We start from the raw sequence: 57,671 nt of genomic DNA on the forward strand, positions 1-57,671 counted from the left end.
TAATGCTAAACGGAATTTTACAGGAACGTACCATAAAATCAAGAAAAAATATCTGCAACTTTATCTAAACGAGTTTGTTTACAAGTTAAATCGAAGATATTTTGGTGAGCGAATCTTTGATAGACTAGTAATAGCAAGCATTACAGCTAATGGACACTAAACGGATATACAAAAAATGAATTATTCAAATTCGACAACAATTATTCTTTTACGCAGTTTATTAAAGCTTATCAAAACGAACCTACTAAAATATTCGCAATAGATTCTGCTGAAAAACTTGCCGAGGTCACAAATAGCGATATTCTAAATACTTTATTACAAAAGCTAAAGGAGGCTGAGTGGAATATAATATTTACTACTCGTTATTCTTACCTGAATGATTTAACATTTCATATTAACGAAAATTATAAATTATCATTCATTGTTCATGACATTCCTTTAATTAGTATTGATGAACTAAAATCAATTTCAGAAGATTTTGATTTCTCATTACCTGAAAACCATAAATTTATTGAAAGACTTAGAAACCTGTTTTATCTAAGTGATTATGCTCAATTTTATTCAAATATTGATAAAAAAGGTAATCTTAAGTCCTTCATTGATTTACTCTGGAAAAAACGAATTCAAAACAATCTTATTCAAAAAGACAACTTACACATTGAAAGAGAAAGATGTATAATTCATATTGCAGAAAAAAGATGTGAGACAGGTCACTTTTATGTAAATGCTGAAGATTTACCTCAAGCTGCTTTATTTCAATTAAATCAAGATGAAATACTTGGATATGATGATATGCATAATGGTTTTTTCATTACCCATGACATTTACGAAGAATGGACTTTAGATAAAATTGTCTCTCGTAAATATGCCAACTACTCAGATATTAAAGATTTTTTTGTTGATTTAGGAAATTCTTTGCCAATACGAAGAGCGTTCAGATTATGGTTATCCAATCAATTGTCTGATAACAGTCAAGAAATTGAAGGTTTTATCAAGGAAGCTTTTAGTGATAGTTCAATTGTTCAATTTTGGAAAGATGAGTTATTAATTTATGTGTTGCTTTCGGATTATTCGGAGTCGTTCTTTAAGTTTTTTGAAAATGAAATTATAGCTCAGGAATTTCAAATCCTCAAAAGAATTCTATTCCTTTTAAGGATTGCCTGTACTGATATTTCTGCTTTTAAAAGTATTGATATTATAAAACCTAAAGGTAAAGGTTGGCAAGAGGTCATTGCGTTTATATATGAATATAAAGCTGATTTTTTTGATAACAACATGAATCTAGTATTACCTCTTTTGACAGATTGGTGTAATTATAATAAAAAAGGTGAAACTACTAAATACTCTGGTTTACTCGCTTTAAGTGTTATTCAGAAAACTGAAACTGAGCAAAACTTTTATATCCATGACAAGGCTGAAGAAAATTTATTAAAGGTGGTTTATAATTCAGCAAACGAGATAAAGCTAGAATTAAAAGAAACTTTCGATAAAGTTTTAAAAAACAAGTGGCTAAATCATAATGACCCTTATCATGGTCTATGCTTAAAAATTTTAGTTAAACCTTATTTGGCAAAAGAAGTAATAGAAGTTCTTCCACTATCAGTTATTGATTTATGCAACATATTTTGGCAAAAACAAGACAAAAAACTTGATAATTTTGGATATGATAGAGATAGTATAGAAAACAAATATGGTTTAATATCTAGACATCGTAGTTTTGATTATTTCCCTGCAAGCGCAAATCAAACACCAGTAAATTGGTTATTAAAAACTACCTTTTGGGACACACTCAACTTTATAATTGATTTCACAAATAGAGCAGTAGTTAATTATCAACAAACTAACTATGATAAAGATGATTTTAAAGAGATTACATTATACATTGACGAACAAGAAATAACACAATTTACAAGTTGGACTTTATGGAGCTTATATAGAGGAATAACTGGGCCAAGTATTTTGCAATGTATTCATATGGCATTGGAGAAGTTTTTATTAGAGCTTTCAAAAATAGTCCCAATAGAAAAATTTAAACCTATTCTAATAGATATACTTCGTAAATCTAAATCAGCCTCTTTAACTTCAATAGTTTGTAGTGTAGTCTTATCAAATCCAGATAAATTCTATGACATAGCTATAATATTATTCAAAACAATAGAACTTTATCATTTAGATATGAGTAGAAGCTCTAGTGAATTTCAAGTTAAATCAACTTGTTCGATTGGTTATGGAATGAATAGAGCAAAAGACATACTTTATACTGACGAAAGACTTAAAGCATGTGAAAATGAACACCGTAGTTCTCACTTAGAAAGATTGATGTTAAATTATCAATTATATGGTATAAAAGGATTTACAGAAGAAGAAAACACCGAGTTTATTAAGAAATTACATAAAATATTAGATGAACATAAATCTAATCTATCAAAATTCTCAAAATCAGAAGAAGATTTATATACTATCTTATTAGCAAGAATGGATAGAAGAAATTTAACCGCTAAGGTTAAAGAGCAAGTTGATAATAAACTTTTAATAGAGTTTGAGCCAAAAGAACTTTCCGACGAGCTTAGAGAAAAGTCTAAACAAGCTAATATTGATTTTGAAGAAACCTTTAAATATTCGTTTTTAAGATCCTGGTCAGATTTTTTAATCGGTGGAAGAAGTCAAAATAAGAATTCAAAACACGAAGAATATAATAAAGATCCTCTTTTGGCACTATCAGAGACTAAACAACTAGCCGGTGAACTTGAAAAAGGCAAAAGAGGAATTAAAATGTTAGATTATTCTATTCCAGCATTTGTTTGCTCAAAATTGATTATTGAGTATGGAAGCAAACTATCTAAAAAGGATAAGAATTTTTGTAAAAAAATAATTTCATCATCTTTGGCAAGTTTGTTTTCTGATGATTACGCATATCAAATAAGTGATGGGGTTGAAGCTTCTTTTCATGCCATACCTCGATTAATCCAAGAATTCCCAGATGAAAAAGAAGACTATCTTTCAATTATGCTCATGGCATTGTTTGATAAATCATCTATCGGTAGTTATAAAAGAATATGTGATTATGTGATTGAATCTATACACGAATCGAAATTATGGGAAGAAAACCCAAAAGAAGCTCAAGCAATATTTTTAGGTTATATAAAACTTATACCCATTTATAAGAGCATAGAATCTGAAAAAAGAAAAGGAATTGGATTTGGAAGAGGAAAAACTAAAAATGCAATATTAGAAGAGTTTGATAAAAGGACTAGTGATTTTACTTTTTCTAAATTATCATTTGATATTGAAGACATCGACCTACTAGATATACATGATTTAGAAATTGTATATCAATTAATCCCTTCTAATACGAAAGACAGTATTCATTTAGAGATTATCACTAAAACATTACCCTTGTTAGTTTCTCGTTTATTGATGGATAGAAGAGACTATAATAGAGAATATGGAAATGAAACTGATATCTATTTTGTACGCCTTCATATTTTCAAAAAACTCACATCTTTTATTTTACTTAGAGAAACAAAAGAAATAGATATATATCTTGAACCAATTATTAATTATTTTGAAGCAACGGAAGAAGCTGCTTCTTTTTTAGGTGAATTTATCTCCGCAGAAGATAAACTAAACAAATATGATCAGTTTTGGCATGTTTGGAATAGTATGTATCCTAAAATTATAACAATATGCGGAAACCCTCGTAATTACCAGATAAAAGAAGTAATAATAAACTACTTATTAGCATGGCGTTGGTGGACTGACGGAATAGAAGAATGGCATAGTTTAAAAAGTGAGAGTTTATTTCTTTATACTAAAGCAGCAAACGATATGGGTCATATTCCTTCTGTCCTATATTCAATAACTAGGGTATTAAATTCAATTGGAAGCCATTTTAAAACAGAAGGCATTGATTGGATTTGTAATATTGCATCAAATAATAACCTACTAAAACTTGAAGACTTAGAATCACATACTTTAATTTATTTAGAGCGATTTATGAGAAAGTTTATTTTCATTAACAAACAAAAAATTAGGGAAGAAATAAGATTAAAAAACAAAGTTATTCCGATACTTGACTTTATGATTGAGAGAGGTTCTATACACGGTTATTTGCTTAGAGAAACTATCTTGTAATAAAAAAAAAATCACTTACTGGCGCGGGCGTCCCGCCCGTGTCCTGCGTACTGCTTAACCAAGACCAAAAAATAGTCATACAACCGTACAATTTCATCCAAGAAATCCGATATCATCAATGGGAATAACAGCATCAAGCTCTGCATAATTTCTCGCACTACTATGCTTCCATTCCCACGGTTCCATCACTAAGCCAGAAACTACCGCATTGTTATGGATATAATTAAATTTCTCCTTTATACCTGGTGTACTCCACAATTCAATAGGATGATTGTTTTGCTGCCAAAATTGGTATTTCTTTACATTACTGTTCTTTGCTCCTGCTCTTTTAAACATCCAGAGCATCCATTCCCGCATGATATCTTGTGGATTTTCCATAATACTTGCAATCATTTTATTGGAAGTAAAGCCTTTAAAGTCTCTTAACAGTCCAGAAGGATTTTCGTTGTCATCTCGAAACAATAGTTGTATATGGCTGGGCATAATGCAATATGCAAAAAGAGCCATTCCTTTATTGTTTCGGCAATAATCTAAGTTATCGGTAATTACTTTAAAACAGGCTGGACGTGTAAATACGTCAATCCAATTAACTACTGCGAACGAAACAAAATAGGCGGCCGACCATTGTGAAATTTATATTTCCTGCTCATCAATTCTGACAAAGAATAAATAAACTGAAAATTAGTTGTCTGAAGGACTGATAAATAAAGTTGGTATTTCACTCTCAAGAAACTTGGACTAGCAACGCGGATAGTTATTCTTAAATTGCAATTACCTTCTTATGCGGCTGTGACGGCACGAGCGAGACGCTAGCGCTAGCGGTGTTTTCAAGAAACTCGCACTGGCAACCTTGGCAGTTTCTTAGGTTTTGACTGCCTTGCTGTACGGCTGTGTCGGCACGAGCGAGACGCTCGCGCTAGCGTTCAAGGAAATAAAACTTTGAATCAGCACTGGTGCGGGCGTCCCGCCCGTGACCTTCGTACTCAAATCTTCGCCTGATAAGTATACAACTCATAATACCTACCTTCCTTAGCAATCAATTGGTCATGGGTGCCACGTTCTACGATGTGACCGGCTTCAACAACCAAAATTTGATCTGCCTTTCTAATGGTACTTAAACGGTGGGCAATAACGATGGTGGTTCGGTCTTTAACTAATTCAGCTAAACTTTTCTGAATCAAGGCCTCACTTTGTGTATCTAAATTGGAAGTGGCTTCGTCTAAAATTATAATTTTCGGATTTGCCAAAATAGCACGGGCAATGGCTAAACGCTGCCTTTGTCCGCCAGAAAGTTTCACGCCTCTTTCCCCAATTAAGGTTTCTAAGCCTTCATCAAATCGGTCGGTAAATTCGTTTACATAGGCGGCATTTACGGCATTTTGTACTTCTGCTTCCGTGGCATTTGGTCTTGGGAACATGATATTTTCACGAATGCTGCCTTCAAATAAAAATTCATCCTGCAAAACCACACCTAGATATTGGCGGTAGCTGCTTAATTTAACTTTAGATAAATCCTGATTATCAACGGTAACCTTACCAGATTGCGGCGTTAAAAACGTAGCCGAAAGGCCCGCAATGGTAGATTTACCAGAACCTGAACTTCCCACCAATGCGGTTACAGAACCCGCTGGGACTTTAAAATTAAGCTTATGCAAAATTTGTTTGCCCTCTTCATACGAAAATGAAACATCACTGAATTCAATGTTACCTTTTAGGGTATTCAGTTTAATGGTTCGGTTTTGGTTCTCCTCCTCGGCAGTCATGTTCATGAGTTCTTCAGTTCTATCCAGACCCGCCAATGCTTCGGTTAACTGACTTCCTATATTGCTCATTTGAATAATGGGCGCAATCATAAACCCAAGGATTAAGGTAAAGAATAAAAAATCTCCAGTGGTCATCTCGCCAATGATCATGTAATAGCCACCCATTCCCATAATTCCGGTTGTGGCTACTCCAATTAAAAACGTGGAAGAGCTCGTCATTAAAGCGGTTGCTGTTAAGCTCTTTTTTACGTTTTGGTATAATTTATCAACCCCTTTTTCAAAAACAACATTTTCTTGTTCTTCGGCATTGAATGCTTTGATAACACGAACTCCCGCGAGGGTTTCGGTTAGCCTTCCGGTAACTTCGGCATTGATTTTACCACGGGTTCTAAAAATGGGACGAATGTATTTAAAGGCTTTCAAGGCAATAATCCCAAATATGGACAGCGGCACAAACACGAAAAGCGTCATCCAAGCATTCAGTTTAATTAAAATAATTAAGGAAACTACAGCCGTGAATGTACCACCTACCAACTGCACCAACCCTGTACCTATAAGGTTTCTAACGCCCTCAACATCGTTCATGATTCTTGAAACCAAGGCGCCAGATTTGGTGTTATCGAAAAAACGAATAGGTAGTGAAAGTACCTTTTTCTGAACCTGAGACCGCAATTCACTTATCAAATATTGCGCTTGTACGCTCAGTATTCTGGTCAATAAAAATGAAGTTACTGCCTGTACTGTGATGGCACTTATGACTATGGCAATTAAGGTATATAGTTGCCCGTAATCTTTATTGGGAACCACATCATCCAATAATACTTTACTCTGCCATGGTAAAATCAAACCCGACAAACTTTTAATAACGATCAAGATCAAACCAATGAAAACCAAATTACGCCTAGGCCAAATTATCGTTTTGAACGCCTGAAGCATTGTAACTTTTGGCTCTGATTTGTTTTTATCTTCTGAATTGTCTCTTAAATGCTGCATATTTCCTAATCAATAATATTTTGCAAAAATAGGCATTAAGGCGGGGTAAATTGGCTTCGCTTAATTAAAAGTATGTTAGTGCGGTAGTCCTGTGCGTGTCCGCCATTCTGATAGTCTGTCTCAGACTGAAAAAAACAAACGACTATGGACTAAAGTAACATAGATTTGAAACAGACGGGACCTGGGTTGAATTCGTGAAATGAATCGTATCTCATTGCGTGCACTTTAAGGGGAACAACAGATTTCGTGAAAACCTGTGTACCGGATCGGCAGATTTGTGATTATGAAGCTTCCGGAGTGGCTAAACTATTTTCAGAAACTAAAACAAGATGCACTAAAGGAAGATCGTTTCAACTCTTTTTTAGACCCATAAAAAAAGGTTAAGCCCAATAAAATACAAACAGGCGGTTGCACAGATTATATATGCAGAAATGAGGCTTGGGAGGGCTTGTTAAAAATCTAGTTAAGTATCTTTGCATTCTATTTAAAAATGGGATTATGAAAGAAACAAAAATGCTAGATTACATAAAGGAAGTATTAGAAAATATGCCGAAAGATTGGGTAAATCTAACAACCCATCGCTTGGATCTTTATGATGAAAAATTGGCGAAAGTTCAATTTTTAGAACAGTTTGAAAACTTATTTAAGGACAATAATTACCAAGCATCTGCGCTCCGTGATTTACCTACTGCGTATGACTATATTAGATTAGGGCATCCCTTATCTTCGCTATTAGAATGGGGAATTGCGCAACTGCATGAACTAGATGCAAATAACGTCATCAGTTTTTCTTCGCAGACTATGCCTGTTTTGGCGATTCTAAGAAAAAACCATTTAGAGCATAAAAAAACGCAAATAATCCATACCGGTTTCTTGCCCGATTATTTTGATGCGGAAATAATACGGCGTGTATATGGGTATGATTTTGAACTCAAACAAGCTGAAAGTGCTGAAGATATCCTTGAATTTAACGGAAGCAGCATTTTTATGTCACAACAACACAAAATTGGCGCGCTTAATCTCAATCCGAATATTGACTTCTTTATTAATCTTCATTCACATCTTGGAAGTGTTTTAGTTATAAATGGGAAAGAGAATGAAGCCTATGTTTCAGATATACAGCACGTACGCAGAAGGGAAACCATAGCAATGACGCCGGTAAATTCGCTAAAGGCATTACATTCACTTATTAATCAATCCTCTTTTGAAGATAAGAAAAGTGACTTCGAGACAGACAAAATAGCGGTCTTGGAGGCTATAAAAAAAATAACAGGAACGAGCACAAAACCTTTGGTTGCTTCTAGCGGATTATCAATGCAATACGCCGTAATGATGGGGCTTATACACGATGCGTTGGATAAGCATCCAGGAAAAGCGATTAAATTTTTGGTACCGCCCAATTGTTATGGAGGAACCAACGACCAAGCAAGACGCGTGGCAGCTTGTTTAGATAACGTAGAAGTGGTGGATTTGCCTGTAGATGGTGATAATGATATGGTAAAAAGCATCGATACCGTTTTAGCTAACATCGCTAAACAAGACGCAATACCATACATCATCGCAGAAATCCCAACCAATCCAAGAGTAGAGGTGCCAGATTTACTGCAATTAAAGGCAGTTTTAAGCAAAGAACGTACAACAAGCAACGGCGAAAGCGCCATTGATCCTGTTTTTATTTTAGATCAAACATTTTGCCCCAATGTTCACTTTTTAGGCGAAGGAGAGATTCTTTCTACGGTTAGAACCATTTCATATGCCAGTGGATCCAAATTTCCTAGTGGTGGGCAATGTACAGCTGGCTATTGCGCAGGGAATACAAAAACGGAAGGCTTAATGGAAAAAATAGAAATGCATCTACAGCTTTGCGACAACGAAGCAACAGATTCTCAAATGGAAATATTGGCCAGACAAATGCCTTCAATGAATCAACGTATTCATGATGCCTATAAAAACACACGTGAGTTTGTAAGTTTTATCGAAGATGTCTTACCCGAAGCTAAAATCAATTTTGTGTCAGAAGAATTGGCAGCACAAGGATTCACGCCATCGGTATTTTCATTAGACCTTCCCACGAAAGGGAATACCGCCGAAGAAAAAGAAGCGCATAAGAGGGAACTGAATTTGAAGTTGATCAATCTAATGATTACCGAAATCCCCAATGAGAGTAAATTTTGCGTTAGTTACGGGCAATTGAAAGGATGTTACTGGACCATTCCCGCAACGTCAACCCAAGGAACCACTAAAGAAGGTGATAAGGATTATATTGTGCGCACGTCAGTTTCACCCAATATCGATCTAAAACTTCACAAAAAAGTCTTCATGGATTTTGTTGAAAGTATTTGATTTTTGGAGGAGACGTTGAAGTCTTTGATGAACGGTAAGTTTCTGTGCTGCTCGATCCACTAAATTGTCTTACTGAATAATGACGCCCAAAACGGTTGATAAGCTGCTAGAATTAATTTATAGAGATTAAAAAACAATTTATATAACGAGTTGCCAGTAATGCAAAAAAACATTGAACGATTTACAAATACAGTCAATATTTCGTAAATTGCTACTATGAATAACTCTTCTAAAATAGAATTGGATTTTATAATCGACAAGTTGACAAACTCAATTGAGAATATTCAAAATGCGATAGTTTTCCTACCGAAATTTCTCTATTAAGTGCTTCGGAATTAAAGGCTATAATTAAGAAAAACGGTTGGAATTTCAATTGGAAAAATGAATTCAAACAACCTGAAAAGGATATTTATAAACTAACAATAATTGGTAACCCCAGCATAATACAAGGTCTTATAAGTTTAGAAGTAAAAAAAGACCACGTGTATATGCACTTAATTGAAAGTGCGCCATTCAATATCGGAAAGTCGAAGGTTTATTTAGGGATACCAGAAAATTTAGTTGCTTTTGCCTGTAAATTATCGTTTCAACGAGGTGGCGAAGGATATATCTCATTCATAGCTAAAACAAAATTAATTGACCATTACATAGATACTTTGGGAGCAATTCATTTCGGGGGTCATTTGATGGTAATAACAACTGAATCAGCATTAAAATTAATTGGTAAATATTTCAAAACATAACGAAATGGGACTAATAAAAGAACCTTTGGATGTAGATTTTGTAGTCGACCCAAGAGCATTAACAAAAGAAGAGGAAAAGGCTATTAGCGAATTTATAAAAGCTGATAAAGAAAAACGCTTGGCAAAAACAAGGCGAGTGACTAAAAAAAAGTCAAAACGAACTGAAAAATTAAGCTGATTAGAAGCACTACTGGCAACACCGAATATGAGCTATGGCTGGGTCTGTGCCTATTTGGAAAATTTATAGATTTCCTTAAGTCAGTTAATATTCTAAGAGGTTCGTGCTAAAACACGCCACAGCTCACATACATATGCGTTAGCATTCATTGTGTAACGCACTCAAAGTTTAAAAATGTGACCAAAAAAACCAAACTTAGAATATTATGCTATTTAGCATTTTTCATTATTTTTATAACAATTTGGACAATTTTGCATTTTACATTTGAAAACTTAGGAGCTCCATATAAAGGTATGATTAGTGCTGTAGTTTCAGCTATTTTTGCACCTCGTATTAACGAATACAAAAATCAGTCAGGAAATCAAGTTCAATTGAAATGGTTTTTTTCAAGAAAACCTGTTTCCATCTAAAACCAGATTTAAAAAACCCAACTTCATGCTGAATTTAGCAAGTTGCGGAATTGCTCAGTCAAACGGAATTGAAAAAGTTTGCGGCATAAATTGCTGACCACATTCGCCAGCTGGCGCGGGCGTCCCGCCCGTGCTCCTCATTCCTAGTTTTCATACTGTGTCGGTACGAGCAAGACTTTCGCGTTAGCGTTCGCGCTAGCGTACAAAAGGCAAACTTGTAATCTGCAATACCCCTGCTGGCGCAGGTGTCCCGCCCGTGATCCTCACTCCTAGTTTCCAAGCTGTGACGGCACGAGCGAGACGCTCGCGCTAACGGTGATTTAAGCTTCTGTAATACCGGTTGGATTATAAAAACAAAACCGCCAATTAACCTATCTTTGTGCCACTAAATATTTCCATGGCTTCTACCCTACTATCATCCCCTTTACAGGGCTTTACCGATTTCAGATTTCGCAATGCCTTCAATCAGTATTTTGGTGGGATCGATACGTTCTATTCCCCCTATATTCGGCTCAATGGAAAACTGAAAATCAAGCAATCCTATCAAAACGATTTGTTACCAGAAAACAACAGCAGCTTGGAAGTGATTCCGCAGATAATCACCAACGATGCCGACGAATTTGTATATGTAGCCAAATACGTGCAAAGTTTAGGCTACAAAGAATTGAATTGGAATTTAGGCTGCCCCTATCCTATGGTTGCTAAATCTGGAATGGGAGCTGGACTAATCTGCAATCCGAATAAAATTAACGACGTTTTACACAAAGCACACAACGAAACAGATATTTTGGTTTCTATGAAAATGAGGATGGGCTATGAAAACGCTGAAGAAATTCTGGATGCTTTTACTATTTTAGATCAATATCCGCTAAAAAACATTGCCATTCACGCCAGAATAGGTAAGCAACTCTATAAAGGCCCGGTAGATTTGGATGCTTTTGAAAAATGCATCGGCAGTACCAGACACACCTTATATTATAACGGAGATATCACAAGCGTTTCCGCTTTTAAAGCCATTGAAGCACGGTTTCCCGGTATTGATCATTTTATGATTGGCCGCGGCTTGATTGCCGATCCTTTTTTGCCGAGTATGATTAAAAATAACACTACAGAATATCCCGAAAACAGATGGGCTATTTTTTCAGAATTTCACGATACTATTTATCAGCAATACGATGCGTTTTTATCTGGGCCTACACCTATAAAAATGAAGATGCTCGGTTTTTGGGAGTACTTTTCGCAAGCCACATCAAATCCTCAAAAAACATATAAAGCCATAAAAAAAGCTTCAAACCCTATAAAATACAAACAGGCGGTTGCTCAAATTTTAAATACGGAAATGAAGGTTACGCGCTCTTATTAAAAAACTGATCAAAACGATAAGAGCAAATAAAGCAATTTGGAATCAAAATAAAAGAAATAGTCTGATCATAACATCATCAAATTTTTACTCTGGCTGCCTTTTTATACGCTCATCTATAGTTTCCAGTAAAGGTTGATTTTAATTATTGTCACATTTGGAATAACAGAAACTATTTGCATACATGTTTGAGATGGATGCATAGGGTATTACACGCAAACGCTCGCAATAATTTCAAAACACATAATCAAGAAAATGAAATCTAAGCAAAAAGATTATTTCGCAGAAAAGGCAGAAGGATATGATGGAGATAAATCCAGAACTCAAAATGTAGATAATATCGCTGAAACAATACTAAAGGAACTATCCTTTTCAAAGGAGATGCATATTATGGATTTTGGTTCTGGTACCGGGTTGTTATTATCTCAAATTGCTCCATACGTAGGCGAAATTACAGCGGTCGATATTTCTGCATCCATGATTGGCGTTTTACAATCAAAAATGGATACAATAGATTGCAAGCTTCAAATAGTGCAAATGGATTTAACAAAAGAAACATTAGACAAAAAATTCGATGCAATTATGTCGTCTATGACTATTCATCATATAGCCCATGTGCAAGCACTATTCAATACATTTCATGCCTTACTTAATGATGATGGAACCATTGCCATCGCCGACCTTGACACAGAGGATGGTTCTTTTCATTCAGAAGATACTGGAGTTTTTCATAACGGATTTGATAGAAACGAATTCTTGAGCATTGCAAAGCATGCTGGATTTAGAGACTTAAAGATTCAAACAGCAAGTGTCATGAAAAAAGAAACAGGTCATTTTCCTGTTTTCTTGTTAACAGGTAAAAAGTAGCTAATCTTAAAAAACGAATGTCAACGGTCTTCTATAGGGCTCGTAGCGTGAAAATCATAAAATTTGGCGGACTCGCAAACCTGCCTGCCGGCAGGTATACCTCAACTTTGATTTATCAACTTCCTTTCTATGAGATATAGTTGTTGTTCGTTCGTTATTTTATTCTTTTTTTATCCATTCGGTCAATTCGCCTTGTTTTAATATACACTTACTTATAGAGCCATCAGTATCTGTAACAAATTCAATCGTTGCTTGTGGCTTTACAATATCGACTACAAATGTAGAGTTGTTCAAAGCGGTGAGTTTAGAACTCCATTTCCCTTTTTCGGTCAGTATTAAATCTCCTTTTTTTAAACTAACTTGAACGTTTCTATTTTCCAGAACATAAGTTCCAATGTATTTCCTTAAATCTATATCCCTTAGGTTTAATTCTGGTGAGACCAGCAATTTTTCAAATCCTGCCCAATTATACACTAATACAACGCTTCTAATAATTTCTTCAATGATTTCGGTATTTGTACCAGTAAGCATAATAACAACACCATTTCCATTTTCTGCACTAAAATAGAATTTCCCTCTAAATCCTTTGTTAGCACCTGAATGTTGTAAATACAATTGTCCGTTTTGATTTTCTGAAAAAACACCTAATGCTGAATTACTATTTTTTAAAGTAGGCTCAATTAATTCTTTTGTTGCTTGTTGCGAAAGAATTTTGCCTGTTCCATTTTTTAAACTTCGTTGAATATCAGTAATTAGTTTCGATAAATTTGTAGGTGTTGTCCATAGACCTGCGGCAGCAGATTCAGGATATAAATTATAGTTGTTATTTAAAGTTTTGCCGTTTCCTTTATGCCCAAAAGCCAAGTCCTTTGGATATTTATCAAATTCTGTCGAATAAAATGAATTGTTCATTTGTAATGGTTCAAATAAATTTTTATTTAAAAAGCTTTCATATGATGAAATTGAATTGTCCATTAAAATCAATTGAGAAATAGTTGTTCCTCCTCCAGAATATTTAAATTTTTTATTGGTTGGCAGAATTTGCTCCACTTTGTCTGAGTTTGCTGGATTTTTACCCTCTAAAGTTTGAATTATTGATGGAAGTTTATCTGAATTTTTATATCCGCCAAATCCGTGAGTTGATAAACCAGCTGTATGGCTTAATAGTTGACGAATCGTAATTGGGTTAGTGTCAACATTTTTATTATAGGGGAATTTCCAAGAGGTCAGATAATTGTTAATATCTTCATTTAAATCTATTTTTTTCAATTCCATCAACTTCAGCATTGCTACAGCATTTACGAATTTACTAATCGAAGCAGCCTGAAAAACCGTTTGTTCAGTCACGTTTGGTATTTCTTTAGCACCAGTTGAACCATAACCTTTAGCCCACTCAATTTCGTAGTTATGGATTACTGCAATGCTAAGTCCAGAAACGTTGTATTTCTGCATTTGCTTTTCAAGATTCCAAAGGGATGCTCCTGGATTTAAAGCTAGTGGACTAAGACTATTTTCAACTTTATTTATTCTTTGCTGAATAGTGTCAAATTTTTGAATATTGCTTGTCTGTGAATAAGAAGCGATTCCAATGTTGCTAATGAAGATTAAGGATAGCAGTAGTTTTTTAAATTTCATTGTGAACGTTTTGTTCTCAATATCAAGGATTGTTCCATAATGACGCACAACAACTTATAAGATATATTGCTAGAACAAGTCTAATTAGGCCAATACCAAACCTACGCCTATTTTCTCCAATAAATACGGATTGTGTTCAATCACCAGAATATCATTGTCGCTGCTGAGTTTTTCTAAAATGTCATAAAGCAAATCAATATCGGCATAATGCAAGCCCGTGCTAGGTTCATCTAAAACAAAGAGTTCGTTTTTTGGGCTATCTTGCAGCCAATTCAAAAGCAATAAGCGTTGCTTTTCACCAGAAGAAAGCGATTGCACCGTTTGCTCTAAACTCAAATGTGCCAAGCCAATAGCTTCTAAGCTTTTAATGAATTCGAAGCGACTTGCAGACACTTTAAAATCTCTAAGCCAAGCTTTCAATTCCAGGATAGTCATGGCAAGCACCTCAGCAATATGTTTCGATTGCACTTCATGGGCTAAAATATGTTGTTGATAGCGCTGCCCATTACAGTCTTCGCAAGTTTCAATGGCATTGGCGGTAATGTCCAAGCTGGTTTCAACAAAACCCTTGCCTTTACAATTTGGGCATTGGCTTTTTTTGGTTTTATAAGAGAAGTCTTTCGGCTTAAGCTTGGTTTCACTGGCAAATATGTTGCAGATATCTTTCAGCAAATCCAAATAAGACACCAGCAAAGTATTGGCGTAGGTCCTTAGCTTTTTGGGCTCAAAATACTGTGCCCCTGCATAAGTTTTGGGCAAATCGAGCCCAGCACAATTTACTGGCTGGCCCGTGTTAATGCTCGGGATCAGGATGTCTTTGACCAAAGTGGTTTTCCCGATACCTGATTTTCCGGTTAGTGCGGTAATGCCACCAATAGGCAATGCTAATGCGTCTTTCTTTAGTGAATGTTTGGCAAGCTTTCGGATGTTGATATGGGTCGGGCCATCTTTAAGCTGCACGGCTTTGCTAGGCGTTTTCAAAAAAGGATGGCAATCGGCTTGTTTGAGTAAACCTTCTGGACTGCCTTGATACGTCATATAGCCGCCCAATTTCCCTGCTTTGGGGCCGATCTGCACGATATGATCCGCCGCATGAATAATTGATTTGTCGTGTTCAATCACGATTACGGTATTTCCTTTATCTATCAGCTCTTTTAGAATGCGAATCAGGTCTGGAATATTCTCCTGCGATAAACCTGCTGAAGGTTCATCCAACAAATAGGTCACTCCTTTCAACGGACTGTTCAACTGCTTGATCAAGGCAACGCGTTGGTTTTCTCCCCCAGAAAGTGTGGGAGATTTTCGGTTGAGTTGCAGGTGATCTATATGTAATTCCTTTGCCCTAGTAATGGTGTTGTGGAGGTGCGGCTCAATTTTAGAAAGGAGTTTTCCGTCGATACCTTTGGTGGGGCTGGCAGTTTTAGAAAGCCATTTCCCTAAGGCTTTAAAATCCATTGCTTTGATGGCATGGATGGATTTGCCCGCAATGCGGAACACCAATCGTTCAGGCTTCAATCCACTGCCCTCACAATGGTTGCATTCCCGGTAAGAAAATAGCGCCGTGAGATGACCGGTGTTTTTGTTTTTACGGGTCTTAAAATAGTCGTCTTGCAGGTATTGGAAGAGGCCTTTCCATGGCATGCTTAAAGCCTGCGTGCCCTCTCGGGTTTTCGTTTGGTATACCCAATCAGCTTCCCAAACCTTATCCCCTGTACCCTGTAACAAAATTTCATTTTGTTCTGGAGTGAGCGCCTTAAAAGGTGTTTCCAAGGTAAACCCATACTCATGTCCCACCACTTTCAAAATTGCCATATGCTGCCCTTTAGGATCAGCATAATAGCCAATGGCTTTGTTATGGGCGAATAAACCATTGGCAATGCTTTTATCTGGATTCAATACCAGCTTGTTAAGATCAGGAAGCAATTCTTGGCCAAGGCCTTCACATACTGCACATTTTCCTAATTCGTGATTGTTTGAAAAATGGCTGGCCGATAATTCTTTGCCTTCATATTGCGCCTTTCGGGAAAAGGCAAAACGCAAGATCTTGTCAATCCCCGTTTGTTTCGCAATATCTGAGCGCTGAGAATCGTTTTTTTGTTTACGCGTAATGCAAATGCTTGGCGTGAGTCCTTCAATATGATCGACTTCAAACTGAAAATTCACTCCCACTCTAGACTGTTGATACGCCGAAAACTGTTTGGTCATTTCCTGCAGCCCATAACCATGCAAAGTGTCGATCACCAAGGAAGATTTACCCGATCCTGATACACCTGTGACAACCGATAATCGATTTTTGGGAAAGTCCAAATCCAGGTCTTTGAGTACATGTGTTCGTGCACCCCGAATGGAAATTAGCTCCCGTTGCTGTGGCGCCTCTTCTTTCACATCCATAGCCTGAACCTCCAGCGCATTATCCACGCAAATATCACATGCCGATTGAAAAAGCGGATGGTTTTCAAAGCAAAGTATGCCTGCGGTTTGTGGCTTCAGTTGGTTGAGGGCTTCTAACAATTGCCCCACATTTTGTTGATGTAATCCAATGCTGGGCTCTTCCAATACCAAAAGCGTCTGTTTGGATTTTTTGGCGAAATGTTTGGTGAGTTTAATCCGTTGCGCTTCTCCACCCGATAAGGTGTTAGACGGTTGCCCAAGTTTGATATACCCCAAGCCCAATTGCATCATCAAGGACAGGGTTTCGCTGATATTTTTTTCCGCAGAAAAGAAGTCATGAGCTTCTTCAATACTCAGGTTATAAATAGCGGCAATAGTTTTACCTTTCCAATGCACGCGTAGCACTTCAGTCTTAAAACGCTTGCCATTACAAGTGGGACAAATCTGATTGATGCTGCCCATCACACTCATGGAGAGGGTAATCACGCCAGCACCTTCACAAGCCTCACATCGGCCTTTTTTATTATTGAATGAAAAGGCACTTTTACCAAGGTTTAAGGAGTTCGCTTCGGTTGTTTTCGCAAGCAAATCACGAATTTTGTCGGCTAAGCCGGTATAAGTCGCCGGATTGCTGCGAGGGGTTTTACCAATGGGCTGATCGGTGACGGTGATGAGATTTAAATGTTCCTGTTCACAATAGCGCTTAAGGCGTTCTAAAAATTCTGGGGTTTTCCGGCTCACTACCGACAGCTGATTCGCCTGCGGCTGAAAGCTAGTAACCGACCCTTTTTTAGGCTTCTTTATAGATTTAGAAGGCGTTTGGGCATTAGCCGTTTTAAGGGCTGATAAGGTAGGACTATTTAAATGTTTCGCCTTTAAAAAGTCCTGAATGGAACCGTTAAAGACCACCTCCCCACCATGAATTCCTGCTTCTGGTCCCAGTTCAACAATCCAATCTGCCGCTTGTATAAACTCCAAATCGTGCTCCACCACCATCACGGTATTGCCCCGCTTGATCAATCGATCCAAAATATGCAGCAAATAGCTTTGGTAATTGGCCGATAAGCCAATGGAAGGCTCATCAAACACATATAAAATACCTTGCAGATTGCTGTTGACTTGATTGATGAGCTTGATGCGTTGGCCGTCGCCAGAGGAAATAGAAGTGCTTGCAGTACTCAGCTGGTAATGGCCCATACCCAATCGGATCAAATCCATTAATTGGGTGGAAATTTTATCAACCAATAGCTTTTCGCCAGCATTCAAATCTAGCCGATTGAGCTGATCGTATAAATCGTTTAAAGACAGCTCCATCCAAGCTTGGAAATTCAACCCTTTCCATTGGTAGGTCAGCTGTTCTGCTTTGATGCGGCCACCCTTGCAGCTCGGGCATACTTGGGAACTTGAAAATTTTAGGATGTTCGGATTTCTATCCCGTCTTAAAATGTCCTGCATAATGGGAAGCATGCCTTTGTAATAGCCTTCTTCACGGGGTTTGGCTTTAATCCCTTGCCATCTCAATCGAGATTCCAAGCCGTGTTTCCCATAAAACACCTTGAGGCGATCACTGCCATTTAAGACGACCTCTTTTTGTTCATCTGAAAGTTCTTTCCATGGAATATCCACATTGAAACCGTGGGCTTTACAGACCTTATTTAATTCCTCAACGGTAATTTGTGAATACACGATATAGCCGTTCGGCAAGGTGGTGGTGATAGCGCCTTCTCTCAGGGTTTTATGTGTATCGCCTATCAGCTTATTTAGATCAATATATTCCGCTTCGCCAATCCCACGACATACCTCACAGGCACCTTTTGGATGATTGAAAGAAAAGAGCGACTTGCTCATGGTTTCCTCTCCAGAATAGCGGGCAAATATAATCCTGAACACTGCCGCCAACTCAGAGAGCGTCCCAAAAGTTGCATTGATGGACTGGAAGCGTTTCGACTGCTCAACCTTGATTACAGGTGGCAAATCTTGGATCTCATCGACCTCAGCAGTCGGGATCATTTGTCCGTTTTGTTGGTTGTAGGCGGGCAAGCTTTCTAGAAAATACCGATAGCCTTCATTGGCAATCACGCCCATGGCCAAGGAGGATTTCCCTGAACCTGACAACCCAGTGACCACGATCAAACAATTTTCAGGAATGTCTAAATCAATGTTCTTGAGGTTATTTTGATGGGCATTGGTTATTTTCATAAAACGAAATGCTTTTTTGCTTTAAAACCGCAAAGGTATAAAGAATATAAGCGCTGAACGGAAGCATCAAATTGCTTTTAGTCTTTAGCTGTTAAACACACTTTTGAATCCCTCCAAAGGGATTTATTCCCCTAAGCTTGCCTCGGTATACAAAGTGTATTTTTCATTTCATACCTCATGGGCTTGCCCCGATGTTGTTGATTTAGAATGTCATTCCCTCATTGACACATGCGCTTAGTTCTGAAAAATAATTAAGGATTGCTCTAAGGTCTAACATCTAAAAAAGGAAAAAACTTGGACTTAAACTTTAAGTTATATATTTAGGGATTTATAGTGATTAGTTGCCCGATTGAAAATTAGCCATCACGGTATTTTAATTTTCTGGACATTTTAAATAGAAAACCAATGAAGATTTATAGAGATAATATAAAACTGAATGCTGCCAAATTAGTTAGGCTAAGTAAGTTATTGAATCGTTATTCATGGCTTAGGCTATTCTTTTTTATAATTTCAACTGCCATTCTTATAAGCTTGTTTATCTTCAATTTAATTACTGCCATTTTTATTGCTTTTCCCATTTTAATACTAGGTTTTGCTTTAGTTATAAAGCATCATGACAAAATAGCCTACTTAAAAAAGCAGACCTCATTTCTGAAAACAATAAATGAATCTGAAATTCTAAGAGAAGAATGTGATCTTGAAGCTTTTGATCCCGGAGATGAATTTATAAATCAAAATCATCCTTATTCCGCAGATTTAGATGTCTTTGGTCAACATTCCATTTTTCAATTGGTAAATAGAACCACTACAGAGTCTGGTGCGATGCTCTTATCCGAATGGCTATCTGATCCCGCACCCAACCATGAAATTTATGACCGACAAGAAGCCATCAAAGAATTATCTCAAAAATTGGATTGGAGGCAAGGTTTTCAAGCCTCAGGCATGCACTTTCAAAATAAAAATAGTGATTATTTCAAACTTTTAGCTTGGGTAGAAAAACCTGCTACTTTATTAAAAAATCAACACTTATATATAGCTGCCGCGATAAGCCTTCCTGTGCTATTAGTGTTGGTCTCATACTTTTTTTACACTAATTTGAATCCATCCAATACTATTATTTATGTAGCGCTCTTGATTTTAGTTTTGCTTACCAACTATATGATTTTAAGAAAGCTGAGCCCCATTGCCGAAAATATCGTTGAAACCTCAACAGAGAATCTCAGCACCTTAAAAAGTTATCAAACGCTTATCCATAAAATTGAAAGCGAAAGTTTCAAGTCAAAAAAATTAAACAAATTACAATCTGTATTCACAAAAGGCAACTATTCAGCATACCATGAAATTAAAAAGCTGTGCAGTATACTAGAATTCTCCCATCAAAGACCCATAAAAAAGATACCCATAGGTGGCAACTACATGTATCCTTTATTAAACAGCGTCCTGCTCTTGGATATTTACTTGATTATTGGCACAGAACAATGGAAATCAAAGAATAAAACGTTTTTAAAATCTTGGGCGGAAGTAGTAAGTGGATTTGAGGTTGTTAATAGTTTTGCAGGATTTTGCTATTCAAACCCATCCTATACATTTCCAGAGCTCACAGAAAAGAACAACTACATTCATTTTGAGTCGTTGGGACATCCCTTAATCCATTCAAATGAACGTGTTTGCAATGATTTCAACTCAGAGGGAGCTGGTAACATTGTTATGATTACAGGTTCTAATATGGGAGGAAAAAGCACTTTTTTAAGAAGCGTTGGCCTAAACCTTGTATTGGCATTGGCTGGTGCACCTTGTTGTGCAACATATGCAAAGCTTACGAACCTGAATATATTTACCAGCATGCGAACCCAAGATAATTTAATGAAAGGCATCTCTTCTTTTTATGCTGAATTAAACAGAATTGAAAAGATGCTGAAGCTAATAGAACGCAATGATAACGTTTATTTCCTTTTGGACGAGATGTTCAAAGGCACAAACTCGGAAGACAGACATAAAGGAGGTTATTCATTGATTAATCAATTAAACAAGCTCAAAACATCAGGAATCATTGCAACACACGATATTGACCTTGCAAAACTATCGGGCAGCAAAAACTTAGTTACCAATTATAGTTTCAATAGTGAGATTAAAGAGCATTCAATGATCTTTAGCTATGAACTTGATCCCGGTATTTGTACTGACTTTAATGCAAGTGAGCTCATGAAAAAGAGCGGAATTGAAATTTTATCAACTATCTCAGAGGAACGGAGGTAATCAAACACAACTAAGGCTGCTTAGTTAGCTTCCAGTCTTGGCGCTGTTTTCGGTTGTCTGTTGTCGGTTGTCTGTTTTCGGTTGTCTGTTTTCGGTTTCAAAAAAGTAAACCAAGACCATGTTTTTATTCCATTTAATTCAATCAAGAACGCCCTAACCCAGGCGGTAAAAATCAGCGTGCAGATAGTGCTAAATTTGATGTACTAAAAAAAAGCTCACAGTTATAATTCTGCAACTCCTTTTATCCAACCAAGCTAAATAGGATTATGGCCGCAAATGTTTCGAAACTTTATCCTCTTTGAGGAAATCACTTATTTGTTGCATCGCCTGATCTACCTGTTTTACCGGAAGTTTACAAGTTCGGTCTCTGCACACATAAATATAAGTTTCGTCTTCAACCAATTTTAAATGCAATAACGGCATATCTTCTTTTTTACCTCCCATAAATATGGAAATAGGAACATAGTTTTTTTGCAATTCCAGGTTAAGATCAACAGCATCTTTACCCATAACCGCGATTTCGAAGGGTGTGTAAACCATCATTCCCATTAATTTCGCCCAATTTGCATAATAAGCAGCTCCGTCGAGGCTTCTTTCTTTTACCTGCGCCAACATTTTTTGGGAATGGCTTATAAATGTGTTCTCCTGAAAATAATTCCCCAGCTTATATAAAACCATGGCCATTTCTGAATTTGAAGCTGGAATCACATTATCGCTGATTTCCATTTTTCGGGCTATTAATTTTTTGTCAGTTTCTGAAGTGTAATAAAACATGCCTGAATCTTTATTCAAAAAATGTTTCAAGGTATAATCTACCAGCTTTTTGGATTTCACCAACCACTTCTTATTAAGCGTGACTTCATACATTTTTATATATGCACTTGCCAAAAATGCGTAATCGTCTAGAAAAGCATTTATACTAGGTTTCCCATCTTTATAATTTCTATACAATCCGCCATCGTTCTGCATCAGGTTATTTTCTATAAAACTTAAGGCTTCACTTGCCTTTGTTTTATACGCCTCCTTACCCAATGCAGTGTAAGCATCAAGATAGCCAATAACCATAAGCGAATTCCATGAGGTTAATATCTTATCATCTGTAGAAGGCCGAATACGCTTATTGCGCACAGCCATCAACTTTTTTTCGGCTGATTTCAAGTGTATCTGAAATTCTGAAGCGGTATAATCATTTTTTTGAGCGAAGACCGACGCTTTATGCTCCCTGAACAGAATATTCTTATTATCCTCCCAATTCCCTTTAGACTGCACGCCATAAAATTCAGCAAATACTTCAGCTTCTTTTGGCGTTAAATGTTTTTCCAATTCATGTTCTTCCCAGACATAGAATAGACCTTCCTCTCCTTCAGAATCGGCATTAAGAGATGAATAAAAGCCTCCATTTTCTGCAGAAAGTTCTCGCTCAATAAATTCCAGCGTCTCACGTATAACAGCTTCGTATTCCTCATCATTTGTAATCTTATAGGCATTGGAGTAAAGACTTACCAGCTGGGCATTATCATACAACATCTTTTCAAAATGGGGAGCAAACCAATCTTCATCTACCGAATATCTGGAAAAACCACCGCCTAACTGATCATAAATGCCACCCCTTGCCATATTGGTTAAGGTAGTTTTCACAGCTTCCAATGCATCTTCATTTCCGGTCAATGCCGAATATTGAAGAAGAAATTCCCAGCCAACCGGCAAGGGAAATTTTGGGGCCCTTCTAAAACCTCCTTTTTTTCGATCTATAACCGACTTCCAGTTTTTCCATAAGCCTACATAATCTTCCTCAGTAAACAACACCTCTTTTTTCAAAGGGCTATCTATGATGTCTTGTTGTTTCACTCCTTCTGTTAATAAATTGGCGGCTTCAACCAAGCGCTCAGGATTTTTTTCATAAGTTTTGGCAATCTGATTTAAAAGGTCTTTCCATGCTTTGGTGGGAAAATAAGTAGCGGCAAAAAATGGTTTGCCGTTGGGAAGTGCAAATGCGTTTAAAGGCCATCCGCCATGGCCACCATTGAGTGTGGCCGCATTCATATATATCTGGTCTATATCTGGCCTTTCCTCACGATCTATTTTTATAGACACAAAATTTTGGTTCATTATCTTTGCCACACTAGAGTCCATAAACGTCTCCTCTTCCATCACGTGGCACCAATGGCAGGAAGCATAACCAATACTTATGATGATAGGTTTGTTCTCCTTTTTAGCTTTTTCCAAAGCCACTTCGCCCCACTCATACCAATCTACCGGATTATCTGCATGACCTTGTAGATAAGGGCTGCTAGCGTTAGAAAGCCTATTTTGGTATACAGCTTCTTTTTCTTCTTTTTTTTCTTTTTTCTGGGCACAGCCGCTAAGGCCAATGCCCAAAACCAGAATACAAAAAGTAATTAGAGATTTGCTTTTCATTTTATTTAATGTTTTTCTCATAGAGCTCTTTAACATACAATAAAACTATTGAAGATAGCCTATTAAGGCAGGGTTTCTGAATGATTTTTTTATCATTTAGAAAGTATGTTGTGTGGCTTGTATGGCGATAAAATCAGGAGTTCTGGTGCTGCAGCTTATTCAGCTCATGCAGGCATTAAATGGTGCTAATCTAGAAAGAACAGAAGGCAAATGGTATACGGCAATCCCTCCTTTATCCCAGTGCGAAACTGGTCTTTTACCAGCGTTAGGCTTTAATTGTTCAATGCGTTTTTTTTGAATGGATGGATTTGATCGGCTGTGACCAGTTAGCTTCAAATAAATCAGAACTTTTACGTCATATAATAAGAAGGTTTACGTATATTAAATAAAAGTTTTGAATTATGGATACAACAAAAGATTTAATCAGAGATATTCCTGCAAATATTTCAGATAGTCAGGTTATTACCTATTTGCATTCAGCAAATATAGGCACCAGGCAATTAAGACAATTCAAAACCTTAACCCACGCAACCGATAAGGTTATCTCTGAATGGTTCAATGTCAGCGAAAAAACAGTTCTAAACTATCGGAGTTCTAAAACTAAGCTGAATATAAATTTCAAGGAGAAATTGCTTCTACTCTTTTCGTTATACAAACTAGGTGAACGGGTTTTTGGCTCGAAGGAAGAATTCAACGATTGGTTAGAAAAGCCAAACTTTCATTTTAATGATGAAAGACCTGAGCACTTTTTTAAAACCATCTCTGGAATTAGATACATTGAAGATAGGATTACAGGAATTGAATATGGTGACAATGTCTAAATATGGAAGTATATAGAATTTCTCATAAAAAGCATTCAAAAGCATTATCAAGTTCTGGAGCGGCCAACAGATGGAATCTAGATGGTGAATATGTCATTTATACAGGTGCATCTAGGTCACTTTCAACTTTGGAGTTGGTGGTTCATAGAAATACGATCAAGAAACTTCCAGATTATGAGTTAATGATACTATCAATAGCTGATGAAGAAGATTTATTTGAGCAAGTTCCAGTTAAAAACTTACCTAATACTTGGCGTTCTTTTGAATCTTATTATAAATTACAACTAATAGGTTCCGCATGGTATACCGAACAGCGCTCGTTGATACTGAAAGTGCCTTCAGCAGTGATTCCACAAGAGTATAATTATATAGTCAATAGCAAACATCCATTATTTACAGAAAAAGTTTCATTGATTAGAAATGAAGATTATTTTTTTGATGATAGGTTGTTTGAATAAAAATTGTGACCCGATCAATGCTCACTCAGGAAATGCCAAAATTTTTCAAAGCTACCTTTAATTGGAAAGACTTTACCGAACCGCACCAAAGTTCATATACTGCAATGCTTCGCAACATTTGAACAAATTAGCCATAAAGAATGGGCAAAAAAAACAAATCGCGAGCTTTTCAAGAGGTTTTTGATTCTGAATAAGCACTTCGTCGATATTCGTTTTGAATGGTTATATTTGATGGGACATCAAGTGTTGGCAAACACTCAATCAATCAAAACCTCCATTCAATTATGAAACAATTACTAGTTGCACTAATTACCATTTCAATATTAACGGGTTGCAAAACCAGAAAACAAGAAAGCAATGTAGTAATTGATGCATTGCCACTTAAAACTTATTTTCAAAAGAGCACTCTTCCTGCTGCAGTTATGGGATATAGCACTAAAGAAGGTAAAATGGAATGGTATGCATATGGCCCGTCTGTTTGGGATGGAAAAGACAGCATAACTGAAAATAATATTTTTAGAATCTATTCAATGACGAAGGCTATTGCTTCAGTTGCCGCATTGCAACTTGTTGAACAAAATTTAATTGGTTTAGATGATCCACTAGCTGAACTCATGCCTGAGATGACATCCATTCCTATACTCACCAAAAACGGCGCGCTTATAAAATCCAATACTCCTATTACCTTAAGACATTTGCTAACTCATACTTCTGGATTTGGATATGAATTTATGGATGAACGCCTTCAAGCATTTGACAAATCTGAATGGGAATATGAAGACATGCCTAGATTATTTGAGGCGGAAGAACTCTGGCTATACGGAACAAGCTTAGATTGGGTGGGTAAAATCATTGAAAAAATAAGTGGCGAAAGCCTCGAGACCTACCTGAGGAAAAATGTGACGGGACCTTTAGAAATGAATAGTACTTGGTTTAACGTCCCTGAAAACTTAAAAGAAAATATTGTTTCTTGGGGAAAACGCGACTCTATCGGTTTTCAAGAGTATCCTCGTATTCCATCAACTTCCGTTACTGATTATAGTGCAGGTGGCGGTTTATTTGGATCACCAAAAGATTACTTGACATTTCTTGTATGCATGATGAATGATGGCAAATATGATGGTGGTCAAATTCTAAAACCAGAAACTGTTGAATTGATGTCTAGCAATCACCTACCTAATGATCTTAGCATTAACTCGGAAGGCGATACACATGGATTAGCATGGGCAATTGAGGATAGTGAAGATGAAATATTACGAAGTAAAGGTTCAGGATATTGGGGAGGCCTGGCTAATTCCTATTATTCGTTAGATGCAGAAAAAAATATTGCACTAGTTTACTTTACCAATTTTTTTCCATACGGAGATAAAGAGACGTATAACTTCTACAAACTCTTTGAGCAAAACGTTTATTTGAGAAATGAAAACAGATAATGGTTTGCGAAGCCGTGTATAATTTATTGCCAGTTTCTAGCTTAGTTGCTAAAATTGCGCTGGAATCTTCTATTTGGTTTGCTTCAATAAATTAGGCGCTTAAACATACCTCTCAAACACACGAACGCTGGAAACCATGCAAAAAATCATGAAATCCATACTTACACTATTAGGAGTATCTGTGTTATTAGTTTCTTGTCAAGCCACGGCTGATGAACCTTATCAAAATTTCAAAAGTTCCGATTATGAATTTATTCCTGAACATAATCAAGATATCCATAAGGTTATTACCTTTAGAAATGCACAAAATGAAATAGTGCGCATTAAGCCAACAACTTATAATTTGGAAAAAGCATTTGTAAGTGGCATTGCTTTTAGTCAACCTACTCAAACAGCAAGTTATTATTATGACGATTTGTGGATTGGACTCGAGCTTTTAGATGTTGACGTTTCTAATCAGGTTGGCGGAGGCTGCAACCAAACACCTATACATATTCATAAAGTTGGAGACGGAAGCATTTTGACTAAAATGATAATTCCCTTTTAAGATGCCCCTTTTGTTTGGGAAATGGGTTTGAAGCAGTCCCACCATTTGAAAATTTAATTCAAATGGAATTCAATGGTTTCAGTTATTCAAAGATTAAAGTTGTTATTCCAAATGATTATTTCACGCTTTATGAAGGTTCAAATATAGACAAAGTCTATTATGATATGGAACATGGAATTGTTGGACTTGATTATACTCAAAATAATTTAGAATTTCGATTAATTACTGAATAAACACATTTTCAACAAGTAACTGCATTGAAAATCAGTCAATTTCAAGTTAATTAGGAATCTAGGTTTTCAACCTAGAACACATCACTTAAAACTTAAGCCATGGTTCCAGCTTCCTTAGAAGCCCGAATCATTTGTTCTTACTCTCAATAGTTATCGCCACTCTATTCGTTTCGCTTTTGCTAATTTAAGTGCTTAACCACGCAGCAAGGCAATTAAATTTTTACCTTTATAGTTCAAAATTACTAATCACTAACTAAAATAAAAAATGGCATCCTACACGATAAGTGAAATCAACAACATTTTAAAAGCCGAATTAATTGGCAATACCACCCAAAAAATTGAGGGACCCGAGGAAATTCGAAAAGCAAGCCCTACTCAAATCACATTCATTGGCAGCAAAAAATACGCGAAGTTTTGGCCAGATTCAGAAGCCTGTGCAGCCCTTGTCCATACGGATCTAGATCTTGAACCCGGCGAAAATCGCGCCTTTCTTAAAGTGAAAAATGTGGATTTAGCCATGGCAAAGCTATTAGAGCTTTTCAATCCGCCAACACCTGTTTTTGATACCGATATCCATCCAACTGCCGTGATTCATGAAACTGCAAAAATTGGTGCTGGCTGTAAGATTGGTGCCAATTGTTATGTTGGTAAAGCTGTGGAGTTGGGAAGCGAAGTGATATTATATCCCAATGTTTGTGTCTTTGATGACACCACGATAGGCAATAATACCATTGTTTGGTCTGGCACCATAATACGTGAACGCTGTATTATTGGTAGTCATTGCATTTTTCACACCAATGTAAGCATTGGCGCTGATGGCTTTGGATATCGACCAAGTGAGGATGGCAAAGGATTGGTTAAAATCCCACAGATAGGCAACGTCATCATTGGGCATTATGTTGAAATTGGTGCCAACTCCTGTGTGGATAGGGCAAAATTCAGCTCCACGATTATTGGCGATGGTTGCAAAATTGACAACCTGGTACAAATAGCGCATAACAGCATTATGGGACGTTCTTGCATTATGGCCGGACACAGCGGTCTTGCAGGTTCTGTCACCTTAGGTGATGGTGTTGTTATTGGTGGCAGCGCCTCTATAAAAGACCACACCACCATACATTCTGGCGCTACCGTTGGTGCCGGCTCAGGAGTTATAGGTGATGTGGAAGCAGGAAAAACTGTTCTAGGCTATCCAGCACAAGACGCAAGGGATATGTTGAAACAATGGGCCGCAATAAGACAGTTTCTGAAAAAGAAATAGCTGAACTTAGTAAATGAACTCAGTGAAATTGACTCCTTTAAACTTGGAAAACTGAAACACAGGATTTTAGCCGAATAATTCAAATTCTAAAAAAAAGCAGAACTTGCTACAGCATGTACAATTAAGTACAAGCCTTATATTTGTATGTGAAATCTTACGGTTTTTACTATGATTCCTTCCATTTTTTGCTACATTCGCTGCTTGATCACGCTATAAGCCATATACAAACAGATTAACTTTTACATCCAGAATGATGAACTTCTGTTATTAAAAGAATCGAACAAAAATATTACTCATTTAATTACACACAGTTAATCACTAAACCATTGAAAAACAAATTTTAAAAATGAAAAAACTAATTTTACTTTTAACCGCAGTGACGCTAACTTTTACCTCTTGTTCTAGTGATGATGACAATCCACCAATCCAAGAAGTAGAAGAAGACGCTTTTGTAGGGGTTTGGTCGCTGTCAAAAGCGTTATTAAACGATAACGAACTTCCTATAGATGATTGCGATGTACAAAGTAATTTCACAATCAAATCCAACGGAACATTTGTAGAATCATCTTATACCACTACTGCTGCTGGCACTTGTGAATCGGATTTTGCCGACGCTGGAACTTGGGAAAATTTAGGAAATAATACTTATAAATTAAAATATGATGCAGATGAAGATGGAGACACTTATCAAGAAGATGTTGCTGTAAATACTGAAAGCTTTTCAATATTCTATGATGACCCGTATATTTATGTCTTTACAAAAAATTGATTTCTAGCAACTCAGAGTGATATGCGAAGTATTAGCGCTAACAGTATAACAGATTTAAAAAAGCACTAAAATACAACATCGCTTAAAATTAATTGCTAGGCATGACTTAAGCCCGAATACTCCTTCCGGATATTCGGGCTTGTTTTTATTTAATAAATTGGTTGCTTGACCGTGCCAGAGATCTTTTGCAAGCACATGAAATACAACTGAAAAATCCAGCCTTGAAACACGCTAAATTCATACTTCCAGCCATTGTAATTTCGCAGTTTTGCTGTACCTCACTCTGGTTTGCTGGAAATGCCGTAATCAATGATCTGGTCTTAAATTATGAGCTTAGCCCCAGTGCATTAGGCCATTTAACCTCGGCCGTACAATTTGGATTTATCATTGGCACGCTGCTTTTCGCAATTTTGACCATTGCCGACCGATTCTCACCTTCAAAAGTATTTTTAATCAGTGCCTTACTGGGGTCACTGTTCAATTTAGGGATAATCTGGGAAGACAATAGTTTAATGAGTTTACTTTCCCTTCGTTTTTTAACCGGTTTTTTTCTGGCTGGCATTTACCCAGTAGGGATGAAAATAGCGGCAGATTACTATGAAAAGGGACTCGGCAAGTCGCTTGGCTTTTTAGTCGCTGCATTGGTGGTAGGTACTGCGTTTCCTCATTTATTAAAGGGAATAACGGATACATTTCCGTGGAAATCTGTACTGCTTGCAACCTCATCGCTTGCGGTATTGGGCGGCCTATTGATGTTCATTTTAGTGCCTGACGGGCCGTACCGAAAACCCAGCCAAAGAATCAACCCAACCGCTTTTTTAAGCGTATTTAAAAATCGGGAATTTCGGTCAGTGGCTTTTGGCTATTTTGGACACATGTGGGAGTTGTATGCCTTTTGGGCCTTTGTACCCATCATGCTTAAAAAATATAGCGTTGAGCATTCTCAAGCACTTTTCAATATTCCAGTCTTATCATTTATAGTCATTGGCGTTGGCGGCTTGGCCTGTATTGGCGCTGCCTACATGGCGCAAAGTGTAGGAACCAAAAGAACCGCATTCACGGCACTATTCCTGTCTTGCGCCTGTTGCCTCATGTCTCCATTACTATTTGCCAGTGCATCTGAAGGGTTGTTTATTGGTTTTCTAATTTTTTGGGGCATGGTTGTTATCGCAGACTCGCCGCTTTTATCAACGCTAGTGGCTCAAAACGCGCCAGCAGAAATCAAAGGCACAGCACTTACGATTGTCAATTGCATTGGCTTTTCAATAACGATCATCAGTATTCAATTTATTAGCAGCATGATAGCATTGACCGCTTCAAATAGCATATACATCATTTTGGCGATAGGTCCCATTTTGGGTTTATTTGCATTGAGAAAGAAACATAAAGTAACCGTTCCCAATGGCGAGCATTCAAGTAAAAAGTCAAATTTTTGAAAGCCCATAGTATCAATACTCGCTTCCGATAATTGACAGAATTCTATTCGGCCATTTTTCACTAAATTACCTATCTAATAAACCCAACAGATCATTTACCAAACGTTACAGTACACTCCGCCCTAATTAAAATGGCAGTCCAAATTTCAACTTTGATTAGCAATGATTAAAAAGCTTCAAAATCATAAACTGGAAATATCAAAACAAATGCATTCGCTTTTTCAGTTGTCTTATGCTGTTGAAGCCAAGTTGTTGGATGCTGTTGATTTTCCACCGCTGAAAAGGCCTATTGAAAGTTATCAGGAAAGCAAAACCACATTCTACGGGTATTTAGAACACGGCGTTTTAGCGGGAATAATTGAGATTAGTCACAGCCAAAATCACACCCGTATAAATAGTTTGGTTGTAAGTCCGATGTATTTTAGACGTGGCATAGGGGGAACATTGTTAGAATTCGTTTTTGATGCATTTGACTCCGCTGTTTTTGTGGTGGAGACTGGCGCTAATAATAAGCCAGCCACTCAATTGTATAAAAGTCTTGGGTTCAAAGAAATCGAGCAATGGGAAACCGACTTCGGAATTAGAAAGGTACGCTTTGAAAAACGAGTTGATTAACTGTACTTGTTGATCAGCTCAGGCTCTGGGATTCATTCCTCAATGTATCTGCATTAAAATACGATCTAAAGTTTGCTACACTAAAGAAAACCCAAATTGTAAAATCAAGATTTGAAAACTGCGCTCCAGCATTTTATAATTTTGTTAAGTTGCTTTTGAAATCAAATTCAATCATTTCATCCACTAAATTTTCCACCCTACTGGTTTTGGTTATCTTTAAAGTCAGTTTTAAAATGGAACAAAAGTCGTCACCGCTAAAACGTCAACTGCTTCATGATTTTTGTGCTTAAATCGTTTGTAATATCCATCCAACGAAAAATATACTAATTATATTAACATTAAGCCTTTCAACAATGACCTACGCTCAAAAAACCAATACCATGCAACCCATACTTACAGGAAAAATGGCCGCCAAAATAACCCAAGCCGCTTTTGACGAGGCCGAAAGGGATGGCTTATTTATTAGCGTGACCATTGTGGATAAATCAGGACCAACCCTTGCCGTATTAAGACATCACAACGCTGGCGTGCATACCTTGCGAGCGATTTACAAAAAAGCCTTTACCGCCTGCTCCCAAAAACGGGACACGGCAACCATCGCCAAAGGTGACAAGGAAGGTAACATTCCTGAGGACATTCGGTTCTTAGATGAAAACATATTGATTATGGATGGAGGAATTCCCATTGTAATTGATGGGCAAGTTGTGGGCGGCATAGATGTTGGCGGCGCTCATGGCAGTGAGGATGTGCGTGCGGCGCAAGCTGGATTAACCGCTCTTGAAAACTAAAAATCATAATAACATTCAATAATCAAAACCATGCGCCACAAACCAAAACTAATTCCCACAATCCTACTCTTCATTTTTGGAGCTCTAAGTTTTGCACAATCCACAGATGAGGACATCAAAGCTTATTTGGATGCATTGGCTTCAGATTCGTTTTCAGGCAACATTTTAGTGGCTCACAACGACAGCATTATCCAACAAAGAGCTTATGGGCTTTCTAGTATTGAATATAAGGTTGAGAACACCACTAACACAACATTCAATATCGCATCCATAACAAAAATGTTTACAGCGGTGGCGACCTTGCAACTTTACGAGCAAGGCAAGTTGGAACTTCATATTCCTATAGATGCCTACTTGCCCGATTATCCCAATAAACTGGTTCGAGAGTCCATTAGCATTCATCAATTGCTCACGCATACTTCAGGATTAAACAATTTTTACGTAGATGATCTTGATAAGTTAAAGCCTTCAGCATATAAAAACATTTCAGATTTTGTACCGCTTTTTGTCAATGATACGCTCTTGTCAAAACCAGGAACCCAATACCACTATAGCGCAACTGGCTTTGTGATATTAGGCCTAATTATAGAAAAAGTAAGCGGTACAAATTATTATGATTATGTAAAAGAGAACATTTTCAAACCAGCCAACATGCCCAACACAGCAGCCTTGGCAATGGATGCCATAGTAGTAAACAAAGCGAGCGGCTACACCTCTATGTTTGGAGAAAACACAGTCCTCAAAAAAAACGATACCTATTTAACAAAAGCATCGCCGGCTGGTTTTTATTATTCGACCCTGAGTGATGTATTCCATTTTTCAAAAGCGCTGCGAAATCATAACCTTTTAAGTGAAGCAACCACCGAGCTCATGTTCAAACCAAAAGTGAAAGGCTATAACACGCATTTGGGATATGGGATTGATGTAGACCAACGCTACAACCAAACCATCCTTGGCCATAGTGGCGGTTGGTATGGCATCCATTGTGAATTGATGGATTTTATGGACGACCACTATACCGTCGTGATCTTATCAAACATTGACGATGGCGGAAAAACCGGCGCTTCAAAAGTGGCAGATTTTTTCAAGGCATTGATTGCTGAAAAAAAAGAATAAGAACCGATTAGGAATTAGCGGAAGATAAAAAGTGATTTTATCCGCAATTTTGGCCGCAAATATTTAACATAGAAACTATGCTCAGCTCAATAATCTCAAAATTGCCCATGAGCAATCCTCAAATCATAGCAACAAACAAATATGAAATTTTAAGATTTTAGCAATGGTTTTCCAACTATTAATCTGAAATTTGTGCCTCAAAATTCAGCGTTCACATTTTGAATTTTAAACCCAAAACCTTGATCTTTGAATATTGAATATTGAACATTGAACTCAAAACCCAAAACCTCGAACCAAAATAAATGAAGGTCTGCATTGCCGAAAAGCCAAGTGTTGCGCGAGAAATCGCTGAAGTCTTAGGTGCCAAAACCAGGCGCGATGGCTATTATGAAGGCAACGGGTACGCAGTGACCTATACTTTTGGGCATCTTTGCACGCTCATGGAGCCCAACGATTATAAATCCTATTGGAAAAGCTGGGACCTCAATAATCTGCCCATGTTACCAGAAAAATTCATGACCAAAGTGGTTAGCAATTCTGGGATTACCAAGCAGTTCAACATCGTGAAAAAGTTGTTCGATCAGGCCGAAGTGGTCATCAATTGTGGTGATGCCGGGCAGGAAGGAGAATTGATTCAGCGCTGGGTTTTGGAGCAGGCCAATTACAAAGGCAAGGTGCAGCGTTTATGGATTTCCTCTTTAACTACGGAAGCCATAAGGGAAGGTTTCCAAAATCTCAAAAATTCCGAAGCCTACGACAATCTCTATTATGCGGGCTTTTCACGAGCCATTGGCGATTGGTTGCTCGGTATGAATGCCACCCGATTGTACACCGTAAAGCACGGCGGCTACAAACAAGTGCTTTCCGTAGGTCGCGTGCAAACACCCACGTTAGCGATGGTGGTAAACCGATTTAAGGAAATAGAAAATTTTCAGCCCCAAGCCTATTGGGAATTGCAAACCTTGTATCGCGATACGCTCTTTGCTTATGAGGAAGGGCGCTTTCTCAAAATGGAAGATGGTCAAATTCTGGCCAATAAGGTCAAGGAAGATGACTTTGAAATCGTTTCCATAACTAAAAAGAAAGGCAAGGATTATGCACCAAAACTTTTCGACCTTACCGGATTGCAGGTCTATTGCAACACCAAATTCGGATTTTCGGCAGACGAGACGCTCAAAATAGTCCAGAAGCTGTACGAGCAGAAAGTGGTTACCTACCCACGTGTTGATACTACGTTTTTGCCTAATGATGTGTACCCCAAAGTACCAGGCATTCTAAAAAACCTTAAAAAATACGATGCGCTGACTCAACCGCTTTTGGTCAAGAAAATCAAGAAATCCGCCAAGGTTTTCAACGACAAAAAAGTGACCGATCACCACGCGATTATTCCAACCGGTGTTGAGATCAATCTGCAATACAATCAGCAGCAAGTTTATGATATCATCGTCAAACGTTTTATTGCGGTGTTTTATCCAGACTGTGAAGTGTCAAACACCACCGTTATTGGTAAGGCTGCGGAAGTGAACTTCAAAACCACCGGCAAAGAGATCTTAAAAGAGGCCTGGAAAGTGGTCTTTAACTTCGGAAAACAGGCAGACTCACAAGAGGCTTCGAAGAAAGATAAAGACATCCTGCCCAATTTCAGCAAAGGCGAAAAAGGTCCGCACGAACCGTCCTTTCTTGAGAAACAGACCAAACCGCCCAATCAATTTACAGAGGCTTCCCTCCTACGCGCCATGGAAACCGCTGGCAAGCAAGTGGATGATGATGAGTTACGCGATTTAATGAAAGAGAACGGGATTGGGCGTCCGTCAACCCGAGCAAACATTATCGAGACTTTATTTAAGCGACAATACATCAAACGCAACAAAAAGCAGTTGCTACCAACCGTTACTGGCGTGGCCTTGATTGATGTGATTCAAAATGAATTGCTCAAATCGGCAGAGCTTACTGGGCGCTGGGAAAAGCAGCTCAAAGATATCGAGAAAGGCGAATACAGCGCAGCGCTTTTTATAAACAACATGAAAAAAATGGTTGATGCCTTGGTTTATGAGGTTCGCAGTGAGAGCACAGGAGCCAATATCTCCCACGCGAGTGTTTTAGAACAACGCCAAACTACGCCTAAAGTCAAAAAGAAAGAAGGTATCACAGCAATCTCTTGCCCCAAATGCAAAAACGGAACGATTCTGAAGGGAAATTCCGCTTACGGGTGTAGCGCCTTCAAGGAAGGTTGCAAATTCGTGCTGCCTTTTGAAAACTTCGGAAAAAAGATTTCGGAAAAGCAATTTGTTCGTTTATTGAACAAAGGTTCCACTGTAAATCTCAAGGGTTTTTCCTCGGAAGCTGGAACGACGGAAGGTTTGCTGCGATTTGATGAGCAATTCAAAATCGTTTTGGAACCCAAGAAAAATATGGCAAAACCTGCGGAAGCTCCTAATGCATCAATACCCAAAACAGTGTCTACTCAAGCCATGCCAAAATGCCCAAAGTGCAAACTTGGCAACATCATCAAGGGAAAAACCGCTTACGGCTGTTCTGCTTATAAGACAGGGTGTGATTTTAAAATGACTTTTGAGGCGATTCGCGCACAGGCCAAAGACCAAAAGCTTACCAAAGATTTGGTTTATAGTATCTTAAAGAACAGCCTTTAAAAATGCTGTCGGGTTTATAACGGCAATGCCGATGTTGGTGTTTTCCACCAACATCTTCTTGTTTTTCTAAAAATTTGATATAGTCTCGCTTCAAAAAAAATTCTGTAAATCAATGCAACACCAACATTTCAAACTTTTTAAACCCTACGGCTACTTGAGCCAGTTTCAAAGCAATGCGAAGCATGAGCGCAATAAACGTTTTTTAGGGGAATTGCATGATTTTCCTGAAGGCACGATGGCCGTTGGTAGGTTGGATAAAGATTCTGAAGGCCTGTTGCTTTTAACCACCGATGGGCAGCTTAGCTACGACATCTGTAACCTAGGTATCGAAAAAGAATATTATGTCTTGGTAAGCGGTGTTCCGACGGAGGCCGCCTTAATTCAGCTCAAAAGTGGCGTGATTTTAAGTCACAAAGGCGAGACTTACCTCACGAAACCTTGCAAGGTCAAGCTGCTCTCGACCCCTCCAGATTTTCCTGAACGCAACAAAAAAATTCGAGATGAGCGTCATGGCAAAAGTACGTGGATTTCCATTACCATTACTGAAGGTAAATTTCGACAAGTACGAAAAATGACCTCTAAAGTGGGATTTCCTACCTTGCGTTTAGTGAGGGTTCGCGTTGGAAACATTACTTTGGAAGCTCTCAAAATGGGAGAAGTCAAGGCATTGAACGAACTACTTGGTTGAAGAATGACGTGTAGACATGCAAAAACCTGATGATCGTTTTAGCATTCCATAGCAATACATTAAAGTCTTGAATGTCGACCATGAATTTCCGAAGGATTTGAAATCTAAAGGATCAAGTAATTCGATTTAAAAAACAAAAAAAGGCCGATACACGTTTTTCAACATCTATTAGCCTCAGTTTTATATTTTAAATGCGTTTAAATCACTTTTACCCGAACTGCATTTAAGCCTCTAGGGCCTTTTTCCAGTTCAAATTCAACTTTATCGTTCTCCTCAATAGGATCAATCAAGTTGCTCACATGGCAAAAATATTTTTCTTGATCTTCAATATCGATAATAAATCCAAAGCCTTTGGAATTATCATAAAAAGACACTTTGCCTTTTCTAATGGGATCAAACTCCTCTTCGTCCATATCCTCTTGCTTGGGTACACCGATAACGATATTCTTGGCCTTGACCTTGATTTTATCTGCTGGATCTGGAGGGGTATCGGTTAGGTTTCCGAATTGATCGACGTAAGCGAAAGGAATATTGTCAGAACCATCGTTCTGTTCTTTCTCAATCTTACGTGCTTCCATTTTCTTGCGCTTTTCATCGCGCTTCTTTAAACGTTTTTTTTCTTTTTCACTTTTGTTGAATGTCTGTTGCGACTTAGCCATTGGTTTTTTCTGGATGTTTTAATGATACAGTAAATCGTTTACTGCTGGTTGTAAAGATACATTATATACATGACTTTATCAAAAACACGATTTGAAAATCGATAATTTAATTAAATTTTGAGCTCGCATAAAACTTCAATCTGCACCAAGATTAGTTTTAAATGAAAGTGACACGCTAAATTTGTAACTGGATAGAACCAAAATTTCCAAGCCCAAGTCAAAGTACACTGGGCTATTGTGAACGACAAATTCTTTTAAACCCACATCATACATGGAGATTGAATTATGAGATGGTGGGATCGAGAATCTTGAGCCTCTTTTATTCTTCCTTGGAATTTGTTTCTTGTGCCCCTTTTTCTAAAATGGGATATTCATCCTTGATCACAAGAATTGTAGCTTTTACACCAGTAAGCAGATTCCATTTTTTGGACGAAACGAGCCGTTGATTATCGTCGTAGACTATAAATTCTGCCGTATTGGGACCAGATTCGCCTTGATTGAGAGCCAAGAACACTATTTTATTGATTCCAACTTCCAAGGGAATGTCGAAACCCTTGAAGCCAGATTCCAACAACAATCGAGGTATTATCGTGACATCATTGACAATCACTTGCACCAAATCACCATCTGGGTACTCGTGATCTCGGCACATGATTTTGACAAACTCACCATTGCTTCTTATATCGCCAAGAAACACATCTGCCATGGTTTCGATCATCAGGCCCTGCTCTACTGCCACTTTATTAAAGCGCTGTTCATAAATTGCCCCAGGCTGCATCAATGGATTGTCATCTATCATTGAAAATTCCTTTTCGGGACTTTTTATGGTGATTTTATTCTTGGGCGCGTTCCCACTGTTGCTTTTTTCAGGATTGCGGATGCTGAATTTAGATTCAGGCTTAATTTCAAATGCGGCAGGTATGCTGTCCTTTATATCGGTTTCGATAGCAGGGATTTTGAGTGCCTTTTTCTCGTTATTATCTGGTTGCTGAGCAAAAGACTGCCAAGCAACACCTAATAATAACACTAAAAATCTTACGGTTTTCATTCTAGATTCGGTTTTAATTCAACTTGAAAATCAAAAACCATTCCCAAGTTCAAAAGTAAGGCCTTTTCTTAGCAAGCATTTTAAATCTACGTTAAAACTTTCCGTTGAAACTGAGTCGCAATTTACGTATATACTCTTCTAACAGCCACTCTTTGTAGTTTTTAGTGCTGTTCATGATGCAATGGCAATATTTTTTTATGCGGTAGCAAATATCATCGTGCAGGAGTTTGGCAAGAGCACGCGCTTCAAAAATATCCTCACTGTTTGCTATTACCAATTCGGAATGCTGAGCGATACTGTTTTCAATGGCTTGCATGCTCTTTTTACCATCGCGAATCACATTTTTGTATTCTTCCTGAATGTCAAAATCGTCATTCGGATTCTTCTTGAATCGTTTTTTTAGGGAATCTGGCATTTCATAAACAAAATCGCGCTCGATGTCTTCGTCATGACGCAAGTTCTCCAGGTAGTAGTCTGGGTTTTTATAAATATGCTGCCAATCCACAGGCTGGCTCCATGGCCCGAAGCGTATGGAATTATTGCCCAAGTCAATGACCTTGAATTTCGTTTTATCGCCATTGATTCGGGATCCTCGCCCAATCATTTGAAAGTAAAGCGTAAGCGAGCGTGTGGCACGGTTTAGAATTATCGATTCTACTGAAGGCTCATCAAAACCAGTGGTTAGGATACTTACCGAGGTCAACACGCCATCGGGCGTGTTTTTGAACCATTTCAAAATATCCCTGCGCTCTTGTTTGCCGCAGGTGTTGTCTAAATGGCGCACGTTGTAACCAGCACGTTTGAACGTATAATACACATCGCGGGAGGTATTGATCCCGTTATTGAAGATCAAGGTTTTCTTCCCCTTGCTAAGCTCTTCATAGGCGAACAATAATTTGCCCAACATATTGGCATTGGAATATAATGCTTCGGAAGATTTCACGGTATAATCCCCATTGATGCCAACTTTCAACGCAGAAAGTGACACATCGTAATTGTACATTTCCGCGGAAGCTAAAAACCCATTTCCTATCAAGGTTGAAATATCATCACCAACAATCAATTCCTTATAATTGTCTTTCATTGGCAATTTGATATTGCTGCTCAAAGGTGTAGCTGTGACGCCTAGTATGAAACAATTTTCAAAAAACTTAAATAATTTTCGGAAGGAATTGTAGTGCGCCTCGTCGATAATGACCAAGCCAATGTCTTCCAATCTCAGTTTACCATCATTGAGTCGGTTGTTCAAGGTCTCTACCATGGCCACAAAACACTGGTATTGATCTTGGTCTGGCAATTCCTTTACTTTACTATTGATGATTTTGTTGTTGACCCCGAAGCCCTTCAGCACTTTGGAGGTCTGTTTGCAAAGTTCAATGCGATGCGTTAGAATGACGACCTTTTTTTTCTTGTTGTTGATGTAGCGTCTAACAATTTCAGAAAAAACCACCGTTTTACCGCCACCAGTTGGGAGTTGATACAACAGGTTATAATTATCTGGAGCGTTCTCCATCACGTCAAAAATGCGCTTGAGATCTGCTATCTGATAATCATAAAGCTGCTTTTTAGTCGCTTTTTTGGATTGAATCTCTACCGTATTGGCCATAAATTGTTCTAATCTGAAAAAAAAATTCCCACAAAATTAAGACTTTATGAAGTTATCAAGGCATAATATGCAAAACAATTGAAAAAAAAATTATGCTTCCCGAAATGCACTTTTGGTCTAATTGGTCTAATCAAAAAGAAGTTTGCAAAAAGAAAGTTTCAAATTTCATGATAAATTGAGACGGAAGACCGAAGACCGAAGACTGAAGACTGGAGACTGAAGACTGGAGACTGAAGACTGGAGACTGAAGACCGAAGACTGACGACTGGAAACTGAAGACTGAAGACTGGAGACTGGAGACTACAAACTGGTATCATTCTTGATTCTCTTAAAAAAATCTTAAAAAACGACTATCATGAAAAACTCCAGGCGTTATTCCGTAGAAGTCAATGCGGGCTCTATGACCGACATTGCATTTTTATTACTCATCTTCTTTTTGGTCACGGCCGTCATCCCCAAAGACAAAGGCATCAGTAGAACCTTGCCCAGCGATTGTCCGCCCGGAGTCCATTGCAATGCCGATATCGCCCAACGAAATTTACTGCAGATCTACATCAATTCCGAAGATCAATTGATGGTTGACAACCAACTGGTTTTTATTGCTGAATTAAAAGCATTAGCGGTGGACTTTTTAGATAATAACGGCGATTCAAGTTGTGATTACTGCAGCGGTCTGGGCACGAAGACCTCGTCAGACAATCCTTCAAAAGCGGTTATTTCACTTAGAAACGATAAACTTACCTCCTATAATTTCTATATTGCCGTACAAGATGAACTCAGCAAGGCCTACTATGAATTGCGAACTGATTATGCCAAATCCCATTTCAATAAAAACCCAGACGAACTCAATGAAAATGAACTGAAAACCCTACGCGAAGTGTATCCGTTTTTGCTTTCAGAAGCAGCGTTGAAATAAAAACAGTTACAGAGAGTCAGTTTTGATTTTTACACGGTAGCTAATATTGACCCGTTTACGTCCCCAATTTCTGGCGGCTTCCACATCGGTGCCCATATAAACGTCTATTTTGTTTTTCCAACGGTAATGCATCTTATCCTTGACAAGATAAGTGCCTTCAAGGCCTTCAATGTTAACAGGTGTGTTGTGCGTTAAGCCTAGACGAAGCAGATTTCTAGAGACCGCAATGTAACGCAGACCCGGTTTTAAACTGTCGCCAAAAGCTGTAATATGCGGATTGTTGTTGGTTTGCCGGCGCGTGGAGTTGAAAGCGGTTGCAGTCACATTTATCGTTTTCCATTCGTATTCAGCAGGTTTCTCTTCTTTACAATTGAAAAAAGTGAGGCAAATACAAACAAAAAAGAGAGGTCTCATAAATCAATAGGCTAATAAGGTTTTCAAAGCCGCTTCAAATTTGCCTTTCGCCAGATATTGGTCTTCCAACTGGCTCATGAACGGAATTGGCGTTTCCATACTAGCGACACGCTTTACTGGCGCATCGAGATATTCAAAACACTGCTCCATAAGCATTGCAGATATATCGCTGGCAATACCACCAAAAAGCGAGTCTTCCTGAAGAATGATAGCACGCCCCGTTTTTTTGACCGATTCAAAAATAGCAACGGTATCCAAAGGCTGCAAGGTTCTTAGGTCTAAAAGATCGGCATCGATATCAGGATTCTTCTCCAAAGTCTCGAGCGCCCAATGCACGCCTGCGCCGTAAGTGATAATCGATACCGCGTTGCCGGTTTTTAGTTGGGCCGCTTTGCCTAAAGGTAAATTGTAATACGCGGTAGGCACCTGTTGCCGAATGCTTCTATACAAAGCTTTATGTTCAAAAAACAATACGGGGTTTGGATCTTCAATGGCGGTTGCCAATAGCCCTTTCGCATCGTAAGGAAATGCAGGGTACACCACTTTTAAGCCAGGAGTTTTTGTAAACCAGGCCTCATTGGTTTGGGAATGGAACGGTCCTGCCCCAACGCCGCCACCGCATGGCATTCTTATCACAACATCTGCATTTTGAGCCCAACGGTAATGGGACTTTGCCAAATAATTCACGATGGGATTGAAACCCGAACTCACAAAATCGGCAAACTGCATTTCCACAACCGCTTTCATCCCGGCAATGGAAAGTCCCATGGCCGCTCCGATGATGGCCGATTCACAAATAGGTGTGTTTCTTACCCTAGCCTTTCCAAATTGCTCTACAAAACCTTCAGTGATTTTAAAAACACCACCATATTCTGCAATATCCTGTCCCATGATAATTAAATCATCATGTTTCTCCATCGCTTGTTTCAAACCTTGTGAAATGGCGTCTATAAGTCGTATTTCTTCAGTATCATCAACAGCTTCAATTTGTTGATATTCAAAATCTTGGTACACATCATTTAACTCGATGGTTGCATCTGGTATGATCGCTGCTTCGTTATATGCTTGCTGGAGATGATCGTTGATTTCCTTTAAAATAGATGCCTTGAATTCCACATCCTGGGATTCAGTTAAGATATTTTTCTCCCTTAAAAATGCCCTGAAATTTTCCAAGGGATCTTTTGCTCCCCATTCATCCATTAAATCCTGAGGTACATATTTGGTGCCACTGGCTTCTTCGTGACCTCGCATTCTAAACGTTTTGAACTCGATCAATATGGGTCTGGGCTGCCGTCTTACGCTTTCGGCTAGTTTCAGCATTTTTGTATACACCTCGACGATGTTGTTTCCGTCCAAAACGAAGGCTTCCATGCCGTAACCTTTACCGCGATCGGCCAGATCCTTGCAATTATACTGTTCATTTGTGGGTGTTGAAAGTCCGTAACCATTGTTCTCAATACAAAATATAACAGGCAAAGACCATACAGAAGCCACATTAAGCGCTTCATGGAAATCACCTTCACTACTGCCGCCTTCACCTGTAAAGACCGCCGTAACCTGATTTGTGTTTTTGAGCAAGCTGGCTAGCGCAATACCATCGGCCACACCCATTTGCGGACCCAAATGAGAAATCATGCCTACGATATTGAATTCTTGTGTGCCAAAATGAAAGGAGCGATCTCTGCCTTTAGTAAAGCCATTCATTTTACCCTGCCATTGACTGAACAAGCGGTATAAAGGGATTTCGCGCGTTGTAAACACCCCGAGATTGCGATGCATTGGTAATATATAGTCCTCTTTATTCAGCGCCATGGTCACACCAACCGAAATGGCCTCCTGGCCTATGCCCGAGAACCATTTTGAGATCTTGCCCTGCCGTAAAAGGATGAGCATTTTCTCCTCGATCATTCTTGGTTTGAGCATGTTTTTATAGAGGCTAACTAAAGTAGCATCGTCGAGATTTTTTTTATCGTAGGCAATAACGCTTTTGGAGGACGTCAACATAGAATATCACATTTATTTCTTAAATCAAATGTAATTAAAAATTGAGGAATTGTTAGTATTCCAAGATTTTTTAAGTCTAGACAAAAACACGCTCTTATCGGTATTTTCGCTATTTTTGTGATGATGTACACGAATTTAATCCATTTTTAAGATGACTAAAATACCAAGTGTTGATTTACGTGATTTCCTGTCAGACGATCCCGATCGGAAGCAAAAATTTATAAATGAAATTGGAAAGGCCTATGAAGATATTGGATTCGTGGCTTTAAAAGGCCATTTTTTGAATGACGCCTTGGTAGATCAACTTTACGAAGAGATCAAACAGTTTTTTAATTTGAATCTTGAGACCAAACGGAAATACGAGATTGAAGGTATAAACGGTCAGCGTGGCTATGTATCCTTCGGAAAAGAGAGTGCGAAAGGCAGAAAAGTTGGTGATCTCAAAGAATTCTGGCATTTTGGCCAATATGTGGAAGATGATGCAGAGCGCGCCAAGGAATATCCTGAAAATGTAAAGGTTGATGAATTGCCAGAATTCAATAAAGTGGGCAAGGAAACCTATCAAATGTTGGAAAAAACCGCAAAATATGTCTTGAGATCACTCGCATTATTCTTAGAGCTGGAAGAGACCTATTTTGACAACGTCATCCATAATGGCAATTCAATTTTGAGACCAATACATTACCCTCCAATTCTTACAGAACCTGAAACTGCAGAGCGTGCAGCTGCACATGGCGACATTAATCTCATTACCTTACTTATGGGCGCCCAAGGTAAAGGTCTACAAGTTCAAAACCATAAAGGCGAATGGATTGATGCCATGGCCGAGCCCGATGAAATCATGATCAATGTGGGCGATATGTTATCAAGACACAGCAACAATAAATTGAAATCAACCATACATCGCGTCGTAAATCCGCCCAGAGAACTGTGGGGCACTTCACGCTATTCCATCCCGTTTTTTATGCATCCCATTAGTGAGATGAAATTAGACGTTCTGGAAAGCTGCATTGATGAAGACCACCCAAAACAATATGAAGATATCACGGCGGGTGAGTTTTTAGATGAGCGCTTAAAGGAATTGGGACTGAAAAAATGAGTTTTCAGGACTCAGTCCTCAGTCTCTAAAAGGCCATCCGAGCTGATTGTGTCTTATAAATTGAACTGAAGTCTGTGTCTGTGTCTGACACCTATTGATTAAAAATTATGGATTTACAAGATCAACTCAAAAATTTGTTTCCCGACCATGAACCTGACGAGAATCCTTCCGAAGAAAAAAAATCGGAAAAACAGGGTATTTGGTTACAAGAGGATCCCATCCTGTGCAAATATGAAAAGCGAAAAGGTAAACCCATAACCATACTTGAAGGGTATACCGGCGCCGACCAGGATTTTAAGAAGTTAGCCAAAGAACTCAAAACCACATTGGGTGTTGGTGGCAGTTTTAAAAATGACAAAATCATCATCCAAGGCGATTATAGAGTTCAAATCATGGAAATTTTAAAGGATAAAGGGTTTAACGTAAAACGTGTTGGAGGTTAATGAACAATCAATTGCATATTTCTAAGGGTCAAGATTTGACCAACTTCCTAAGGGAGTTAAAAATTGAAGGCGAGATTTTGACTTGGGACGAGATCTTGTGCGAAGGCCCTACTGTTGCCGGTATTGACTCAAAGGAATTTATTGAAACCAGAAGGCAATTTTTAAACGATTTTTACGCTATTGAATTTGATGAAGCCGCGTTTACAAGTGAACTTTCAAAACTCAATAGCAAAAGTGGTTATACTGAAATCGTGCTTTGGTTTGAATACGAGCTCTTTTGCCATATCAACATGCTTGCGGTCTTGAATTTAATTCATCAAAGAGAAATAAATCTCCCCATCTACCTGGTATGCAGTGGCAGGGTCAAAGGCGAAAAAGACCTTAAAGGTTTGAATGAGTTGAGCAGCAAACAATTACTGGCTCATTATAAAGATAAAATAAGATTGACCGAGGAGGATCTGGAGCTCGCTATCACACTTTGGCGCACCTACTGCGGCAAAGATCATAATCTTTTCAAAAATTATATTGTCAAGAAATCCTCGTTCAAGTACATGAGCAATTGCCTTAAAGCGCATCTCAAACGATTCCCAGATTCTATAAGCGGTTTGAGTGTGATTGAGCGCAACATGCTAACAATCATCGATCAAAAAAATGTAAAGTCGAAGCACCATTTATTGGGCTATAGCATTTATTACCAAGGCTATTATGGGTTCAGTGATTTTCAACTCAAACGGAAAATAGACAATTTAGCACTGCTTTATGACGAGACTGAAACTGGCTTAAAGCTAAATAGTAAAGGCCATGTAGCCCTATTGGGTCAGCACAATTTTGCTTCTGAAATCAATAACAATATGACCTTTGGAGGCATAGAACGCTTAGATTATCAATTCAACGATGAAAAGAACGAACTCATTAAAATCAATTTGAATGCCGATTAAAGACTCTGAACTCATTTTAAATCCAGATGGTAGCGTTTATCATCTCAACATAAAACCTGAAAATCTCGCAAATACAATTATTACCGTTGGCGATCCCGACCGTGTAGACAGCATTACCAAACATTTTGATACCGTGGATTTTAAAACCCGTAAACGGGAGTTTCACACCCAAACGGGAACCTATAAAGGGAAACGACTAAGCGTGATTTCCACCGGTATTGGCACAGATAATATAGATATTGTGCTCAATGAACTCGATGCATTGGTCAATATTGATTTGAAAACACGTGAGATCAAGACGAAATTAACCACTTTGAATATTATCCGGGTCGGGACCTCTGGATCGATCAAGGCGGATATTCCCGTAGATTCGATTTTAATTAGCGCGTATGCTGTGGGTTTTGACAGTTTGCTTCATTTTTATGATAGCGAACACGTTCAGGATTTTGAAATTAGCGAAGCTTTGAAATCACAGACCAATTGGTTTGAAAAAAAATCAGATCCTTATGTAGTTTCCTGTGACAGCTCATTGTTGGATCATTTCAAAAGCGATCAAACCGCGGTTGGCTTCACTGCAACAAACGTTGGATTTTATGGCCCCCAAGGTCGCGTATTGCGATTGGGCATCCAAGACAAGGACTTGAATGCGAAATTGGCGCGATTTGATTATGAAGGTAAAACCATTAGCAATTTGGAAATGGAAACCGCAGGAATTTATGGGCTTTCAAAACTATTGGGTCATAAGGCGCTATCAATGAATGCCATTATTGCCAATAGGGCTACCGGAAGGTTTAGTGCAGATCCCACGAAAATCGTTACAGAATTGATTGACTATACCCTAAAAAAAATTAAAAATTTAGATGACTAAAATTGATCATTTGAGAACAATTAAAATAGGAGGCGTCCCAGAACATTTTAATTTGGCTTGGTATCTCACGCTAAAAAACGGAGCCTACAAGGAAAAAGGCATCAATCTACGTTGGAAAGATTATTTTGGAGGCACTGGCGAAATGAGTAAAGCTTTACGGGATGGCGAAATTGATATGGCAGTTATTTTAACTGAAGGCATTATCAAGGATATCATAGAAGGCAACCCGAGTAAAATTGTGCAGACTTTTGTGCAATCACCCCTGATTTGGGGCATTCATGTGGCTCATGACTCCAAGTACAAGTCTATTGAAGAGCTCAAAGGCAGTAAGGCTGCGATAAGCAGGTATGGCTCTGGATCTCACTTGATGGCATACATCAACGCCGAAAATCAAGGATGGGATCTTGAAAAAGATTTGGATTTTGAGATCATTGATGATCTAAACGGTGCAGTTGACGGACTCACAAAAGGCAAGGCAGACTACTTTATGTGGGAGAAATTCACCACAAAGCCCTTGGTGGATAATGGCTCGTTTCGAAGAGTTGGCAACTGCCCTACCCCCTGGCCTTGTTTTGTTATTGCGGTTAGCGATGCGTTCATTAAGTCCGATCCAGAAGATATTGCCAGCATTTTAGAGATAATCAATACATGCACTTCAGGATTTAAGGATATAGAACAAATTGACGAAATCATTGCCCAACGCTATGACCAAAAGCTCGAGGATGTGCAAGAATGGTTAAGTCTAACAGAGTGGTCTCAACAGGTAATAGATGACAACGCGATCGATAAAATTCAAGACAAACTCCTCATGCTGGATATCATTTCCAAGAAACTACCTTACGATCAATTGATTCACAAAATTTAATATGAAATGTGGCTGAAGAGAAAAGTTCTTAAATAATTAGGTAAATTTTGTTATTAATAAGTATGTTATAATGTTAATTTTTTAACAGTTGTGCATCATAACTTTCTAATTGTCAAAAATTTATTTACATTTGTGTTCCCCAAATTATTTGTTAAACCTAGTTACAATAACCTTAAGCATGATTATTACAATTACCCTAATACTCTCTTTTTTAGTTGCCCTTAACTTTTTACTATTGATTTTCAGTTGTAATAGGCACTCTAAAGTTAAAAAACTCTCAGAAAACGGAATATTATCCAAACCTAAGGAATTAAGTGTGCCCACCAAAGAGTTGGCTACAGCGCAGTTAGCACCAACAGGAAGCTAATTGCTCATAATACATTCGAATAGTCGAGATCAACTGGTTTTAACAGTTGATTTTTTTTACCAATTAATTGGAGATAGACCAAAATCGTTTAAAAAGGCGTTCGTTTTGCCAAAATGCCCATTTCCAAACCAATAGCCTCGATTGGCGCTCAAAGGCGATGGGTGTCCAGAACTTAGGACGGGATGTTTAGTGGTATCAATAAGTTTGGTTTTCTTTTTTGCAAAACCTCCCCACAACAAAAAAACCACCTGTTCCTTCTTATCACTTATCGTTTTTATGACGGTATCTGTGAATCGCTCCCATCCCCTATTTTGATGACTTCCGGCTTGATGTGCTTTAACGGTTAAAGTAGCATTCAACAATAAAACGCCTTGATTGGCCCAGCGTTCTAAATTGCCAGATTTTGGATATGGTACTTTTAAATCGGCTTCAATTTCCTTAAAGATATTGATAAGCGAAGGCGGATGCTTCATCCCATCATGCACCGAAAAGCAGAGTCCGTTGGCTTGCCCTAATCCATGGTAAGGATCTTGGCCTATAATGACCACTTTAATCGCCTCAAAGGCACAGTGATTAAAGGCATTGTAGATTTCATTTTCAGGAGGAAAACAGGGGTGTGCGTCATATTCTGATTTCACGAATTCGCTAAGCTGTTCAAAATATGGCTTTTCAAATTCGGTTTTTAATTCGGCTTGCCAAGAAGGCGCGATTTTAGGGATCATAATTAAGAAAAAAAAATGAGAACTCGAAGATAAGCGTTCTGTAAGACTTTCTTAAAATTAAGAGTACACAAACAGCTCCAAACATTACAATTTTATTTCTATAACTTTAGCATTATCTTTGCATGCCAAACTAAGGTTGGCTTATTATTTTATGGTAAACATTCACGAAAAAACATTACAGGACATTGAGTTTCATTCAGTTTTAAATCAAGTTGCAGCACTCTGTATCACAGATTTGGGTCGCGCCGAAGTAAATGCAATAGCACCTTTCAAAGATCACGAAGAAACCTTAATCTCATTAGGTTTTACCAACGAATATTTGGCCTCCTTTTATAATGACAATCGCATCCCCAACCATGGTTTTGATGCCATTTCCAAGGAATTGCAATTGCTTAAGATTGAAAATTCTTTTTTGGAGACCAAGAGTTTTCAAAAAATCGCGTCGATATCATTATCCGTAAATGCCATTTTAAAGTTCCTAAAGAAATTTGCTGAATACTATCCGTCGCTGGCTCAAAAGTCGGCGCAGATTGAAATGACCACTGCTGTTATTGAGGAGATTGACAGCATCGTGGATCGCTTTGGAGAGGTTAAGGACGATGCCTCCCAAGAGCTCTACCAGCTTAGAAAGGCCATAAATTCCATTCGAGGCAAGATCAACCAGAGCTTTACCTCGGCTTTGAACACGTATCATAATCTCGATTACCTGGACGATATTAGAGAATCGGTGGTGGAAAATAAGCGGGTTTTAGCGGTTAAAGCGATGTATAGACGCAAGGTCAAAGGCAGCATCATGGGGAATAGCAAGACCGGTAGTATTGTCTATATCCAGCCTGAAACCACATTTCAATATGCACGGGAATTGAACAATCTTGAATATGAGGAAAAAGAGGAAGTTGATAACATCTTAAAACAACTTACCGAATATGCAAGACCGTTTAGACCATTATTCAAAGCCTACCAAGAGTTCTTGACCCATCTGGATCTCATTTATGCAAAGGCCAAGTATGCTCAATCCATAAACGCCATCCTTCCTAACATCAATACAGAAAAAATCTACGAGGCCATTGATGCTTTTCATCCTTTATTGTATGCCTCCAACCAAAAAGAAAAAAAGACCACCTTTTCACAGTCCATTAAACTGAAAAAGGACAACCGCATCATCGTCATTTCAGGTCCAAACGCCGGCGGAAAGAGCATTACCCTAAAAACCATAGGCTTGCTTCAAGTGATGCTACAAAGTGGCTTGTTGATTCCCGTGCACGAAAAGAGCAACTTGTGTTTCTTTGATCGTATTATGAGTGATATAGGAGACAACCAATCTATTGAAAACCATTTAAGCACCTATAGTTACCGTTTAAAGCAGATGCACTATTTTCTGCGGAAATGTAACAAAAACACCTTATTCTTGATTGATGAATTTGGAACCGGAAGTGATCCAGAATTGGGAGGTGCGCTGGCCGAAACTTTTTTGGAAGAGTTTTACCATAGGGAGGCCTTTGGCATCATAACCACGCACTACTCCAACTTGAAAGTACTGGCCAATGAGTTGCCATTCATGCAAAACGCCAACATGCTTTTTGATGAAAAAAGTTTGGAACCCATGTTCAAATTGGCTTTAGGCCAAGCCGGAAGCTCCTTTACCTTTGAGGTAGCCCAGAAAAACGGAATCCCCTTCAGCCTAATCAATCGCGCCAAAAAGAAAATTGAGCGCGGCAAAGTTCGTTTTGATGCCACTATTGCCAAACTTCAAAAGGAACGCAGTAAACTGGAAAAAACAGAGCGTTCACTCAAGGAAAATGAAAAGAAAAAACAAAGCGAGGCCGACAAACTTGAAGAAGTCAATGCGAAGGTTCAAAAAAAACTGGAAAATTTCCAAGAGTTGTATGACAGCAACCAGCGTTTGATTTACCTGGGACAAAAAGTCAATGACATTGCTGAAAAGTTTTTCGACGACAAGAAAAAGCGTCCGTTGATGGACGAGCTCTTTCGATTGGTGCAAATAGAAAACTCTAAACGCCAAAAGGTATCTGCAAAACAGAAAAAAGCTGTTAAAACGAAGGAGGCTCAAATCAAAGAAGAAGCCGAGAAAAAGGTAGACGTTATTCGTAAAAAGAAAAAAGCAACCAAACTCAAGTCAAAAGCCGTTGAAAAGCCAAAACCGACTCTAAAATTGGGCGATCGCGTGCGCATGCATGATGGCAAAGCCGTTGGAAGCATTGACGCCATTGAGAAAAACAAGGCCATTGTTAATTATGGCATGTTCACCACGCATGTGAACATGGATTTATTGGAATTGGTGGAAGCTAGTAAATAGATGTGCGTTTTTTTTGAAGTTGTGTATTCGTGTTCAATTTCAAGTTCAGGTTCAATTTCAACTTCAATATTGGTTATTCAATTCGCTTTCAACTATCTTTGCAACGTGATCAAAGATTTACCAAAAGACAAAAAACTGATTCTTTTCGACGGTGTGTGCAACTTGTGCAATGCCTCAATTCTATATGTCATAAAACATGATAAAAAGGATCTTTTTAGATATGCACCTCTTCAAAGCGAGATTGGTAAACAGATATTGGAGAAATTCAGTATTGATCCTTCCAAAACCGATTCCATTATATTATTTTCAAATGAAAATGGGCTATCCATAAAATCTTCAGCAGCTTTAAAAGTGGCAAAACATTTGGGATTTCCTAGAAATCTATTGGCGGCATTTCTAATTGTGCCAGCCTTCATCCGCAACTGGGTCTACGATTATATTGCAAAAAACCGATATCAATGGTACGGTAAAAAAGAGGAGTGCATGATCCCGACACCAGAACTTAAAGCTAAGTTTTTAGACTAAAAAAGTCCTTTCGGGAAAAAAGGACTTTCTTGATTAACAACTAATTAAACTCATACTATTTCCTATAATTAAGAGGGATTCCGTAATTATAAGCAACTCATGAATAACACTTAATTTAAGGTGTAAATGTACTTGGTTATGGTCCATCCCAAATAATTTATCGATAAATCAACCTAAATAATTGTTGAATTATAAAGACCTGCAAAAATCATCTGTAAGATGCATTGTTTTTAGAGTCGCCAAACGACTATTATTCAAAAAACCATCCTACATCAGTTCAAAGCGAACATGTTCTCTACTGCAATCACAGGTGTATTAAAATTGGCTGCATGTATTTTGCCAATCAACTCGAAACCCCTAAGGCTAGGATATTGATTTTATAAGTTTATCGCCCAAAGGATCGTTATAATCCAAAAGCCTTTTATTTTGAATGTGACCTTCGTTAACAGCTTAACGATTATTGCTAGATCCTTAGCGATATGGACTTTTAAAAAAATCGTCAACAGATAATGGCTCTCGTTTAATCTAGCTTTGCTATTATTAATAATAATTGAAATTATACATCTTTTAGGTTGGCTCAAACCTAGAAAATCTGATTATTCCGTTAGGGTCGGGGGAAAAACAATTGGATTTTCGGCATTTTGTTCTTGCCCCGTCCCTAAAGGGAGCCAAAACGAAGAAAATCGGTTGTTTTAACCATAATAGCCATTTTAAACTAGAGCCTAGATAATCAATTGCTCAATAAAATGGTCTTTAATTCACTTTTCTTGAATAATGCAATTAGAAAGTAGACGCATGTTTATTTTGAATACATTTGCGCATTATTTTTGAAAGACCCCATGAATACAAAATATTACCTTGCCGTGATTACCGCCTTTAGTATTTGGGGCTTTTTTAGTGTGGTTTTAAAGTCCTTGGACGATTTTTCAGCTTTTGATATTTTGAGTTACCGCACCTTAGGCGCCGCAACCATAATGTTGGTAGTCTCGTTATTGCTGCGTCCAAAAGTCTTGAAAAATAGCCTAAACCTATTTAAATCTCTTGAAAAAGTAGACAAGCGTCGTATAGTGATTGTCAATATTTTGAGCGGTTTGTTTTTAGCTCTCAATTGGTACATCTTCATTTATGTCATGAATAATGTGAGCGTGAGCGCCACCTCTCTGGCCTATTTGATCTGCCCTATTTTAACCATGGTTTTGGCCTACCTCATTCTCAAAGAGAAGCTTTTCAAATTACAATGGTTGGCGGTGACTTTAAGTTTTACCGGATGTTTGCTGTTGTCATTGGGCAATCTAACCAACTTATTTTACAGTATGATTATTGCGCTTACCTACGCCTTGTACTTGGTGCTACAGCGTAAAAACCAAGAAATGGATCGGTTTTTAATCCTAACCTTTCAAATAGGTTTTGCTGTACTTTTTCTATTGCCTTTTATAGTGACCCATGAGTCAACAACTGAAAAAACAAATTTCTTTTATGTGATGTTGGCATTGATAGCAGTTGTGTTTACCATAATCCCCATGTTTTTGAACATCTATGCTTTGCGAGGTTTGAACTCGTCGGTAGTTGGTGTTTTTATTTACGTAAATCCGCTGATCAATTTTGGGCTCGCCATTTTTTACTTCGGAGAGAAAGTAACCCCAGTTGAAGGCATCTGTTATGCACTAATCCTGCTTTCCATTTTTCTGTTTAATTTTGCATCACTTAAAAACAGAATTCATAGACGGCGTGCTGCCCATATTTGAAAACATTTAGTGTCCGGTTTATAGTTAAGACACTCCCAAACGGCAGGCAGAAGTTGCGCTACTGGACATAAGACACATGACTTGAAACTGAGCTATAACTCGTTGCAATTAAATTCTTAATCAAATCTCATTGTTTTTTTTTGAATAAGAATGAATCCAGTTGGTGTGAGTTGATTCGGTAAATGGCGATCAATAACCAATAACAAGCCAGTCAATTTTAAACTAACACCGACGCTTGATAATGTCCTATCCTCAAAAATGACAAAAACGGCAGGCCGAAAGGTTTTATAAATTCAGAAATCCGATTGAAAATCAGGCGAAACGAAAGTATAAAAATTTTCAAGGCACACAACCGGCTACGAATCCAAATCAAAAGTTTCGGTAGGGTCTTTTTCCTTATAATCCAGCATGTTCTCACCATCGGCGATAATCGAGCAAACCGTCGCGTCGCCAGTGACGTTTACCACGGTCCTAAACATATCCAAGATACGATCAACCGGAAAGATAATAGCAATCCAGGCAGGGTTTAAGCCCACAGAATCCAATACAATAATCAACATGACCAAACCAGCACTGGGCACCGCTGCAGAACCAATGGATGCTAAGGTGGCTGTCAATACCACCGTAACTTGTTGGCCAATGGTAAGATCTATCATGTGCAACTGGGCCAAGAAGATCACAGCAACCGCTTGATACATGCTAGTACCATCCATGTTTACCGTTGCTCCAATAGGCAATACAAAACTACTTACCTTTTTATTGACCCCTAAATTCTGTTCCACACATTCCATAGTTACTGGAAGTGTCGCAGCACTGCTCGAGGTAGAAAAGGCCAGAGTTTGTGCCGGCCCCATGGATTTAAAGAAGCCACCGTAAGGTATTTTCTTTACAAATACTTTGAGAATGACAGGATAGATCACGAAAATCATTAATAAAAGACCAGCTAAAACCGTCAAGGAATACCAGCTCAATCCTTTAAAAATCTCAACCACTTTTCCAATATCATCGCCGGCCATTTTACTCACAACGCCTGCCAACAAGGCGAAGACAAAAAATGGAGCAGCCTGCATGACGAGGTCCACCATCTTGAGAAACACTTCGTTAATGCCATCAACGATGTTCAAAACAGGTTGTGATTTTTCCGTTGGAATAAATAACAAACAAACCCCAAAAAACACCGCAAAGAAAATAACTTGCAGCATGAGCCCGTTAGTCGATAGCGAATGAAAGAAATTATCGGGCACAATATCCACTAAAGGCTGTAATGGCGTGGTTTCCTTGCCTTTTTCAGCAGATTCCATTTTGTCTTGCACTGCCGCATCCTTCAGTTCAGCATTAGACAAATCTGAAATTTCCTGGGCACGTTTCATAAATGCAGGATCCTTGAGGTAGCTAATGCCGTCCTTGATTTCATACCCCTGAGAATCTGCCCAGATCTCGTAACTAATCCGGTTGTCAATGCGGCTTTGCTCATCAATCAACTTCCCGGGTTTAAAAGTGTTTACCAACAATAGGCCTAATGAAATCGCCATGATCGTGGTCAATAGATAAATGCCTAAGGTTTTACCACCCATACGTCCTAAACTGGAAGGATCCCCAATATTCGCCACGCCACCAATGATCGAAAACAAAACCAGTGGCACAGCAATGAGCTTGAGCAAATTGATAAATATGGTGCCAAAAGGATCGATCCAATTGATGGTAAAGGCGCTCCAGCCCATTGTGCTCGATAAGAGAGCCCAAATGATCCCGAGTACCATCCCGATAATGATTTTCCAATGTAATGCCAGTTTTTTCATAAGCCCATCTGTCCTTCGGACATCTTCCCAAAGGGAAGACATTAATATTTAAATTTCTATATATCCCTTAACTCGGATTACTTAAAGCTTTTCTTTTGGTTGTTTATGTAATTTAAGCTTTAGCCATTATAAGGAATGTTGTTTTTTGTTTAAGACTCCTGCTTTCGCAGGAGTAGGTAATCTGCAAGCACCAATGCTGCCATAGCCTCCACGATGGGTATGGCTCGCGGCACAACACATGGATCATGGCGTCCCTTACCTTGCATTTCAACGATATTGCCAGATGCATCCAAAGCATCCTGTTTTTGAATAACCGTAGCCACAGGTTTAAAAGCGACCTTAAAGTAAATATCCATGCCATTACTTATACCACCTTGTATGCCACCAGAATGGTTGGTTTTTGTGCTGCCATCATCATTGAACAAATCATTGTGCTCGGTACCCTTCATTTTCGCACCTTCAAAACCGCTGCCATACTCGAAACCTTTTACCGCGTTTATAGAGAGCATGGCTTTACCCAACTCGGCGTGCAACTTGTCAAATACAGGTTCTCCCAAACCAATGGGCACATTTTGGATCACACAGGTCACGGTGCCTCCAATGGTATTGCCTTCTTTTCTAATGGCTTTTATTCTGGAAATCATACGTTCCGCAGTTTCTGGGTCCGGACAACGTACGACATTGCTTTCCGTTTTTGAAAAGTCGAGTTCTTGATAAGGTTTTTCTAAGGCGATATTTCCTACGGAAGAGGTAAATGCCTGAATCTTTATATCAGGCATCATCTGCTTTGCAATCGCACCTGCCACTACGCGACAAGCGGTTTCTCTGGCAGAACTTCTGCCACCACCACGGTAATCACGCACGCCGTATTTTTTCTCGTAGGTATAATCGGCATGGCTTGGGCGATACACGTCTTTGATGTGTGAGTAATCCTTTGATTTTTGATTGGTATTGTGAATGGTGAACCCAATGGGTGTTCCGGTGGTTTTTCCTTCAAAAACTCCTGAAAGAAATTCAACCGTATCTGGCTCCTTACGCTGGGTCACAATTTCTGATTGCCCAGGTTTACGACGGTCCATTTCGTTTTGGATGGCTTCAAAATCGAGATGAATCCCGGCAGGACAACCATCTATAATCCCACCAATTGCCACACCGTGGGATTCACCAAAAGTGGTGAGCTTAAATAATTTTCCGAAAGAATTTCCTGCCATATGAATTGAATTTACGCTAAAATAAAGGTAAAAATAGAGAAACAAAAAAAGAATTCGGCAAAGCCTTTGCCTTATGAAGTCATTTTGGTAACAATTGCTTAACAATGTCTTGATTGTTTGTTAATTAGAAAAATTATATCCTTTCAACTCAATTCGATTTATTTGTACAACAAATTGAAACCTAAAACTTGAAAGCAAAACGAAAAGTTGAAATAGCCGTAATTTCAGACGTGCATTTGGGCACTTACGGGTGTCACGCCAAACATCTTCTAACCTATCTCAATAGTATTGCACCAAAAAAACTCATCCTCAATGGGGATATTATTGATATTTGGCAATTCAGCAAGCGCTACTTCCCAAAACCACATCTAAAAGTCATCAAAAAAATCATGGATATGGCTTCCGATGGCGTTGAAATCATCTACATCACAGGGAATCATGATGAAATGCTCAGAAAATTCAGCGATACACACATCGGCAACATTTCCATAGTGGACAAAATAGTGCTTGAAATAGATGGAAAAAGGGCTTGGTTTTTTCATGGCGATGTTTTTGATGCTTCCATCCAGAACGCCAAATGGCTGGCAAAATTGGGCGGTTATGGTTATAACCTTCTCATAGTGTTTAACCAATTCATGAATTGGTGCTTGGAACGTATGGGCAAGGAAAAGTATTCACTTTCCAAAAAAATCAAAAACAGTGTTAAAGGCGCCATCAGCTATATCAATGATTTTGAAAAGGTCGTTGCCGATCTGGCGATTGAGAAAGGTTATGATTACGTGGTTTGCGGACATATTCATCAACCAAAAATGATGTTAAGGGAGACCAAACACGGCAAAACCATTTATTTGAACTCTGGTGATTGGGTAGAAAATTTCACTGCCTTGGAATACCAATTCAAACGTTGGAAGATCTACAATTACAACCAAGATAAGCTGCGTCCATTTTTTGAGGACCACGACCTCAAAGAGATGGACATGAAAGATTTAATCGCAGCCATTACGATCGTTAAGCCCGAAAAAAAGTCAAAAAAAGCCAAAAAATCGAAGGACTCAAACTAAGGCCCTCCTTAAAACAGTGATGGGGTGCAAAGCTTCTCGCGACGTACCATCTTTGATTTGATGTCTGCAACTGGTGCCATTGGCCGAAATCACCACTGAAGCACTGGCCTTGCGTACGGCAGGAAATAAGGTTTGCTCACCAATTTGCATACTGAGCTCATAATGTTCTTTTTCATAACCAAAACTACCTGCCATACCACAGCAACCGCTTGGGATGATGCTAACTTTATAGTTTTTGGGCAAATTCAACACTTTGAAGCTTGACAACTGGTTAGTCAATGCTTTTTGGTGGCAATGCCCATGAAACTTGATGGTTTTGATTTCGTCAGAAAATTGATCTGGTCCAATATGTCCCAAATCGATTTCCATGGCTATGAAATCCTCAATCAAATAGCAGTGTTTGGCGATGTTCTCTGCGGAAGTCTTATCGTTTGCCAACCGTAAATAATCATCCTTAAAACCGAGAATTGCTGAAGGTTCAATCCCTATCAAAGGCGTTTCGGCAGACACTTTATCCTTGAATAATGCAATATTTTTATTGGCCAAATCTTTGGCCTT

Annotated in this window: 45 protein-coding genes and 2 pseudogenes (1 of these 47 running past the window's edge); 33 read left to right on the top strand and 14 right to left on the bottom strand. The window is 38.4% G+C overall.

Annotated features, from left to right (window positions below; all coding sequences use genetic code 11):
- Together ESY88_RS10605 and avs4 are read left to right on the top strand one after the other, a co-directional pair.
- Positions 1-160: transposase (locus tag ESY88_RS10605; RefSeq protein ID WP_147089840.1), on the top strand; the 160-nt coding region annotated here is incomplete at its 5' end.
- A 14-nt stretch (positions 161-174) separates the two neighbouring features.
- A pseudogene (gene avs4 / locus ESY88_RS10610) lies at positions 175-4,134 on the top strand (AVAST type 4 anti-phage nuclease Avs4); the annotation flags it as partial.
- Between the two features lie 93 nt (positions 4,135-4,227).
- On the opposite strand, the pseudogene ESY88_RS10615 reads toward avs4, so the two are convergent.
- Together ESY88_RS10615 and ESY88_RS10620 are read right to left on the bottom strand one after the other, a co-directional pair.
- Positions 4,228-4,784: pseudogene (locus ESY88_RS10615) on the bottom strand (transposase).
- A 333-nt stretch (positions 4,785-5,117) separates the two neighbouring features.
- Positions 5,118-6,890, bottom strand: a complete 1,773-nt coding sequence (locus ESY88_RS10620; protein ID WP_147086746.1) for an ABC transporter ATP-binding protein — start codon at positions 6,888-6,890, stop codon at positions 5,118-5,120.
- Positions 6,891-7,388: 498 nt separating this feature from the next.
- On the opposite strand from ESY88_RS10620, the gene ESY88_RS10625 reads away from it, so the two are divergent.
- From ESY88_RS10625 to ESY88_RS10645, 6 genes are all read left to right on the top strand, one after another.
- Positions 7,389-9,233: a PLP-dependent aminotransferase family protein gene (locus tag ESY88_RS10625; RefSeq protein ID WP_147086747.1), complete on the top strand. Its 1,845-nt coding sequence runs from the start codon at positions 7,389-7,391 to the stop codon at positions 9,231-9,233.
- A 488-nt stretch (positions 9,234-9,721) separates the two neighbouring features.
- Positions 9,722-9,976: a hypothetical protein gene (locus ESY88_RS21435; RefSeq protein WP_223270799.1), complete on the top strand. Its 255-nt coding sequence runs from the start codon at positions 9,722-9,724 to the stop codon at positions 9,974-9,976.
- 4 nt (positions 9,977-9,980) lie between these two features.
- Positions 9,981-10,154 (top strand): hypothetical protein, encoded by a 174-nt coding sequence (locus ESY88_RS21015; RefSeq protein WP_189702581.1) that lies wholly within the window; start codon positions 9,981-9,983, stop codon positions 10,152-10,154.
- Between the two features lie 176 nt (positions 10,155-10,330).
- Positions 10,331-10,564, top strand: a complete 234-nt coding sequence (locus ESY88_RS10635; RefSeq protein WP_147086748.1) for a hypothetical protein — start codon at positions 10,331-10,333, stop codon at positions 10,562-10,564.
- Positions 10,565-10,961: 397 nt separating this feature from the next.
- Positions 10,962-11,927 carry a tRNA dihydrouridine synthase gene (locus ESY88_RS10640; protein WP_147086749.1) on the top strand — a complete coding sequence of 322 codons (966 nt, stop codon included), beginning with the start codon at positions 10,962-10,964 and terminating at the stop codon, positions 11,925-11,927.
- A gap of 252 nt (positions 11,928-12,179) precedes the next feature.
- Positions 12,180-12,791 carry a class I SAM-dependent methyltransferase gene (locus ESY88_RS10645; protein ID WP_147086750.1) on the top strand — a complete coding sequence of 204 codons (612 nt, stop codon included), beginning with the start codon at positions 12,180-12,182 and terminating at the stop codon, positions 12,789-12,791.
- A gap of 159 nt (positions 12,792-12,950) precedes the next feature.
- Here the strand turns inward: ESY88_RS10645 and ESY88_RS10650 are convergent, their stop codons facing one another.
- Together ESY88_RS10650 and ESY88_RS10655 are read right to left on the bottom strand one after the other, a co-directional pair.
- Positions 12,951-14,426, bottom strand: a complete 1,476-nt coding sequence (locus tag ESY88_RS10650) for a serine hydrolase domain-containing protein (protein WP_147086751.1) — start codon at positions 14,424-14,426, stop codon at positions 12,951-12,953.
- Positions 14,427-14,510: 84 nt separating this feature from the next.
- Positions 14,511-19,016, bottom strand: a complete 4,506-nt coding sequence (locus tag ESY88_RS10655) for an AAA family ATPase (protein WP_147086752.1) — start codon at positions 19,014-19,016, stop codon at positions 14,511-14,513.
- A 405-nt stretch (positions 19,017-19,421) separates the two neighbouring features.
- Between ESY88_RS10655 and ESY88_RS10660 the strand changes: the two genes are divergently transcribed.
- Positions 19,422-21,272 (top strand): MutS-related protein, encoded by a 1,851-nt coding sequence (locus ESY88_RS10660; protein ID WP_147086753.1) that lies wholly within the window; start codon positions 19,422-19,424, stop codon positions 21,270-21,272.
- A 264-nt stretch (positions 21,273-21,536) separates the two neighbouring features.
- Here ESY88_RS10660 and ESY88_RS10665 read toward each other — a convergent pair whose 3' ends face one another.
- A complete protein-coding gene (locus tag ESY88_RS10665; protein ID WP_147086754.1) occupies positions 21,537-23,690 on the bottom strand; it encodes a thioredoxin domain-containing protein in 2,154 nt (717 codons plus the stop codon).
- 401 nt (positions 23,691-24,091) lie between these two features.
- On the opposite strand from ESY88_RS10665, the gene ESY88_RS10670 reads away from it, so the two are divergent.
- The 13 genes from ESY88_RS10670 to ESY88_RS10730 all read left to right on the top strand — a co-directional run bounded on the left by ESY88_RS10670 (position 24,092) and on the right by ESY88_RS10730 (position 36,506).
- On the top strand, positions 24,092-24,511 hold the full coding sequence (locus ESY88_RS10670) for an MbcA/ParS/Xre antitoxin family protein (RefSeq protein WP_147086755.1): 420 nt from the start codon (positions 24,092-24,094) through the stop codon (positions 24,509-24,511).
- Between the two features lie 2 nt (positions 24,512-24,513).
- Positions 24,514-24,969: an RES family NAD+ phosphorylase gene (locus tag ESY88_RS10675; protein WP_147086756.1), complete on the top strand. Its 456-nt coding sequence runs from the start codon at positions 24,514-24,516 to the stop codon at positions 24,967-24,969.
- 284 nt (positions 24,970-25,253) lie between these two features.
- Positions 25,254-26,402, top strand: a complete 1,149-nt coding sequence (locus ESY88_RS10680) for a serine hydrolase domain-containing protein (RefSeq protein WP_189702582.1) — start codon at positions 25,254-25,256, stop codon at positions 26,400-26,402.
- 148 nt (positions 26,403-26,550) lie between these two features.
- Entirely contained in the window at positions 26,551-26,949 is a 399-nt protein-coding gene (locus tag ESY88_RS10685; RefSeq protein WP_147086758.1) for a hypothetical protein, read from the top strand.
- Between the two features lie 14 nt (positions 26,950-26,963).
- Positions 26,964-27,182, top strand: a complete 219-nt coding sequence (locus ESY88_RS10690; RefSeq protein WP_147086759.1) for a hypothetical protein — start codon at positions 26,964-26,966, stop codon at positions 27,180-27,182.
- A 265-nt stretch (positions 27,183-27,447) separates the two neighbouring features.
- The gene (gene lpxD, locus ESY88_RS10695; RefSeq protein WP_147086760.1) at positions 27,448-28,443 is read left to right on the top strand and encodes a UDP-3-O-(3-hydroxymyristoyl)glucosamine N-acyltransferase; all 996 of its coding nucleotides are present in this window, start codon (positions 27,448-27,450) and stop codon (positions 28,441-28,443) included.
- A gap of 346 nt (positions 28,444-28,789) precedes the next feature.
- Positions 28,790-29,212 carry a lipocalin-like domain-containing protein gene (locus ESY88_RS10700; RefSeq protein WP_147086761.1) on the top strand — a complete coding sequence of 141 codons (423 nt, stop codon included), beginning with the start codon at positions 28,790-28,792 and terminating at the stop codon, positions 29,210-29,212.
- Positions 29,213-29,433: 221 nt separating this feature from the next.
- Complete coding sequence (locus tag ESY88_RS10705) at positions 29,434-30,648, top strand: MFS transporter (protein ID WP_147086762.1); 1,215 nt, start codon at positions 29,434-29,436, stop codon at positions 30,646-30,648.
- Between the two features lie 162 nt (positions 30,649-30,810).
- Positions 30,811-31,263: a GNAT family N-acetyltransferase gene (locus tag ESY88_RS10710; RefSeq protein WP_147086763.1), complete on the top strand. Its 453-nt coding sequence runs from the start codon at positions 30,811-30,813 to the stop codon at positions 31,261-31,263.
- A 353-nt stretch (positions 31,264-31,616) separates the two neighbouring features.
- A complete protein-coding gene (locus tag ESY88_RS10715; protein WP_223270800.1) occupies positions 31,617-32,051 on the top strand; it encodes a GlcG/HbpS family heme-binding protein in 435 nt (144 codons plus the stop codon).
- A gap of 30 nt (positions 32,052-32,081) precedes the next feature.
- On the top strand, positions 32,082-33,167 hold the full coding sequence (locus ESY88_RS10720) for a serine hydrolase domain-containing protein (RefSeq protein WP_147086764.1): 1,086 nt from the start codon (positions 32,082-32,084) through the stop codon (positions 33,165-33,167).
- Positions 33,168-33,469: 302 nt separating this feature from the next.
- Complete coding sequence (locus ESY88_RS10725; RefSeq protein WP_147086765.1) at positions 33,470-35,818, top strand: DNA topoisomerase 3; 2,349 nt, start codon at positions 33,470-33,472, stop codon at positions 35,816-35,818.
- Between the two features lie 112 nt (positions 35,819-35,930).
- Positions 35,931-36,506: a pseudouridine synthase gene (locus tag ESY88_RS10730; protein WP_147086766.1), complete on the top strand. Its 576-nt coding sequence runs from the start codon at positions 35,931-35,933 to the stop codon at positions 36,504-36,506.
- 197 nt (positions 36,507-36,703) lie between these two features.
- Here the strand turns inward: ESY88_RS10730 and ESY88_RS10735 are convergent, their stop codons facing one another.
- From ESY88_RS10735 to ESY88_RS10745, 3 genes are all read right to left on the bottom strand, one after another.
- On the bottom strand, positions 36,704-37,165 hold the full coding sequence (locus tag ESY88_RS10735) for a cold-shock protein (protein ID WP_147086767.1): 462 nt from the start codon (positions 37,163-37,165) through the stop codon (positions 36,704-36,706).
- 319 nt (positions 37,166-37,484) lie between these two features.
- A complete protein-coding gene (locus ESY88_RS10740; protein ID WP_147086768.1) occupies positions 37,485-38,213 on the bottom strand; it encodes a hypothetical protein in 729 nt (242 codons plus the stop codon).
- A 91-nt stretch (positions 38,214-38,304) separates the two neighbouring features.
- Positions 38,305-39,819, bottom strand: coding sequence for a DEAD/DEAH box helicase (locus ESY88_RS10745; RefSeq protein WP_147086769.1), 1,515 nt, complete (start codon positions 39,817-39,819; stop codon positions 38,305-38,307).
- A 355-nt stretch (positions 39,820-40,174) separates the two neighbouring features.
- On the opposite strand from ESY88_RS10745, the gene ESY88_RS10750 reads away from it, so the two are divergent.
- Positions 40,175-40,735, top strand: a complete 561-nt coding sequence (locus ESY88_RS10750; RefSeq protein ID WP_147086770.1) for an ExbD/TolR family protein — start codon at positions 40,175-40,177, stop codon at positions 40,733-40,735.
- 6 nt (positions 40,736-40,741) lie between these two features.
- On the opposite strand, the gene ESY88_RS10755 is transcribed toward ESY88_RS10750, so the two are convergent.
- Both ESY88_RS10755 and ESY88_RS10760 read right to left on the bottom strand, forming a co-directional pair.
- A complete protein-coding gene (locus ESY88_RS10755; protein ID WP_189702583.1) occupies positions 40,742-41,149 on the bottom strand; it encodes a 3D domain-containing protein in 408 nt (135 codons plus the stop codon).
- Between the two features lie 3 nt (positions 41,150-41,152).
- Positions 41,153-43,153, bottom strand: coding sequence for an alpha-ketoacid dehydrogenase subunit alpha/beta (locus ESY88_RS10760; RefSeq protein WP_147086771.1), 2,001 nt, complete (start codon positions 43,151-43,153; stop codon positions 41,153-41,155).
- A gap of 151 nt (positions 43,154-43,304) precedes the next feature.
- On the opposite strand from ESY88_RS10760, the gene ESY88_RS10765 reads away from it, so the two are divergent.
- The 6 genes from ESY88_RS10765 to ESY88_RS10790 all read left to right on the top strand — a co-directional run bounded on the left by ESY88_RS10765 (position 43,305) and on the right by ESY88_RS10790 (position 47,733).
- On the top strand, positions 43,305-44,252 hold the full coding sequence (locus ESY88_RS10765; protein WP_147086772.1) for an isopenicillin N synthase family dioxygenase: 948 nt from the start codon (positions 43,305-43,307) through the stop codon (positions 44,250-44,252).
- A gap of 107 nt (positions 44,253-44,359) precedes the next feature.
- Positions 44,360-44,695: a translation initiation factor gene (locus tag ESY88_RS10770; RefSeq protein ID WP_147086773.1), complete on the top strand. Its 336-nt coding sequence runs from the start codon at positions 44,360-44,362 to the stop codon at positions 44,693-44,695.
- Entirely contained in the window at positions 44,695-45,633 is a 939-nt protein-coding gene (locus tag ESY88_RS10775; RefSeq protein ID WP_147086774.1) for a DUF1835 domain-containing protein, read from the top strand. Before ESY88_RS10770 ends, ESY88_RS10775 begins: the two co-directional genes overlap by 1 nt.
- Positions 45,623-46,501 carry a nucleoside phosphorylase gene (locus ESY88_RS10780; protein WP_147086775.1) on the top strand — a complete coding sequence of 293 codons (879 nt, stop codon included), beginning with the start codon at positions 45,623-45,625 and terminating at the stop codon, positions 46,499-46,501. Before ESY88_RS10775 ends, ESY88_RS10780 begins: the two co-directional genes overlap by 11 nt.
- Positions 46,502-46,511: 10 nt before the next feature.
- On the top strand, positions 46,512-47,366 hold the full coding sequence (locus tag ESY88_RS10785) for a substrate-binding domain-containing protein (RefSeq protein ID WP_147086852.1): 855 nt from the start codon (positions 46,512-46,514) through the stop codon (positions 47,364-47,366).
- 178 nt (positions 47,367-47,544) lie between these two features.
- Positions 47,545-47,733, top strand: coding sequence for a hypothetical protein (locus tag ESY88_RS10790; RefSeq protein WP_147086776.1), 189 nt, complete (start codon positions 47,545-47,547; stop codon positions 47,731-47,733).
- 56 nt (positions 47,734-47,789) lie between these two features.
- Here the strand turns inward: ESY88_RS10790 and ung are convergent, their stop codons facing one another.
- On the bottom strand, positions 47,790-48,455 hold the full coding sequence (gene ung, locus ESY88_RS10795) for a uracil-DNA glycosylase (protein WP_147086777.1): 666 nt from the start codon (positions 48,453-48,455) through the stop codon (positions 47,790-47,792).
- Between the two features lie 151 nt (positions 48,456-48,606).
- Here ung and ESY88_RS10800 point away from each other — a divergent pair, with 151 nt between their 5' ends.
- The 3 genes from ESY88_RS10800 (at position 48,607) to ESY88_RS10810 (ending at position 53,042) form a co-directional block, all read left to right on the top strand.
- Positions 48,607-50,772, top strand: coding sequence for an endonuclease MutS2 (locus ESY88_RS10800; protein ID WP_147086853.1), 2,166 nt, complete (start codon positions 48,607-48,609; stop codon positions 50,770-50,772).
- Positions 50,773-50,877: 105 nt separating this feature from the next.
- Entirely contained in the window at positions 50,878-51,297 is a 420-nt protein-coding gene (locus tag ESY88_RS10805) for a thiol-disulfide oxidoreductase DCC family protein (protein WP_147086778.1), read from the top strand.
- An 839-nt stretch (positions 51,298-52,136) separates the two neighbouring features.
- A complete protein-coding gene (locus ESY88_RS10810) occupies positions 52,137-53,042 on the top strand; it encodes an EamA family transporter (protein WP_147086779.1) in 906 nt (301 codons plus the stop codon).
- Between the two features lie 356 nt (positions 53,043-53,398).
- Here the strand turns inward: ESY88_RS10810 and ESY88_RS10815 are convergent, their stop codons facing one another.
- Both ESY88_RS10815 and aroC read right to left on the bottom strand, forming a co-directional pair.
- Positions 53,399-54,841: a dicarboxylate/amino acid:cation symporter gene (locus tag ESY88_RS10815; RefSeq protein ID WP_147086780.1), complete on the bottom strand. Its 1,443-nt coding sequence runs from the start codon at positions 54,839-54,841 to the stop codon at positions 53,399-53,401.
- A gap of 149 nt (positions 54,842-54,990) precedes the next feature.
- Positions 54,991-56,052: a chorismate synthase gene (gene aroC, locus ESY88_RS10820; RefSeq protein ID WP_147086781.1), complete on the bottom strand. Its 1,062-nt coding sequence runs from the start codon at positions 56,050-56,052 to the stop codon at positions 54,991-54,993.
- Positions 56,053-56,240: 188 nt separating this feature from the next.
- On the opposite strand from aroC, the gene ESY88_RS10825 reads away from it, so the two are divergent.
- Entirely contained in the window at positions 56,241-57,113 is an 873-nt protein-coding gene (locus tag ESY88_RS10825) for a UDP-2,3-diacylglucosamine diphosphatase (RefSeq protein ID WP_147086782.1), read from the top strand.
- Here the strand turns inward: ESY88_RS10825 and ESY88_RS10830 are convergent.
- Positions 57,105-57,671: the end of an FAD-binding and (Fe-S)-binding domain-containing protein gene (locus ESY88_RS10830; protein WP_147086783.1), read on the bottom strand. It continues 2,361 nt past the right edge of the window; 567 of the gene's 2,928 nt are visible here — the last part of the coding sequence; its start codon lies beyond the right edge, outside the window; the stop codon is at positions 57,105-57,107. The two genes, ESY88_RS10825 and ESY88_RS10830, sit on opposite strands and share 9 nt — an antisense overlap.

Source organism: Subsaximicrobium wynnwilliamsii (genome assembly GCF_007997225.1).
Classification (GTDB): domain Bacteria; phylum Bacteroidota; class Bacteroidia; order Flavobacteriales; family Flavobacteriaceae; genus Psychroserpens; species Psychroserpens wynnwilliamsii.

Excerpts from the sequence above, each read along its gene's own strand:
- ESY88_RS10780 (WP_147086775.1), top strand. The coding sequence starts at position 45,623 with ATGCCGATTAAAGACTCTGAACTCATTTTAAATCCAGATGGTAGCGTT.
- ESY88_RS10765 (WP_147086772.1), top strand. The coding sequence starts at position 43,305 with ATGACTAAAATACCAAGTGTTGATTTACGTGATTTCCTGTCAGACGAT.
- ESY88_RS10730 (WP_147086766.1), top strand. The coding sequence starts at position 35,931 with ATGCAACACCAACATTTCAAACTTTTTAAACCCTACGGCTACTTGAGC.
- ESY88_RS10745 (WP_147086769.1), bottom strand. The coding sequence starts at position 39,819 with ATGGCCAATACGGTAGAGATTCAATCCAAAAAAGCGACTAAAAAGCAG.
- ESY88_RS21015 (WP_189702581.1), top strand. The coding sequence starts at position 9,981 with ATGGGACTAATAAAAGAACCTTTGGATGTAGATTTTGTAGTCGACCCA.
- ESY88_RS10770 (WP_147086773.1), top strand. The coding sequence starts at position 44,360 with ATGGATTTACAAGATCAACTCAAAAATTTGTTTCCCGACCATGAACCT.
- aroC (WP_147086781.1), bottom strand. The coding sequence starts at position 56,052 with ATGGCAGGAAATTCTTTCGGAAAATTATTTAAGCTCACCACTTTTGGT.
- ESY88_RS10760 (WP_147086771.1), bottom strand. The coding sequence starts at position 43,153 with ATGTTGACGTCCTCCAAAAGCGTTATTGCCTACGATAAAAAAAATCTC.
- ESY88_RS21435 (WP_223270799.1), top strand. The coding sequence starts at position 9,722 with ATGCACTTAATTGAAAGTGCGCCATTCAATATCGGAAAGTCGAAGGTT.
- ESY88_RS10775 (WP_147086774.1), top strand. The coding sequence starts at position 44,695 with ATGAACAATCAATTGCATATTTCTAAGGGTCAAGATTTGACCAACTTC.
- ESY88_RS10660 (WP_147086753.1), top strand. The coding sequence starts at position 19,422 with ATGAAGATTTATAGAGATAATATAAAACTGAATGCTGCCAAATTAGTT.
- ESY88_RS10675 (WP_147086756.1), top strand. The coding sequence starts at position 24,514 with ATGGAAGTATATAGAATTTCTCATAAAAAGCATTCAAAAGCATTATCA.
- ESY88_RS10720 (WP_147086764.1), top strand. The coding sequence starts at position 32,082 with ATGCGCCACAAACCAAAACTAATTCCCACAATCCTACTCTTCATTTTT.
- lpxD (WP_147086760.1), top strand. The coding sequence starts at position 27,448 with ATGGCATCCTACACGATAAGTGAAATCAACAACATTTTAAAAGCCGAA.
- ESY88_RS10670 (WP_147086755.1), top strand. The coding sequence starts at position 24,092 with ATGGATACAACAAAAGATTTAATCAGAGATATTCCTGCAAATATTTCA.
- ESY88_RS10620 (WP_147086746.1), bottom strand. The coding sequence starts at position 6,890 with ATGCAGCATTTAAGAGACAATTCAGAAGATAAAAACAAATCAGAGCCA.
- ESY88_RS10755 (WP_189702583.1), bottom strand. The coding sequence starts at position 41,149 with ATGAGACCTCTCTTTTTTGTTTGTATTTGCCTCACTTTTTTCAATTGT.
- ESY88_RS10685 (WP_147086758.1), top strand. The coding sequence starts at position 26,551 with ATGAAATCCATACTTACACTATTAGGAGTATCTGTGTTATTAGTTTCT.
- ESY88_RS10640 (WP_147086749.1), top strand. The coding sequence starts at position 10,962 with ATGGCTTCTACCCTACTATCATCCCCTTTACAGGGCTTTACCGATTTC.
- ESY88_RS10800 (WP_147086853.1), top strand. The coding sequence starts at position 48,607 with ATGGTAAACATTCACGAAAAAACATTACAGGACATTGAGTTTCATTCA.
- ESY88_RS10650 (WP_147086751.1), bottom strand. The coding sequence starts at position 14,426 with ATGAAATTTAAAAAACTACTGCTATCCTTAATCTTCATTAGCAACATT.
- ESY88_RS10715 (WP_223270800.1), top strand. The coding sequence starts at position 31,617 with ATGACCTACGCTCAAAAAACCAATACCATGCAACCCATACTTACAGGA.
- ESY88_RS10700 (WP_147086761.1), top strand. The coding sequence starts at position 28,790 with ATGAAAAAACTAATTTTACTTTTAACCGCAGTGACGCTAACTTTTACC.
- ESY88_RS10680 (WP_189702582.1), top strand. The coding sequence starts at position 25,254 with ATGAAACAATTACTAGTTGCACTAATTACCATTTCAATATTAACGGGT.
- ESY88_RS10645 (WP_147086750.1), top strand. The coding sequence starts at position 12,180 with ATGAAATCTAAGCAAAAAGATTATTTCGCAGAAAAGGCAGAAGGATAT.
- ESY88_RS10710 (WP_147086763.1), top strand. The coding sequence starts at position 30,811 with ATGATTAAAAAGCTTCAAAATCATAAACTGGAAATATCAAAACAAATG.
- ESY88_RS10815 (WP_147086780.1), bottom strand. The coding sequence starts at position 54,841 with ATGAAAAAACTGGCATTACATTGGAAAATCATTATCGGGATGGTACTC.
- ESY88_RS10790 (WP_147086776.1), top strand. The coding sequence starts at position 47,545 with ATGATTATTACAATTACCCTAATACTCTCTTTTTTAGTTGCCCTTAAC.
- ESY88_RS10750 (WP_147086770.1), top strand. The coding sequence starts at position 40,175 with ATGAAAAACTCCAGGCGTTATTCCGTAGAAGTCAATGCGGGCTCTATG.
- ESY88_RS10665 (WP_147086754.1), bottom strand. The coding sequence starts at position 23,690 with ATGAAAAGCAAATCTCTAATTACTTTTTGTATTCTGGTTTTGGGCATT.
- ESY88_RS10810 (WP_147086779.1), top strand. The coding sequence starts at position 52,137 with ATGAATACAAAATATTACCTTGCCGTGATTACCGCCTTTAGTATTTGG.
- ESY88_RS10625 (WP_147086747.1), top strand. The coding sequence starts at position 7,389 with ATGAAAGAAACAAAAATGCTAGATTACATAAAGGAAGTATTAGAAAAT.
- ESY88_RS10735 (WP_147086767.1), bottom strand. The coding sequence starts at position 37,165 with ATGGCTAAGTCGCAACAGACATTCAACAAAAGTGAAAAAGAAAAAAAA.
- ung (WP_147086777.1), bottom strand. The coding sequence starts at position 48,455 with ATGATCCCTAAAATCGCGCCTTCTTGGCAAGCCGAATTAAAAACCGAA.
- ESY88_RS10740 (WP_147086768.1), bottom strand. The coding sequence starts at position 38,213 with ATGAAAACCGTAAGATTTTTAGTGTTATTATTAGGTGTTGCTTGGCAG.
- ESY88_RS10655 (WP_147086752.1), bottom strand. The coding sequence starts at position 19,016 with ATGAAAATAACCAATGCCCATCAAAATAACCTCAAGAACATTGATTTA.
- ESY88_RS10725 (WP_147086765.1), top strand. The coding sequence starts at position 33,470 with ATGAAGGTCTGCATTGCCGAAAAGCCAAGTGTTGCGCGAGAAATCGCT.